A 55,885-nucleotide genomic window follows, 5' to 3' on the forward strand; every position below is an offset into this window, starting at 1 on the left:
AAGTCCCGGGCCTGCCGAGGGTTGATGACAATGACAGCGAATCCCGCAGCTTGTAGAGCGCAAGCACAGGCCAGTTGGTACTGTCCAGTCGCCTCCATCACGATCAGCGAGACCGGATGGTTCTTCAACGCTGCGATCAGCGCTTGGTGCCCAGCACCATCGTTACTGAATATGGCCGTGGACTGCTCGTGCCCGATGGCTACATCCATGGTCTTCTTGGAGATGTCGATACCGACTGCAACTTGATTGGCCATGATCTCCGCGTCCCTTCCTTGCAAATGCGAACGGCGTTCACGCAACTGTTCGGGCTTTCAGAGATCGGGCGCGAGCATGCGCCCAGGACTCACGCACGGGCTCAAGTGGCACCGAGGGATGACGGGCTACATGCTGCGGCCAACCCCGAACCCTGGCAGGTCCGGGCGTGACGGCATTGCCGAACACGCACTTCAAAGATACAAGGGATCGAAGCCGAATGGCCGTGACAGCGAAGTCGGCACGGGGCGCAGCCCGAGAGCTTGGCGGCGCTAGCGTCGACACGCCAAAACCCAGCAAAACCTCCCCCATCCTTGGCGATCCACATGAATTAGACATAATTTGCACAAAACATCAATTTTATGCGAAACTCATCAACATCGCGCATAAATCAGGAAAGACGGTTCTATCATGGCATTTCGAGCAGACGAAGCGGCGCAAGCCGGGTACGAAGAAGTGGAGAAATACCTTGTCCTGCGCCCCCGGGATGCGGACGAATCTGAAAGAGCGCGAAGCAAGCAAGCGCTGCAGGACATCGTGGATGAACTCGGGCCGGTGGTTGACAGATACCCTTCATGGCACCCACTGGTGCGCAACCACGATAGCCGCCACCCCGTCACCACACCGAGTGATCGCTGCGGCTACAAAGGCCTCGACCACACGCGGTACTTCGCCAATGGATTCATCACCTGTCCCTATGGCGATGGTCAGGAGGTCTTGGACTCGGTTCTAGCCCTTCCTCGCCACCACGCTGCTTACATCACAGCGGAGAAGCTGGATGTGCAGTTCTACAACCCAGAAGCCACCCCGATACTGGTCAAGTGCAACTGGGAAGAGCCCTTACCGATGGACAAGATGATCCCGCTGTCCATCGCAGTGCCTTTGATCCTGGAGAAAGAGGTTCCGTGCTGGACCTGGTCCCAGGTCGCGGAGACATGGGAGTCGATGCGCTCGTATTTCCTGGGCGCCCCCCATGGCGCGCGATCGTCGCTGTTCGTGAGCCAGGAGACCGGACAGGGGATCAAGAAGGTTTGGGAAACGCTGATCTACACGGGGATGTTTGGCCCGATCAAGGTGTGATTGCGCCTTCGCGCCATCTGTATCAACGCGCCAACACCGCAGCCGGGCCTGCAAAGGCGGCGGCGTTCTGATTGGGCTGTCGGCTCTCAACACCGGGCGCGGCCACCGCCGCGCCCGGATTTTTGAAGTTCACCGCGCCCAGGGCGGAACGGCCTGGGCGCGGTGTCGACGACGGTTATTCCTTCGTCTCGATGATCCACCACACGGCCCGCGCCAAGGCACGGCCCGTGATGGGATGAATGTCCGTGAGGTCGGCGCGTGCCGTCCAACCCGAGGGCGGACGATAGCCGCGCACGTCGCCCTCGCCGTGCCAGCGGCGGGGCGCACGGTGCCGGGGGCGTAGATTGCCGCCATGCGCGGGCGGCTGGTGGTGTTGATGATGGGCATGGTTCGGCTCCCTGCGGCAAAGCGCCCCGGGCGGGGCGCTTGCCTTCGGCGTGGGTCAGGCGGTCAATGCCTCGGCAGGTTCATGCGTCACGGTGGCGGCTGCTTCCGCGCCGTCCTGCGCCGCATCCTGCAGGCCTTCCTCGGGCGCGTCTGCCGTCTTGAAGATGGCAGGCATCCAGCCCTTGCCGTTCACCAGCCGCTCGGCCTCACTGGCAATGTCGGCCTTCTTGAGCTTCGCCAGCCGGTTGACGCTCTCGGGCACCAACTCGCCCACGGCTTGCAGAATCGCTGCCTTCGGAACGTGCTTGAAGTAGCCTTCTGCGGTCGGCCTCCACCATGCGGCCATGTCGAGGCCCACAGCCTGCACCAGTTCCGCGCCCGGCTGCTGTACCGTGGCACGCGGCGTCACCACGTCCACGGTCGAAGCCACGCACACGGCCAGCAGCTTGACCAGTTCGCCTTGCTCCATCGCCAGCAGCGCGGCGAACAGTTCGGCGCTGTCGTCGGGCAGCTTGCCGCCCCACGCCTGCTGCAATTCGCGCAGCGCCACGGCGGCGGGTGAATCGGGCCAGTCCGGGGCCATGCCTTCCAGCCGGTCTTGCACCGTCAGGCGCACGCCCAGCGGTAGATCATGACCGTAGTAGCGGCCCTGCAAGAGGGTCTGCACCATGCCATGCACCAGCGCGGCCAGCGCCACCTGTGGATGCCGGGCTACCTCGATTTGCAGTGCAGCGGTGCGATGGGCGCTCAGGCGCTGAGCCAGTCGGTCGGAAATCGCTGCTGTCTTGGGCGCTTCGTCTTCCTCGCCTTCGTCATCGTTCGCGGCGTCCGGGTCGCTGAAGCCTTGGCGCAGCTTTTCGAGCGTGCGCAGCGCCTTAGCTTCGGCCTCGCGCAGCAGCCCGCGATGAATCACGACTTCGCCGTTGCGGTCGATGGTCACAATGGCACCGGCTGCGGCCTTCACGTTCGCGCCGTATCCCCGCAAGCCTTCTTCCAGCGCCTGCAACTGCTCGCCCAGGGCTTCGCCTTCCTCCTGCAAGGCGTCGGCCTTCTCCTCGTCCTCGGCATCCATCGCGGCGTCCACGGCTTCGCCAATGGCGCGCATTTTCTCTTGCAGCTTCTCGATGCGCTGTGCTTCGCGCTTGTTGGGTGCGCGCCGCTCCCTCGGCGCACGCTGAAAGGCGTGCAGGTCGGCATGGGTCATGCCGGGCGTGGCATCGGCCCAAGCCCAGCCCTCGGCCTTCACCTCGGCGGCGATGCCTGCCAGCTTGTCTTGCGCCAGCCGTTCCAGCAAGGCGGCGTCGCTCAGGTACACGCCCGCGTCATCCTCCGCGAACAGGTCACGGCGAACTCCGCCGCCTGCCTGCTCGTAGGCATCCAGCCCCACGAAGCGCACGAGCGGATGGCGGTAGGCGTCAATCTCGCGCTCGGTCAGGCGTTCGCGCAGCGCGGAGGGGCTGCGTTGCCACAGCGGCGCATCGTAGAACGCACGCTCCTGCGCGGCGTGATCGTCGGTGATGGAGAGCGCCATCAACTGATCGAGCGTCACGGCATCGGCCCTGTAGTCCGCCATCAGGCGCGGCGAGACGTTCGCCAGCTTCAAGCGGCGCTGCACCACCAGCGGCGTGACGGAAAAATCCGCTGCAATGTCTTCGATGGGGCGGCCTTCGGCCACCAATGCCGCAAACGCTTCAAACTGGTCTGCCGGATGCATGGCTTCGCGCTGCACGTTCTCGGTGAGGCTCGCGGTACGGGCCGTGCCATCGGCCACTTGCAGGCAAGGCACCTGCCAATCCTTGGCGATGCGGTGTTTCTTCGCCAGCAGCTTGAGGGCCGCAAGGCGGCGACCACCGGCCACCACCTCGTAATGCTCGCCATCGGCAGCGGGAATCACGATCAGGTTTTGCAGCAAGCCCACGCGCTGGATGCTCGCGGCCAGTTCGGGAATGGACATGCGCGGGGTCTTGCGCACGTTGCGGCCCGTGGGGCGCAGCACCAGCCGCGACAGGGGAACCAGAATCATGTGCTTGCTCGGGTCGGCGGCTTGCAGCACGTTGGCGCGGGTGTCGAGGGCTTGGGCTTCGGTGTAGGTAACGGCGTTCATGGTGAATCTCCAATCGAGTGAAACAAGGGAATGGAGGGGAACCGCCCCTCCGGCGGGGGAACGGTTCAGGCCTTGAGCTGACGCATGCCATCGGCCAGCAGCCACAGGGCGCGGTTCAGGCGAATGTCGGAATCGATGCCCTGCACGGGCCGGGTCCGCTGCCTGCGGCCATTGGCGGCGCGGCCAGCCAATCCGCCCTTGGTCAAGTTCTCCTGCGTGCGGTTGAACACGCTCCACAGGTCGGGGCGGCGGTCATCGAACCGGCGCGGCATCAGGATTTGCGATTCCGTGATGGGCGCGGGCTTGGTCGGGTCGTCGTACTTGAGGGCCAGCGCAGCGCGGGCGAACACTTCCGATTCCCCTGCATCCAGCGTGATGGCCTGCATGGATTCGCGCGATTCCTGCGCATGCTCGAAGCCACCTAGCACCTGATAGGCGCCCTCGATGACATGCCCGGCCACGTCGCCTTTGTGGGGCACGCGCACATCGCCCATGGTGTCGCCGCAGACAAGGCCATTGCTGCAAACGAAGCGGAACATGCCACCCAGTAATTGATAGCTGCTCGTGCCGTCGTGCGAGTTCAGCAGGATGATTTCATTGGCTTCGCGGGCGTTGATCTGGTTGGAGTGGCGCAGGCGCAGCATGTGTTTGGTGTGCTCGCGCCGGCCTTCGTTGCGCACGCGGGTTTGGCACACCATGAAGGGCTGGAAACCCTCCTTGCGAAGCTCGGTCAACACGGCGGCGGTGGGGATGTAGCTGTACCGCTCGGAACGGCTCTCATGCGGAGCGTCCGCGAAGATGGACGGGGCCACCCTGCGAATCTGGTCATCGGACAGCGGGGTTTCGCTGCGCAATGCGGGGGAGTGGTGAGCGAAGCGGGATGCGAGTTGCATGGTCTTTCTCCTGAGGCTGTTGAAGAAAACCGCACACCGGATTCCTAGATTCGGAGCCCAGCCTTTCGGCTGTTCGGTGCGGTCGGCACGAGGAACCCGGTTGGCCCTGTTGCCACCGTCTTTCCTGAGTTCATCGCCCGCGGCCAAAGGAGCGCGCGGACGGGGGCCGTCAAGGAAACAAGCGCAGGGTGGGTGCGGCCCGCAGGCGCAGCCGAGGACACGGCCCTGCGCGCCTTGACGGCCTACGGGAGCGGGCTACGGTCGCTGACAAGGTGATGGAGTCAGGGAAGACGGCTGGACATGGCAACGGCCCTCCCTGTGTGCCGACCGCACGGCAAGCGCAAGCGCGCAGGCCCGGATCTGGAAGCCGGGCCGGAGGCGTCAGCCAAGCGGAGCGAGGGAACGATGGAAGCCCGAAGGGGGCGAGACGCCGTGGCCGAAGGGTGCGGCGGCTCGATGCGCTACGCGCACGACAGCGCGACCGGCCATGTCCACTTGGCCGGGGATGCCCACGCAAGTCACCCCAAATTTCAACAAATGAAGATACTTGTTGTAAATTGTGACTTGGATGGAAATCGTATCTTTAGCCGCAAAGAAGCATCAGGAGAAAAAATGACGCGTAGAGCCTTTTACAGCTTTCACTACCAGCCAGACAACTGGAGAGCTGCCCAAGTCAGAAGCATGGGTGTTATAGATGGAAACAAGCCCGCTTCCGATAACGACTGGGAAGATGTGAAGGCAGGCGGAGATGATGCAATTCAAGAGTGGATTGATGAGCAATTAAAAGGAAAGACGGTTGCAATCATTCTTGTTGGAGAGAATACGGCTGGGAGAAAATGGATTAACTACGAAATAAAGAAAGCGTGGAAGGATAAGAAGGGGGTGCTTGGGATCTACATCCACAATCTCAAGGATAGCGACGGAGATCAAGCGGAAAAGGGAAGCAATCCATTTTCAAAATTCACTATAAATGGTGTCTCCATGGATGAAATCGTAAAAACTTACAATCCGCCATATTCCTCCAGTACTAATGTGTACAGTCACATCAAGGAAAACCTTGAGGACTGGATCGAAAAAGCCATTGAGATCAGGGGAAATTACTCGTAATTTAATCGTTCCAGCCAACCAGGTTTAACGCATGATTCCAAGACAACCTCTTGCAGGGGTGCGAATTCACCTCTCAGGATCTGCTCCAGATGAGCGGCAAGAAGAAATATGCTTGTTTGTGAAGGCACTAGCATCGCGAATATTTAGCGAGGGAGGTTCAGTGATTCATGGCAGTCACCCGTCCTTGTCTAAACCATTAGAAGATGCCGCGAGAGATTTTCTTCATGCGGGAGGTGAGGTAGGAGCCTTAACATTGGTTCGTGCTCAAAAATTTGCCGAAACAGATGAACAAATTGCAGAAATAGAAATCCAACGCCAATTCGCAGCGGTGCAAATAGTTCCCGCAGAAGCTGATGGAGTAAGCAATAGTGATTTAACTCCAATGCGAGACTGGATGGCCGAGCGATCGGATGCGGTTGTCTGCGTTGGAGGTAAGTGGTGGGACATAAATAAGGCCAAAGCAGGGGTCCCCACTGAGCTTGATGCGATGCTAGAACTCGGAAAGCCAGGTTTCGTTGTTGCAGGATTTGGGGGAGCAATTGCGGGTTATCTAAAGGACAACCCGAGCTTGCCTTCAAGATTGCAAAATGGACTATCTGAGAATGCAAACCGAGAAATTGCGAACGATACGTCTATCGAACGTATTGTAGAAACCATTGTCAATCAGCTAAAGCTTCTGCCGCTCGTGCGGCGCAGTGTTTCACGGGGGCGTAATTTTCGAATTCTTGCTCTTGATGGGGGAGGATTGCGAGGGACGTTTACTGCCGCCGTCTTGGCTAAGTGGGATGACATGCTCAGGAGTGGTGGCGGTAACAATCTAGTATCGCATTTCGATTTAGTGGCTGGCACATCGACAGGTGCAATACTCGCAATCGGGCTTGCCCTCGGAATAGCTCCGCGCGATATATTGAAATTCTACCAAGAGCAAGGACCGTTAATTTTCCCAAAAGATAGGAAGCTTCGACATTGGTTGAAATCCAAGCACGAATCTTCCACGCTCCGAGATTTACTGTGCAAAGTGTATGGTGATAGGAGAATAACTGATGCCTCATGCTGCAGGCTCGTTATTCCTACAGTAAGAGCCAAACATGGACAAGCTGAAGCTATTGTCACAGCCCATACCCCAGATAGAACAGCATTTCGAGATATCTCAGCGGTCGATGCCGCACTTGCATCTTCAGCTGCCCCTACATATTTTGACGAATCTGTCTGGGATGGGCCGGTTGCGCCTGAATCTTTTCTTGATGGTGGTGTTTGGGCGAACAATCCAATTCTCCCCGCACTGGCAGAAGCTGTTCGCTATCTAAAAATACCCTTGGATCGAATAGATGTTTTAAGTGTCGGCACAATGGGCAGTGAAAGCGATTTCACGGAGTCCCTTGGAAAAGGGAAAGCTGGATGGGCACCCAATAGTGCCGATCTCTTCTTTGCTGCCCAGGAGCATGGGGCACTAGTTTTGGCCGATGGTTTTTTAGGCCCAACACGCCATCTTCGGATTAATCAACAGACTCCGGTAGAAATTAAACTTGATGATGCAGAAGCGATTGAAGATATGGCCGTGCGGGGAAATGATGTAGGCAAGGATTCTTTTGTTTCCGTTCGATCTAGATTCTTGGATGGACTGTTGGCTCCAGAATGGCAACGGCATTAATTTGCCTGGAGGCCCACAGGAATCGTGCCTGAGTGGGATGCTTTCGCCCGATTTCTAAAAATTATTCGACTAAGGTAAACATGCCTTCTCTATATCAGCTTGCAATACTTGGGGCACCAAGTGCTGCTCAGATTTCTGAGCTTGAGAATATCGTGGCTCACGCCGTAGGCATGTTCAATCTGAGGCTGGGTCATGAGGTCGGATGGGATATTTGTCCCGAATCGTTCGAGCCGCCGCAGCAAAGATCAGCCGCCGCAGTTTTTTTTGGAGGTGAGAATGCTCCTATTGCCAATGTTGCAAAGCTGTTAGAGCGTGGCATCCCATTGCTGCCGGTGGCGTCGGATGTCAGTAGAGTCAGCGCAGAGATTCCTGCAATGTTGCAACCGCTCAACTGCCTAGCGTATGCAGCAGGTGGTGCACAACGCGTTGCGACCGCATTGCTGGAATGTGCAGGATTACTCCCTCGGCAGCGGCGGGTTTTTGTGAGCTACCGCCGAGGTGAAGCCCGAGAAGCTGCTTTGCAACTGTTTGACGCTTTGTCAGTTCGACTTTTCGACGTATTCCTCGACACGCACGGCATTCCACCTGCGGAGGACTTCCAGACCATGCTGTGGCATCGGCTCTGCGATTCTGATGTGCTCGTGATGCTCGACACGCCAGGTTATTTCGAAAGTCGCTGGACGAGCGCGGAGTTCGGACGCGCGTTGGCCAAGGGCATCAGCGTTCTTCGGGTCGGCTGGCCGGATGCCACACCTTCTGCGCGCACAGCTACTGCAAGCCGGGCAGAACTATTGCCCGAAGAAGTAGACCCGGGCACAGGGCGTCTGGCCGACGGGGCGGTAGAGCGCATCTGCTTGCAACTTGAGGAAGTCCGCAGTCAGAGCCATGCCGTGCGTTCCGTCAATCTTGTGAGCAATCTGCGAAATGCCATTCAAACGATCGGTGGTCAAGTAATCGGAGTGGGGAGTAACAGGGCCGTTCATATCCGACTGCCAGATGGTCGGGCAGTGGTGGTGTATCCCACGGTTGGTGTTCCTACATCGACAACACTGCATGAGGCCTCGACAAATTCACCTGATCAGTCAGTCGCCGTTGTCTACGATCACGTCGGCTTGCATCCTCGATGGCTAGGACATTTGGACTGGCTTGGCCAGTACATCCATTCCGCACGATGGGTCAAGTCGAGCGAGGCAGGTTGGCAATTTGCAGATTGGGTGGCTTGAGCATGAGCGCCATCTTCCTTTCGGCCAGCGTGCCGCTTGTTGGCCGAGGCACTTATCATGAAACGGCTAATCCGTTCCTTATCCAATGTGCAGTACGAGAGTTGGCAATGGCTGTGATTCGTCGGCACAAGATTGTCTGGGGCGGCCATCCTGCCATTACGCCGATGATCTGGACAATCTGTGAAGACTTGGGTGTGGACTACTCCCAGTCAGTGATCTTGTATCAGAGTAGATTCTTTGAGGACCGCTATCCCGAAGAGAACAAGCACTTCCAGAATGTCGTTTATACCGAAGCGATTCCCAATGAGCGGGAAGCGAGCCTGTTGATGATGCGCGAGCAAATGCTGTCACGTGAAGACTTAGTTGCGGCAGTATTCATCGGGGGCATGGAGGGCGTAGAGGCGGAGCACGAACTGTTCAGACACTTTCACCCAGCCGCCAAGGTATTGCCTGTCCCTTCACCGGGGGGAGCGGCGTTGAATCTCTCCAAGGATCGAGGCTACTTCGCCGATGGAGATCTTGCCGACGTGGACTTCGCTCGGCTCTTTCACACTCACCTCACGATGGCCATCGATGATAAGGGACGCTAGCCATATCCGCGACAATGTGATCAGCTGGCTCGCAGCATCGATTGCAACTGGTTAAAGAAACCGCCAACGCCCGTTCAAAAAAGTGATTGATTCCGTAGTGGGTATCCATAGAGTTCCGAAATTTGCTCCTGAAACTGTGTTTGGCCACCGTAACTCGGATGCCTCACACAAATAACGGGCACCGTATCCGTGATGCGATGAGCTGCTGCGGCAGCGTCATTTCCTATGGCAACGATGCGGGATGGCTGCAATAGGTCAATAAGTTGCTGCAGCAATTCTTCGCCCGCACGTCTTTCACGAGCATTGTGCTGCCGGTTGGTAAACGGATCACCCGATTCGTGCGGATGAAGTGGGAAGACGTTCCAAAGGAAGATACGAGCATCAATGTGCTCCAGCATGTTCCATATGACTGCAGCAGTTCGCTCAGCCACTGCGCTTCCTACGGTAGGTCGTTCTGCAACTAAATCGAGGTCCCAACGCTTGGCATGATGGGTCATGTGAACGTCATCAGTCAGGGCCAGCCCCGTGCGGCGCCCCCCACGGTATCCAAGGTCTCGGCCAATCCATATTGCATCGACCGGTTCCTCCAGCGCGCAACGCAGCATGGCAGAAAGCGCCGCAGTTCGGCGCCGAGGTGCATCGCGACGGTCATGCACTTCGCAACGATCTGAATACGGGTTAAAACAGTTTTCAAACTGCAGCGAGGCCACCGCCTCGACAAAAGGGTGAGTCTTCATTTCTCAAGCTCCAGCGGCATATATTTGATTGTGCGCTGTTCACGGTCGCCAATGATCCAACCTCCCTGATTTTCTTTGAGCTGCCGAAAAACGGCATACCCGTCAAGGATAGCTTTCTCCCACAACTTCAGCGGACACTTTTCCACTTCATAGCCGCTAACAAATTCACCAATGGTTTTCAGAATTCCCAGAGAAATCTTCTCCTGCTTCTCGAAGAAATTCAATTCCTTTGCTCTAGAAAAAATCCAGGCAGTAAGGCCTTCTTCAACAACAATGGCTCGACCACTATCCTGCTCCTCATCGTACTTCGGCTTGCTTTTTCGTTTATGCTTGATCAATGCCCGAATCACGGGTGACCAATGTAGTACGGCCGCATATGAAAAATGGAAGACGTCGTGAAATCGATAACCATCGCGGTCAGCAATATTGTCAGTCAGAGGGTCTCCTATAAATACCCCATTCCATTGAAGATAGCTCTTTCCGCTTCCTCGTTGATTGACTCTAATTTTGAAATTTCTGGGCAGTTGTTCTTCATCCCCGAAATCGCTATCGAAATCAAGACCAATTAAATCAGCAGGTTGTGGCTCTAAAAAGGCCCCGCGAGCTTTCCGAAGATTGCCGCGCGCCACTTCTGAAAATATCAATTCGGCAGCACGAATGGCGTCCAAATAAGCTCGTGCAAAGGAAACTAGATCACTATGCGTAGGGGAACTACCCAACAATGCTGCGGCTGACTGACCTAAACGTACCAGCGTGGTATCCACCGAACCCGGTTCAGCAATTGGCATGGCAATGTAAGCCAACGCGCCCTCGGCCATGTCGCTGGCGGCTCCCACGTTCTTAAAATCCCCATGGTTCGCTGCCTCGGCAAAAACCTCTTCAAGGGGAATTTGCATACGCCTGCAGAGCGCTGCCAGATACCAGAGAGTGTCGCCAAACTCTTCTTCGGCCGCCTTCTTAAACCCAGGATAGGCGGATTTCTCCCGAATATGCTTTTTTGCCGTAGCCATAATTCCGCCTATTTCCCCATATAAACCTTGAAGAACTGGGGAAAAATCGGTCGGATTGAGCACATCGGTAGCTGCAATTTCTGCTGCATAATCCGAGAGCAGAAGAGATCCTTCTTTTTGCATGTCAAATTATCCGCGAAGAGTGAGCCATTCGAATGGGGGCCCTTGATAGCCGGCAACACCCAAACTACGTATCCATTTCTCTAGATTGGCAAGCAGTTGAGGATCATTAAAGCAAGTCAACCCTATGCCACTTTTGCACAGAGGTCTACCATTTCGGTCTTGCAGTTCTAGAGGGAACTTTGGCCCCGTCCCTCCGAAATAAACAAAGTCATTGCTGACCAAAACCCTGTTTACTCCAGTGTCGCGCTGTACGTGCTGAGGATTAAGTGTTCCGTCTTCCCGGGAGTGAAAAGAATCTCGTTGCTGCCAAGCTGCCTCAGGCCCATCTCTAAAGTAGATGTTGTCTCCACAACTTTGCTTCCGGCTTCCGTTGCGAAAAGGTTTTTTCGATTCAAACCTGGGATTCAGCGCATATTCGTCGAGTGTCATTACCTCGGTAACGCGCATGCCGTACACAAGATGTCCACCTCGACCCACGCCATGGGCATTGCTGCCGCTGCCGATGACCCAGTCACCAACTTCGGCACTGCGGCGAATACCTGGCTTACAGGTTACTAGCGTACAGTGACCATAAAACGGATTGGGTGCAAAACCACTGTCGTAGCGCACCACGTAGGAGTGAATGCGAGCCATCAGCAGGGGTGTCGCTTAAGGGGAACAGTGCTGCAGGAACCACCATCAGGCTTTTCCCATGTGTCTTTGCCATTAATCGCATCAATGATTGCATCGCCGTTCCAACCAACCAAGGCGTCAGCGTATTCCTTCAAGGCATCGGGAATATCACATTCTTTTTCACCATGTTCCCAAACGCCCACAATGCGTTTGCCCTGCTTTGCAGCATATTCAATCTCCCAGTTAACCCAATCGCTATCTTTTGTCTGGGGAGAAACGTAGCAAATGAAGACGCCAGCCCAGTTGATCGCAGGTGCCAGAATTTGGGTCTTTATGTAGTGCTCATCAGTGGCGTTGTTGAACTTCCCTGTATGAATCGAGGAGTCTCTGACATCCAGACCCTTCGGAGCCAGTAGATCTTTGAGCTTCTGGAGTCCATGATCGTCCTTATGGACATGGCTGATAAACACGTTTCTCGTCTCCGCCACCCGTTACCTCCATAGATGTTTTTACAACCGTTAAACATCGTAACTTCATTTGAGGCAGATGTCTGCGGGAAGTGCAGACCTATTTGTCTTGATCAAAGGATTGCCTGCAGCCCCTTGTTCGCGATGACATTGAGCAGTTTGAGGGCTGGCCCTGCAGGATGGGTGTCGCCTTGCTCCCACTTGCGTACCGTGGATGCCGTGGTGTGCAGGTGCAGTGCGAACACCGGCTGGCTGAACTTCAGTTCCTCGCGCAGCCGCTTGATGTCGGCCGCGCTGAACTCCCGTACTGGCGGCGGGCAGATGGCGTCGAACTCGCGCATCGTCACCTTGCCGATCGCGCCGGCATCGTGCAGCGCGGCCAGATCGCCGCGCAGGGATTCAATGAGCTTGCTCGTCACAACACACCTCCAATAGAACGCCTATCTGCAGCGCTTTCATCAAGTCCTCTGCCGATAGCTCCAGAAACACCTTTCCGGCGAACTGCAGCGCCTTCCTTTCGTCCTGCGTGATGTTCGCCTTATCGCTTTTTGGGAATCCATGCAGAAACACATAGCGGCTACCGATTCGCGCTGACAGCAGCGTTCGATAACCGCCGCTCTTGCCGCCACCAAGACGGGCCACCCGCTTTTTGTAGAGGAAGCCGCCCAGGTCAGCATCAATCAGGCCAGCCTCCATCTCGTGAACCGCCCGGCACAAGGCGGCATCGGGCAGCTTCTCGCCCGCCTGCCACCGTGCAAAGTCCTTGCGCTTGAGGACATTCATGTCAGGCAACCTCTAAAGTATGCCCGAAACGGGCATACTTTTCCAGTCCCGCAGCCGGCCAAGGAGGGGACCCTGAAATTGTCGTGACAGTGTCGCGACAATTCCGGCAGCAGAAGCCATGTGTTGGAACCTGCTCATGCTGCCACCTCTACCGGGCGCTGCGCCCCGGTGATCGCCTTGCGCCGGTTCGCCACCAGTTCGGCCGCCTCGCGTACCGGTTTGTCCTCGGTGTGGACGTAACGCATGAACATTGCCACGGTCTTGTGCGCCGTCAGCGCCATGCCGACCTTCACCGGAATCCCCGAGTTAGCGATGTCGGTGGCCGAACGGTGGCGGATGCCGTGCGTGCCCACGTGGGTCACGCCGGCGCGCTTGAGGATGCGCGTCCAGCCGCTGTAATACTCGCCCGTGGTCAGGTGCTGCCCCGGATGATTCGGGGACGGGAACACGTGCGGGCAACCGTCCTGGTGCGGCGCGGTGGAAAGCAGGCGGTAGGCTTCCTCGCTTAAGGGCTTGGACATGCCGCCGGTCTTGCTGTCGGGCCAGACCACGCGCCGGTTCTCCAAATCCACCCAATCCCATTGCAGGGTGACGATCTCGGAGCGGCGGCCCGCGAACTCGAATTGCAACCGGATGGCCAGCGGAAGGATCGCATGATCCAGCCCCAACCCATCGGTTTCCAGATAGTCGAGATACCGGAACAGCTTGCCCATCTCCTCGTCGCTGATGAGGTGCGTGGCCTTGCCGTTGGGGTACATCGGGACATGGCGGCACGGGTTGGTGCCGTCCGGCCGGTAGCCCCAGACTTCGGCCAGGTTGAACATCTTGCGCATCACGCTGAACGTGCGGTTCGCGTCCGCGGGCTTGTGCGCCATCTTCTTCATCGCCCCGGCCACGTCCGGGCGTTTCACGTCCTGCACCTTCATGCGGCCCAGCATCGGGATGATGTTACGGGTGATGCACTTTTGGTAGCCGGCCTGCGTGCTGGGCTTGTTGCGCTGCTTGGAGTGGTCCTCCATGAACTTCACACACAGTTCAGCGACGGTCGGGGCCTTGCGCGCGGCGGTCTTGGCCGCACCGGGGTCACCACCCCGACGGACCTCGGCCAGCCACTCCTGGGCAAGGGAACGGGCTTGTTCGACGGTGAGTTCCCCATAGAGGCCCAAGGCGGGCTTGCGGCGTTCGCCGGCGTTCGTCCGATACTGGAGCATGAACACCTTGCGGCCTGCTGGCGTAACCTTGCACAGGAAGCCGGGCACCAGCGTGTCCCGGAATTCGACGGCCTGCGCCTGAGGTTGTGCCGCATCGACTGCGGACTTGGTGAGCTTGATTTTTGCCACGATGACTCCTCGGAAAGACCCGGTTTCCAGGAGCCTCATAGGGGTCAGCAGAGGGGAAGCCGGGTCAGGTTTCGGAAAGCACCGGCATATGTTGAACTCGCCTAAGTTATTGATAAACCTGCTGTATCGGGCTTGGGCGTAGTCCAGCGAAATGCGGTGCTGGAGTCATGGTGAAATAAAAAAAGCCGCCCCATCGGGGCGGCTTCGGTCTTGCATGGCTAGCCGTATTACTTCGCGTAGCGCGCTTCCAGCACGGCCACGGCGGGCAGGGTCTTGCCTTCCAGGAATTCCAGGAAAGCGCCGCCGCCGGTCGAGATGTAGCCGACCTGCTCGCCGATGCCGTACTTGGCAATGGCGGCCAGGGTGTCGCCGCCACCGGCGATCGAGAAGCCTTCCGATTCGGCGATCGCGCGCGCCACCACCTCGGTGCCGTTGGCGAACTGGTCGAACTCGAACACGCCCACCGGGCCGTTCCAGACGATGGTGCCGGCCTGCTTCAGGATATCGGCCAGTTGCGCCGCGGTCTTGGGGCCGATGTCCAGGATCATGTCGTCGTCGGCCACGTCTTGCGCCGCCTTGACGGTGGCTTCGGCGTCGGCGCCAAAGGACTTGGCGCACACCACGTCCACCGGAATCGGCACGGCGGCGCCGCGCTGCTTCATGATGTCGATCACGGCGCGCGCCTGGTCGACCTGGTCGGGTTCAGCCAGCGACTTGCCGATGGACAGGCCGGCAGCCAGCATGAAGGTGTTGGCGATGCCGCCGCCCACGACCAGCTGGTCGACCTTGTCGGCCAGCGACTGCAGGATCGACAGCTTGGTCGATACCTTGGAGCCGCCAACGATGGCGACCAGCGGACGCTTGGGTTCGTGCAGCGCGCGGCCCAGGGCTTCCAGTTCGGCGGCCAGCAGCGGACCGGCGCAGGCCACGGGCGCAAAGCGCGCGATGCCGTGGGTGGTGGCTTCGGCGCGGTGGGCGGTGCCAAACGCGTCGTTGACGTAGACGTCGCACAGCGCGGCCATCTTCTTGGCCAGCGTTTCGTCGTCTTTCTTTTCGCCGACGTTGACGCGGCAGTTTTCCAGCAGCACGACCTGGCCATGATCGACCTGGACGCCATCGACCCAGTCGCGCACCAGCTGCACCGGCATGCCCAGCAGTTCGGACAGGCGCTGGCCGACCTTGGCCAGCGAATCGGCTTCGGTCAGCACGCCTTCCTTGGGACGGCCCAGGTGGGAGGTGACCATGACGGCGGCGCCGGCGTCCAGCGCCATGCGGATGCCAGGCACCGAGGCGCGAATGCGGGTGTCTTCGCTGATGCGGCCGGCGTCGTCGAACGGCACGTTCAGATCGGCGCGGATGAACACGCGCTTGCCGGACAGGGCGCCGGACTTGGCCAGCGCGGACAGAGTGTTGACCTTGGACATATTTGGATTCCTACGATGGGCGTACAAAGGGGACGAACCCATTTTCCGCGTACGCGGAAAACAAATCCGTCCCCTCTATGGACTAGCCGTGTTGCTTACTTGGCCGACATCAGCGCGACGGTGGTGTCGAGCATGCGGTTCGAGAAGCCCCACTCGTTGTCGTACCAGGACGAGACCTTGACCAGGCGGCCCGAAACCTTGGTCAGCGACGCGTCAACGGTGCTGGAGGCCGGGTTGTGGTTGTAGTCCACCGAAACCAGGGGCTCGGTGTTGTAGTCCAGGATGCCCTTGAGCTCGCCTTCCGAGGCGGCCTTCAGGATGCCGTTCACTTCTTCGGCGGTCGTGTCGCGGCTGGCCACGAACGACAGGTCGACCAGCGACACGTTGATGGTCGGGACGCGGATGGCGTAGCCGTCCAGCTTGCCGTTCAGTTCCGGCAGCACCAGGCCCACGGCGGCGGCAGCGCCGGTCTTGGTGGGGATCATGCTCATGGTGGCCGAACGCGCGCGGCGCAGGTCTTCGTGGTAGACGTCGGTCAGGACCTGGTCGTTGGTGTAGGCGTGGACGGTGGTCATCAGGCCGTTTTCCAGGCCCAGCTTGTCGTTCAGCGGCTTGACCAGCGGGGCCAGGCAGTTGGTGGTGCACGAGGCGTTGGAGATGACGGTGTCGGTAGCCTTCAGCACGCCGTGGTTCACGCCGTACACGATGGTGGCGTCGACATCCTTGCCGCCGGGGGCCGAGATGATGACTTTCTTGGCGCCGCCCTTGATATGCGCGCCGGCCTTTTCCTTGGTCGTGAAGAAGCCCGTGCACTCCAGCACCACGTCGACCTTCAGCTCGCCCCAGGGCAGCTCGGCCGGATTGCGGTTGGCCAGCACGCGGATCTTGTCGCCGTTGACGACCATGAAGTCGCCGTCGACTTCGACGGTGCCCGGGAACTTGCCGTGGGCGGTGTCGTAGCGCGTCAGGTGAGCGTTGGTCTTGGGATCGCCCAGGTCATTGATGGCGACGATTTCGATATCGTGCTTCTTGCCACCTTCGTAGTGGGCACGCAGGATGTTGCGGCCGATGCGACCGTAACCGTTGATGGCGACGCGAATGGTCATGACTAAGCTCCTTTTTACAAAACTTGCTTGACGGTCTCGGCCACCTTGTCGGCGGTCAGCCCGAAGAACTTGAACAGTGCGCCGGCCGGCGCGGATTCACCGTAGCGGTCGATGCCGACGACGGCGCCTTCCAGGCCCACGTACTTGTGCCAGAAGGCGGTAACCCCGGCTTCGACAGCCACCCGCGGCAGGCCCTTGGGCAGCACGGATTGCTTCCAGGCGGCGTCCTGGCGGTCGAACACGTCGGTGCTGGGCATGGAGACCACGCGCACGGCGATGCCTTCCTTGGCCAGCTGCGCCTGCGCGTCCAGCGCGATGGCGACTTCCGAACCGGTGGCGATGATGACGGCGCGGGCGCCTTCGGCATCGCGCAGCACATAGCCGCCGCGGGCGATGGCGTCCACGGTGGCGGCGTCGCGCGGCACGAACGGCAGGTTCTGGCGCGACAGCAACAGGGCCGTGGGGCCGCCGTCGTGCACGTCCATGCCGATGCTGGTCGGGCGCGTCACGGCCGCGTTCCAGGCCACGGCGGTTTCAGCCGTATCGCAAGGACGCCACAGCGACAGGTTGGGGATCAGGCGCAGGCTGGCCGCATGCTCGATGGACTGGTGGGTCGGGCCGTCTTCGCCCAGGCCGATGGAGTCGTGGGTGAACACGTGGACCACGCGCTGCTTCATCAGCGCGGCCATGCGGATGGCGTTGCGCGAGTAGTCGGAGAACGTCAGGAAGGTGCCGCCGAACGGCAGGTAGCCGCCGTGCAGGGCCACGCCGTTCATGATGGCGGCCATGCCGAATTCGCGCACGCCGTAGTTGATGTGGCGGCCGAACTGGATGCCCTTATCGCCGGCGCGGACGGCGGCAACGCCCTTCCAGTCGGTGAAGTTGGAGCCGGTCAGGTCGGCCGAGCCGCCCAGCATTTCCGGCAGCAGCGGCGCCAGCGCGGTGATGGCGAACTGCGACGCCTTGCGGGTGGCGACGGTTTCGGCCTTTTCCAGCGTGGCGTCCAGGAACGCCTTGAACTGTTCGGCGTAGCCGGCGGGCATTTCGCCCTTCATGCGGCGCTTGAATTCAGCGGCTTCGGTGGGGAACTCGGCGGCGTAGGCGTCGAACGCGGACTGCCATTCAGCCTGGGCGGCGGCGCCCTGCTTGCGGCCATCCCAGCCGTCGTAGATGTCTTGCGGAATCTGGAACGGTTCCGACGACCAGCCCAGCGCGGCGCGGGTGGCGGCAATCTCGTCCTTGCCCAGCGGCGCGCCGTGCACGTTGTGCGTGCCGGCCATGTTGGGCGAACCCTTGCCGATGACGGTGCGGCAGACGATCAGCGTGGGCTTTTCCGATTGCGAGCGCGCGGCCTTGATGGCGGCGTCCACGGCGGCGACGTCATGGCCGTCGATGCCGCGGATCACGTTCCAGCCGTAGCCTTCGAAGCGCTTGGCGGTGTCGTCGGCGAACCAGTGTTCGACGTGGCCGTCGATGGAAATGCCGTTGTCGTCATACAGCACGACCAGCTTGCCCAGCTTCAGCGTGCCGGCCAGCGAGCAGACTTCGTGCGAGATGCCTTCCATCAGGCAGCCGTCGCCGGTGAAGGCGTAGGTGTGGTGGTCGACGATGGCGTGGCCGGGCTTGTTGAATTCAGCAGCCAGCAGCGCTTCGGCCAGTGCCATGCCCACGGCATTGCCCAGGCCCTGGCCAAGCGGGCCGGTGGTCGTTTCCACGCCCGGGGTGATGCCCACTTCGGGGTGGCCCGGCGTCTTGGAATGCAGCTGGCGGAAATTCTTCAGCTCTTCGATCGGCAGGTCGTAGCCGGTCAGGTGCAGCAAGGCGTAGATCAGCATCGAGCCGTGGCCGTTGGACAGCACGAAGCGGTCGCGGTTGGCCCAGGCGGGATCCTTGGGATTGTGACGCAGGTTGCCGGCCCACAGGGCTTGGGCGATTTCCGCCATGCCCATGGGAGCACCCGGATGCCCGGAGTTCGCTTGTTGCACGGCGTCCATCGCGAGGGCGCGGATGGCATCCGCCAAGGCAAGTTTAGGGGCGGTCGGATTGCTCATTCGGAAGGCTCTTTGAAGCTGGCGGGCCTACGGTCAAAATAGGGGCCAGTTGAGTAGGTTGCGAAGCATGGGATTTTAGCATCCAGGGGTTTCCCCGACGCCATCGGCCATAAGGCGGCCCGTGCTAGGCTAGCTTTCTGAGGACAAGTGCCCCCACGCCGCGCCCGCTGCGCGGGCTAGCTGCCCCCCAAGGGGGCGTTTTTGCCTTGGGACGGCCCGGCGGCAAAAGTATCCTTCTCCACATCAAATCAGTTCTCGCACATTTATGTCAGCCCCCCGCTTCTTCTGCGATATCCCCCTGAGTACCGGCGCCCGCGTGGCGCTTCCCGAAGCCCTGGCGCACCATGCGCTGCGCGTGCTGCGCCTGCGCGCGGGCGAGGCCGTGGCGCTGTTCAACGGCCAGGGCGGCGAGTATCCCGCCACGCTCGAAGTGGAAGGCAAGGCTGGTTTTGCCCAGTTAGGCGAATTCCTGCCGCGCGAGGCCGAACTGGGCGGCCGCGTCACCCTGGTGCAGGGCCTGCCTTCCGGGGACAAGATGGACTGGGTGGTGGAAAAGGCCGTGGAGCTGGGCGCCGCGCGCGTCAGCCCCATCGCCGCCCAGCGCAGCGTGCTGCAGCTGTCGGGCGCCCGGCTGGACAAGCGCGTGGCGCATTGGCAGCGCATCGCGCAGTCCGCCAGCGAACAATGCGGCCGCAACCGGCTGATGGCGGTGGACGCGCCGGTCACCCTGGCCGAATGGCTGCAGCAGCCCGCGGACGGCCTGCGCCTGCTGTGCCACCCGGAAGCGCGGGACGATCTTGCCGGCGCGGTGCGGGCCGCGCCCGGCCTGCGGGCGCTGACCCTGCTGGTGGGACCGGAGGGAGGATGGTCGGACAAGGAATTGGCCCAGGCCCGCGAGGCGGGCGTGCAGGCGGTGCGATTCGGCCCCCGGGTGCTGCGCACCGAGACCGCGGGGCTGGCGCTGCTGTCGGCGGCCAGCGCGCTGCTGGCCTGGTAAAACAACCGGATCAGTGGTCTTCGCCGTAGGGCGCTGCCGCCACCCCGGGTTCGGGGTCCGGATGGCGCCCGGCGTGTTCGATGACATACGCAAAAACGCGGCCGTTTTCGCGGGCGAAATCGGCCGCGTCGGAGCAGACGGTTTCAATGCGGCCCGAGTCTTCTTCCAGCGCCGGGTCGCCCGAATGCAGCTTGTACAGCCACAGCACCACGCCGGTCTTGTGGTCCAGCACGGTATCGCACAGGCAGTCGTAGAGGGCGTCGAGGTTGCCGCCGAAGTATTCGGGGAAATCCACTGCCTTGACGATGGCGCGCAGCACGGCGGAACGGCTGCGGGCAGGATCGCAATTGGCGACGAACAGGGCCAGGCCAAGCTCATGGGCGGCGTCCACCACGGCCTTCTTGTCCAGCCCGTCATGGGCCAGCGCACCGCCGCGCATCAGCTGCCGCTGCAGAGTAGATTGGCCATTGCGCGTCATGCCTGAGCCCCCTTGAAAAAGGCGATCACTTCGTCGTTACGCTGCATCGTATCGGCATAACCCAGTTCAATCAATCGCTTGGTGTAGCTGGATTCAAATAAGAGGTAGGACATCAGCGAACCGCCGCCGGGACGGTCTGGATCGGACGATACACCGAGTACGCGGAAAAGAGCACGAGCCTGGGTCGGCATATCCTGCAAATGTTCCAGCGCCATGACGTCCAGCGACTGGCTGGGCGTGATCGTCAGGACCTCGATGCGGCGCGCATGCCCGTGCTGCGCCCCTTCCGGGCCGGACTGATCCATCAGGAAGTTGATGCGCTCCAGGCGCTCGACGTCCGCCGACAGGCCGTCCAGGAAGATGCTGGCCAGCGCATGTCCGCCGACCTGGGCCAGCGAGGGGTAAGGCGGCGAATCCTCGCGGTTTTCCGGGTGGGTTTCGTCGCGGAAACCCGTGCCGATCACCAGCACGCGATGCGCGCCCAGGTGGATGGCAGGACTGATGGGCGCAAGCTGGCGCATCGAGCCATCGCCGCACCACTCCCCCTTGCCGTGCACCTGCACCTGCCGGGCCGGAAAGACGAACGGAATGGCGGACGAGGCCATCAGGTGGTCGATGCCGATGGGCGTGGGCAGCGCCAGGCGCAGATAGCGGTGCCAGGGCTCGATGGGCGTGTGCGCCTGGTAGAAGGTCAAGTGCTCGCCGCTGGTATAGCCCGAGGCCGTGATCGCCAGCGCCGACAGCGCGCCGGTTTCCAGGTTGGTGCGCAGATGCTGGAAGTCCAGCACCCGCTCCAGCAGAGCCTGCATGGGGCTGTTGTCCAGCAGCGAATGGGGCCGCTTGCGCGTCAGGCCCGAATACATCCACCCCAGCGACAGCAGCCCCAGCCAGCGCACGCCGGTGCGGATCAGGCCGGGCGCGTCGGCCCGGTAGATCATGTCGGTATTCAGTGAAGACCACAGCCGGCGGATGCGGCGCACGCCCAGATGGGGCCGGTCGGCGCGGCAGGCCAGCGCGGCGGCGTTGATGGCGCCGGCGGACGTGCCGCAGATGATGTGAAAGGGATTCTGGAAACGCGAATGCCAGTCAGGATCCAGCAATTCCATGATGGCGCTGAGCACGCCCACCTGATAGGCGGCGCGGGCGCCGCCACCGGTCAGGACCAGGCCGGTCGGCGTGCGCGGGCACGCCGGACCGGGTGGCGTCACGTCAACGCGGTGTATTGACATCGACCACCGTCATCGCGGTCATGTTGACGATGCGGCGCACGGTGGAGCTGGAGGTCAGGATGTGCACCGGTGCGTTGGCGCCCAGCAGGAACGGACCCACCGCGACGTTGCTCCCGGCGGCGGTCTTCAACAGGTTGTAGGCGATGTTGCCCGAGTCCACGTTCGGGCACACCAGCAGATTGGCCTGGCCCTTGAGCGTGGAGGACGGCAGAATGCGCATGCGCAGCGCCTCGTCCAGCGCGCAGTCGCCGTGCATTTCACCGTCGATCTCAAGTTCCGGCGCGGCCTCGCGCACCAGTTCCAGCGCGCGGCGCATCTTCGCGCCCGAGGCCGAACTGCCCGAGCCGAAGTTAGACCGCGACAGCAGCGCGACCTTGGGCGCCAGATACATGCGGCGCATCTCGTTGGCGGCGGCGATGGTGAATTCGGCGATCTGCTCGGCCGAGGGCTCATCGTTGACGTGCGTGTCCACCAGCACCACCGTGCGCTCGTTGAGCAGCAGGATGTTCATGGCGGCGTACACGTTGTGACCAGGACGGCGGCCGATGACCTCGTCCACGAAGCGCAGGTGGTCGTGATACGCGCCCACCGAACCGCAGACCATGCCGTCGGCGTCGCCCAGGCGCACCATCATCGCGCCGATCAAGGTCATGCGGCGGCGCATTTCCACGCGCGCCATTTCCTTGGTGATGCCGCGGCGGCACATCAGTTCCCAGTACGTGGTCCAGTACTGGTGGAAGCGCTCGTCATATTCGGGATTGGTGACTTCGACGTCTTCCCCGAGGCGCAGCCGCAGGCCCAGTTTTTCGATACGGGTCAGCAGCACCGACGGACGGCCCACCAGGATCGGACGGGCCAGGCCTTCATCGACGATCACCTGCACCGCGCGCAGCACGCGCTCGTCCTCGCCTTCGGCGAACACGATGCGGGCCGGACCGCCTTCGCGCACGATGCGCTTGGACGCCGAGAACAGCGGCTTCATGAAGGCACCCGAGTGGTACACGAACTGCTGCAGCTGTTCTTCGTAGGCTTCCAGGTCCGCCAGCGGGCGCGTGGCCACGCCGCCTTCCATTGCGGCCTTGGCCACCGCCGGGGCGATGCGCACGATCAGGCGCGGATCGAAGGGCTTGGGGATCAGGTATTCGGGGCCGAACGAAATGTCAAAGGTGCCGTAGGCCGCGGCCACCACTTCGTTCTGCTCTTCCTCGGCCAGCTCGGCAATGGCGTACACGGCCGCCTTTTCCATTTCGCGGGTGATGGTGGTGGCGCCCACATCCAGCGCGCCGCGGAAGATGTAGGGGAAGCACAGCACGTTGTTGACCTGGTTCGGGTAGTCCGAACGGCCAGTCGCCATGACCACGTCGTCGCGCACCGATTGTGCCAGTTCCGGCAGGATCTCGGGCGTGGGGTTGGCCAGCGCCAGGATCAGCGGGCGCGGACCCATGGCCGCGACCATTTCCGGCTTGAGCACGCCGCCGGCCGACAGGCCCAGGAACACGTCGGCGTCCTGGATCACTTCGGCCAGCTTGCGGGCGTCGGTCTTCTGCGCGAAGCGCGCCTTGTCCGGGTCCATCAGCACGGTGCGGCCTTCGTAGACCACGCCTTCGATGTCGGTGACCCAGACGTTTTCCAGCGGCAGGCCCAGGTCCACCATCAGGTCCAGGCAGGCCAGCGCGGCGGCGCCTGCCCCGGAAGTCACCACCTTGACCTGCTTGATGTCCTTGCCCACGACCTTCAGGCCGTTGATGAAGGCGGCGGACACACAGATCGCGGTGCCGTGCTGGTCGTCGTGGAAGACCGGAATCTTCATGCGCTCGCGCAGCTTGCGTTCGACCGTGAAGCACTCCGGAGCCTTGATGTCTTCGAGGTTGATGCCGCCGAAGGTGGCTTCCAGGCCGGCGATGATCTCGACCAGCTTGTCCGGGTCGGTCTCGTTAATCTCGATGTCGAAAACGTCCAGGCCGGCAAACTTCTTGAACAGCACCGCCTTGCCTTCCATCACCGGCTTGGAGGCCAATGCGCCGATATTGCCCAGGCCCAGCACCGCGGTGCCGTTGGTGATCACGCCCACCAGGTTGCCGCGCGCCGTGTAGCGGTACACATTGGCCGGATCGGCCACGATTTCTTCGCAGGCCGCCGCCACGCCGGGCGAGTACGCCAGGGCCAGGTCGCGCTGGTTGGTGAGCTGCTTGGTCGGCGTGACCGAGATTTTGCCGGGGCGTCCAAGCTCATGGTATTCAAGGGCGGCTTTGCGGAGATTGGCATCCATAGTGGCGGCTACTGGCTAGTGTGGTGTCTCAAAAGTAATCATCAAATAATGGTACTCGCTGCCCGCGCCACAGATGCCAAGATGGTGTCCGCACTTTTATGCCACACGAACGGCTTGGGATCCTCGTTGTGACGATCAATGTATTCCCGTATGGATTGCTCCAGCTGAGCAACGCTGGTGTGGGCGCTGCGCTTGATCCACTGCTCGCTGATCTGGCTAAAGAAACGCTCGACCAGATTGAGCCAGGACGCTGAGGTGGGCGTGAAGTGAACGTGGTAGCGAGGATGGGCTGCTAGCCAGGCCCGCACTGCCTGCGTCTTGTGCGTGCCGTAGTTGTCCATGATCAGGTGGATGTCTTGTTCGCCAGGCACCGCTGCATCGATGGCTTTGAGGAACTGCAGGAATTCCACACTGCGGTGACGGCGCTTGAGCTGTCCTATGACTTTGCCAGTGGCCACATCCAGCGCTGCAAACAGCGACGTTGTGCCATGGCGCTTGTAATCGTGCGTGCGCGTGCTGGGTTTGCCAAACGTCAGTGGTAACCCTGGTTGGGTGCGATCCAGAGCCTGGATCTGGCTCTTCTCGTCCACGCACAGCACCAAGGCGCGATCGGGTGGTGCCATATACAGCCCCACCACATCCCGTACCTTGTCCACGAAATGGGGATCCGTCGATAGCTTGAAGGTTTCTTGCAGGTGCGGCTTCAGCCCAAAGGCATGCCAGATGCGCTGCACCGTCGCGGGCGATACGCCAGCGTGCCGACTCATCTGGCGCACGCTCCAGTGCGTGGCGTTGTCAGGCTTGCTCTGGCGAACCTTGTCCACAATGAGCTGAACCTGCTCGTCGCCCACACTGCGCGGGCGGCCAGCGCGCGGGGCATCGGTCAAACCCGCCAGACGATACGCCCGGTAGCGCCGCCGCCACTTGGAGACAGTTTGCACCGTCGTGCCCAAGCGTTGGGCAATCATGGTGCCCGACTCCCCATCTGCGCAGCCCAGCACGATTCGCATGCGCAGCTTCTCGTCCTCGGGCGCTTTGCGTACGCGCAGTCGCGCATGCAGCTCTGCGCGCTCGGCATCGGTGATCTGCAGCTTCGTGGCGGGGCGTCCAGGGTGGGCCATCAGCGTAGTCTCCTATAAGGAAGCTGATTCGACCAACACCGGTCAAAATAGTTCTATCTATTTTTGAGACACCACACTAGAGTGTGTGACACGAAAGGGGGGAATTCTATTCCGATGACGAACGCCGCGATACCTCGGCAATGCCCGCCTGCCCGTTGGATAAGCAGACGCGTCCCATGTTAGCGTCAGCTTACAAATTGTCGCTATTCCGCGATGTGGAATAAGGGGAACCGTCCATCCGGGTCGAACAGAGCCTTCACCCGGGAGTCCAACCGGGTGGTGGCCAGACCAGGCGGCTCCTCCCGCTCCGCCTGCGGCTGCGGCTGCGGCTGCGGCGCCGGCGCGGCGTCGGCCAGCGTCACCGACTGCACCCAGGCCAGCGTACCGCCATGCCCCAGCAGCAGATGCGCCAGGTTGACGGTGGCGGGCGCGTCGGGCTTGAGCGCGTCCAGCCGGTAGCGGCCCAGCCAGCGCTCCCCGTCCCGGGTGGCGAAGACATCGCCGCCCGAAGCCAGCTGGAACAGCGCCGGCACCAGACGCTGCACGGTGGCGGAACGCAGCGGCTGGACGTCCGACTCGCCGAACGGCCCCAGCGTTTCCTCTATGCCGTCGGCCAGCATCACCTCCAGCGCCAGCACGCCGGAGTCGGCGCAGCGCCCGGCGGGCCAGTTGGCCTTGGCCGCCAGCCACTCGGCCAGCGTCATGTTCCCGGGCAGGCCGGCGAACTGCCGCAGCCCTGCCTGGGCCAGCGCCGCTACCGGCGTGCCCGGCTGCGCGCGCCAGCGCCCGCTATCGCCGGACAGGCGCACCAGGCCGGTCAGGGCGGATGGGTCCACCCTGAGGACTGGTCCATGAGCGGTCTCGAAAGGTCCTTCAGCCCCGCGCAGCGCCAGCGTCACGCGATATTCGGCACACAGCGTGCGCGCATGTGCCACATCCGCGTCGCGCGCCGGCGTCAGCAGGCCCCGCGGGCCGCCCTCTCCCGCCTCGCCCAGATCTCGAACGGAACCCTGGCAGAGCAGGCCCAGCCGCTCGATGAAGGCCGACCACGGGCTGCGGACCGGACGACGGCCCATGAGGAAAGCGCGCCGGGATGGCTGCATGACTACAATTCCTTTTTCGCTACAAACGCCTTCGAGAATCCGATGCCCCGCCTTGCCCATCGCACCAACGACTTCCTGACCTTCCAGGTAATGGAACTATTCAAGCAGGCGCAAGCGCTGCAGGCGGCTGGCAAGGACATTATCAGCCTGGGCATCGGCGAACCGGACTTTACCGCGCCCCCCCAGGTCGTGGAAGCGCTGGAGCGCGCAGCCCGCGCCGGCCTCAGCGGCTACAGCCCCTCGGCCGGCCTGACGCCGCTGCGCGAGGCCATCGCCCGGTTCTACCACGAACAGTTCGGCGCCCGGATCCATCCGGCCCGCGTCATCGTCACCGCGGGCGCCTCCGGCGCCCTGACGCTGGCCTGCGCGGCGCTGGTCAACCAGGGCGGCGAAGTGCTGATGCCGGATCCCTCCTACCCCGCCAACAGCAACTTCGTGCTGGCGGCGGGCGGTGTGCCGCGCCTGATACCGAGCACGGCGGCCAAGCGCTTTCAGCTGTCGGCGCAGGACGTGGCCAGCCACTGGACGCCCGCCACCCAGGGCGTGCTGGTCGCCTCGCCCAGCAACCCCACCGGCACCTCGATCGACCACGGCGAGCTGGCCGAGCTGCTGGCTCAGGTCCGCGCCCGCGACGGCTTCGCCATCGTCGACGAAATCTACCTGGGGCTGTCCTATGAAGGCCAGCCCCGCTCGGCCCTGACGCTGGACGACGACGTCATCGTCATCAACAGCTTCTCGAAGTACTTCCACATGACGGGCTGGCGCCTGGGCTGGATGATCGTGCCCGAGGACATGGTGGCGCCGGTGGAGAAAATCGCCGCCAGCCTGGCGATCTGCGCGCCCACGCTGGCGCAGCACGCCGCGCTGGCCTGCTTCGAGCCGGGCGCGATGAAGACCTTCGAGCACCGCCGCGAGGCCTTCAAGCAGCGCCGCGACTACCTGCTGCCGGAATTCGAGCGCATGGGCATCCAGGTGCCGGTGAAGCCCGACGGCGCCTTCTATATTTATGCCGACATCGCCAACCTGGGCATGGATAGCGCCGCGTTCTCGCAGCGCCTGCTGCTGGAGGCCGGCGTGGCCGCCGTGCCGGGCCTGGACTTCGGGCCGGCCCATGGCAGCCACACCATGCGCTTTTCCTATGCCACCGGCCTGGACCGCCTGGAAGAGGCGGTCGCCCGCATCGGCCGGCTGCTGCAGGGCTGATCTTGAACACCCCAAAAAACAAAGCGCGTCCCAAGGGACGCGCTTTGCATTCGGGCCATTACGGCGATCAATCGCGCGCCAGCGCGATCCCGGAAGCCAGCGCCAGGCGGCGGCGTTCCGCCTGCACCTTGGCGCCGTAGCCATTGTCGTCCGGTCCCGTGGCGCCGACGTAGCATGCCAGGCCGCCATCGATCGAACCGCGGCGATTGATGCAATCGCGCAGGATCGTGGCTCCAACCCCGATATTTGCGGCCGGGTCCAGCGCGGTCTTGCCGACCGCGTCGAATTTTTCCTGGTGCACGCTGGTCATCACCTGCATCAGCCCCTGCGCGCCCACGTGGCTTTCGGCCAGCGGGTTGTAGCGGGACTCGATGGCGATCACGGCCAGCACCAACAACGGATCCAGCTGCTTTTCGCGGCTGACCTTGTACACCACGTTCAGCAGCGGGCCGGTGGCGTCATAGGCGACCTTGTACTTGCGCGAAATATAGTTGCGCAAGGCTTCCGCCTGCGGACCGGTGGCGGTCATGGCGACAGGCTTGGGCGCCGGAGGGGCGACGCGGGCTGGCCCCAGCATGCCGGTGGCGTTGCTGGCGGGGGCGTTGGGAACGGCCATGGCAATTGCCGACGACATGTCGGAACCCAGTTCGGAACCGGCTTCGGATTCGGTGCCGGTTTGCATGGATGAAGGCGCTAGGGCGGTCAACAAGGCTTTGTGCACTTGCAATGCCTGGTCGCGCAAACCAGGCAGGGCGAATCCCATGCTTACCGTCACAATGACCGCAATGCCCAGATAAACGGAGCAAATGCGCAGGGACTCGGCAAGATATTGGTGCACTCCTTGGGCCAGGCTTCGGAACAGGCTGGCCACTGACGCATCGGGCATAAAACCTCCTGCGTTAAAAAAGAGGGAGTCAATGTTAACCTCTCTGTCTACCCAATATGTAACCAAATAGCTGGGATCTGTAGTGAAATACCGCGACCTTAGAGACTTCATCGCCCAACTTGAACGCATGGGCGAGCTCCGACGCATCGCTGCGCCGGTGTCCACCCGGCTGGAAATGACTGAAATATCCGACCGAGTCCTGCGCGCGGAAGGGCCTGCCCTGCTGTTCGAAAACGCGCGGCACAATGGCCAGCCGGCGCAGATGCCGGTGCTGGCCAACCTGTTCGGCACCCCGGCCCGCGTGGCCCGCGGCATGGGCGCCGACGACGTCAGCGCCCTGCGCGACATCGGCGAACTGCTCGCCTCGCTGCGCGAGCCCGAAGCGCCCAAAGGCCTGCGCGACGCGCTGGCCAAGGTCTCGATGCTGAAGTCCGCGCTGTGGGACATGAGCCCCAAGAACGTCAAAAGTCCCGCCTGCCAGGAAATCGTCTGGGAAGGCAAGGACGTGGACCTCAACCGCCTGCCGATCCAGACCTGCTGGCCCGGCGACGTGGCGCCGCTCCTGACCTGGGGCCTGGTGATCACGCGCGGCCCCAACGCCCGCCGCCAGAACCTGGGCATCTACCGGCAGCAATTGCTGGGCCCCAACAAGCTGATCATGCGCTGGCTGTCGCACCGCGGCGGCGCGCTGGATTTCCGCGACCACGCCCTGGCGCATCCCGGCACGCCCTTCCCCATCGCCGTGGCCTTGGGCGCCGACCCGGCCACCACGCTGGGCGCGGTCACGCCGGTGCCCGACAGCCTGTCCGAATACCAGTTCGCCGGCCTCTTGCGCGGCTCCCGCACCGAGGTCGCGAAAGCGCTGGGCAGCGATCTGTCCGTGCCGGCCTGGGCCGAAATCGTGCTGGAAGGCCATCTGCTGCCGTCCTCCGACCCGCGCGCCATCGCGCCCGTCGTGCCCGAAGGCGTCAACCCGCCGCCGAACACCGATTACGAAATGGCGCTGGAAGGCCCCTACGGCGACCACACCGGCTACTACAACGAGCAGGACTGGTTCCCCGTCTTCACGGTGGAGCGGATCACGATGCGGCGCAATCCCATCTACCACTCCACCTACACTGGCAAACCGCCCGACGAACCGGCCGTGCTGGGCGTGGCGCTCAACGAAGTCTTCGTGCCGCTGCTGCGCCGCCAACTGCCCGAGATCGTGGACTTCTACCTGCCGCCGGAAGGCTGCAGCTACCGCCTGGCGGTGGTGTCGATCCGCAAGCAGTACGCCGGCCACGCCAAGCGCGTCATGTTCGGCCTGTGGAGCATCCTGCGCCAGTTCATGTACACCAAGTTCATCGTGGTGGTGGACGAGGACATCAATCCGCGCGACTGGAAGGAAGTGGTGTGGGCGATGACCACCCGCATGGACCCGGTGCGCGACACCTTGCTGGTGGAAAACACGCCCATCGACTATCTGGATTTCGCCTCGCCGGTCTCCGGCCTGGGCGGCAAGATGGGCATGGACGCCACCAACAAGTGGCCCGGCGAAACCAATCGGGAATGGGGTACTCCCATCACCATGGATGCCGACGTCAAGAAACGCGTGGATGAGATGTGGGGGCAGTTGGGCTTGTAATCCTGCCCAGCCTCTCGTATCGGGACCGGCGTTATCGCGGCAGGATCAGGAAGCGCTGATCCTGCCCCTGATGCAGCCGGGCGATCAAGGCTCTGTTCTCCCGAGCGCTGCGCGTAACCAACTCGTTCAGTGTGTCCAACGAATTGATCCGATGCGTTTGCGCCAGATGCTGAAAGCGTCTGATTTCCGACGCTGTGCAGGCCCGCTGCGCATCCCGTAAAAGACCATTGGCTTGCAACAATCGCAAATTTTCGGGGTGGATCAACGTCAACAGGCTTTCCGCTTTGGCGGTCTTTTCCTGCAAGTGCTGCAAGGCGTCCGTCTCGCTCAGCACGCCGTACCGCTTCCATGCCGGTTCATGATGAAACAGGCGATTGCGAAAGTCGCGCAACGTGGCGACCAGATCCTGCACATGGGCCAGCATCCCTCCCGCCTGACGCATCGGCCACGCCCCGCGAAACACGGCGGACAGGTGCTTGGGCCAGATCAACCCGCGTCCCATGAACTCGGCATCCAGCAGGAATTCCCAGGTCGAGAATTCAGTCTTGGCGATGACGCCATGATGCTGCGGCATCACATTGCCGCGCATTGCGTGGCGGCGGCGCTGTTCGGAAGCATGGTTGCGGGTCGCTTTGGCGAAGTTGTTCCGCACCGCCTGCACCGGATGCGGCGTATCCGTGCCGGGCGCGTAGGAGCGGTAGCGCAGCTTGCCACCCGCCCACCAGAACCGCCCCAGATCCGCGACCAGCGCCCGGTCGATGGCGTTTCGCAAGCTGATTTCCACCGCGCCCATAAGCGGGTACAACGCACCGCAGGCATGTGCATTCCACAAGTAGGCCCCCATCAGTTCCACGTCGTTCGCAGGGTTGAATACGCTCTGATAGCTGTTGATGCGCTCGTTGCTGATGAGCGCATCGATCAATAGCGGGCGGTACTGCAATGTGTGGGGCATGGCGCCAAGCCTGGAAGAAGGAACAGGCCACCGCCGTTGACGACCGCGGGTGGACCTAAATACAATCCCTCTAAGGTTGGTGATGGCTTCCAATGGACGCAAGCCTACGACCCATCATGTAAGACCTGATTCCCACCCCGGCCTAGAGCCGGGGCTTTTGCTTTATGGCTCGGCCTGGCTCGAACAGCACAGCGTAGCGCTGAATCCAGGCATAAAAAAACCTGCCTTTTTCAAGGCAGGCTTCTTGTTGGGCAACGCCATAGCTTCAGCGCCTGTCATCTGGCGGATCATCATCGCGGCGCGAGTTCTGCCAGGCTTTGAACAATTGCCAGCCGACAAAGGCGCCGCCGGCGATCTTCAAAAGCTTGGAGCGCTTGCCGCCGCGCATGATCATGGCGGACAGCGATGAACTGACGATGGGATAGCGGCGCGCCAGGCTGATCGCCTGCAAGGCCCAGCGCGATGCGCCGCCCGAAGCCAGGCCGGGCAAGAGCCCCTTGAGGAGCGCGGCCGGTTCCAGCTTGCGTCCGGTGGCCGCGATGCTCTGCGCCAGCGATTCGCGTTCGATGGCTGCGCGGGCGCGCAGCAGCTCGATGCGCACGGCGCGGTCGACGGTGGGAGACCTTTTCGTCATGTTTCAGCCCTCCTCGCGCCGGCGCGCCTGCCCTTCGTCGTCGTCTTGCGCGTCGCGCACCCGCTCCAGCAATTCGGCGTCGCGCCCGAGTTCCTCGAGCGTGGCGGCGAATGGCGGCGCGCCGTAGACCAGCCCGCGGCGCACTGCAACCAGCAAGGCCACGCCGACCAGGCCATAGAAGCCCGCCAACAGGCCCAGGGCCAGGTAGCGGTCTTCAGTGGGCCAGAACGCCACCGCGACCGTGACGGTGAAGACCAGCACCGCCAGCGTCAGGAACAGCAGCGCAGCAAACGCCATGCCCAAAAGCTTGAGCAAGCGCGCTTTTTCATCCGCCGCTTCCAGCGCCAGCAGTTCCAGGCGCGTGCGCAACAGCCCGACCACGCTGGAGGCAACGCCGAAAACAGATTTTCGTAGACCCATGGCTGAAAAGGACGCCGGGCGGGAAGCGCGGTCTTGCGCCCGCGCCGCCCGCCCGGATGTCCTGCCCTATCAGCGGCGGCTGATCAGCAAGCCGAGCAGCAGGCCGGTCACGCCTGCGATGCCGATGGCTTGCCAGGGATTGTCGTGCACGTAGTCGTCGGTCGCGCGGGCAGCCTTGCGGCCGCGTTCCAGCACGGCGTCCTGCGCTTCGTACAGCGCTTCGCGCGTGCGCTTCAAGGACGTCAGCGCGCGGTCGCGCAATTCGTTGGCCTTGTCGCCGGTGCTGCTGGCGGCTTCGCGCAGCAGGCTTTCGGCGTCATTCAGGCTGGACTTGACACTGTCGATGAGTTTTTCTTTTGCGACTTCTTCGGATTTTCTCGTGGCCATTATTTGAGCTCCTGTTGTGTGTCAATGACGGAACCATCATACCAGCCGCCATGCGGGAGACACGGCGCGCTTGCTACGGTGTGCTACTTGATTTGCGTAATCTCAACGGCGGATTTGACGCCGCCCTGATCGATGTCCTGCTTCATCACCAGATTGATCGCCGGACAGTACCAGTCCGTCACGGTGGTGTTCATGCCCGGGATGGGGATCGTCAGGCCCTGAAACGTGGCCATGGTGGGATCGGAATTGCGGGTGTAGGTGATCGGATGGCAAGACTGCGAGCCCAGCGCGGTATTCACCGCAGCCTTCTGCCCCACGGTCTTCTCACCGATGCGCACCGTGGTGCTGGGCTGGCCGCCGACGGGCGCTTCCTTGCCGATCTTCAGGCGGAACGACGAGCCAGGCAATTTTTGGCCGGCGCTGAGCTTGCCGTCATAGGCGAAGAGACCCAGCATGCGCAGGTCGAACTGGCCTTCGGAAGGCTTGGGCGCCTCGCCCGCGGTGGCATAGCGCAGGAAGGTGGCCTGGCCGCCCTTGACCGTCATCAGGTAATCCAGCTTGGACTTTCCCGGGGGCAGGCCCGCATAGCTGAACGTGGCCACGCCCTGCACGCGCGCGCGGCAGTTGTCGCCATTGCTTTTTGTAACTTCGGCGAAAGACAGGTCGGCGCCCAGCGCCAGATTGCCGGTGCCGGTCAGTTGCACCGTGCCGCCGTCATGCATGAACTGCGCATCGCACACGCCGGCCTGCGCCGCGGCGGCCGCGCCCAGCGCGCCCGCCGTAAAAATCAGGGATGCCATTTTTCGCATCGTCACAAGCCACTCCATGAATCCGGATGAAAACCGCCCGCGCCTGGCGCATGGCTGGCTTGATACTACACCGGTTGCGAGACGCGGCGCGTGTCGGAACGTGTCGGCCGCGACCACGCTGGCAGCGGCTACGCCGGCGCGGCGGCGGGCGCGGCGCGGCCGATCAGAACCTGGATCTCCGGCACGCAGGAACCGCAGCCAGTGCCGCAACCCAGCGCAGTCTTCAAGGCCGCCAGATCGCAGCCCCGGGCGATACCGGCAAGAATCGCGGCCTCGCTCACACCGTTGCAGACGCAGACCGCGCGCGAGCGGACCGCGCCCGCAATCCGTCCGGTCAGCAGCGCCGCCACGCTGGCGGGCGCGTCGCCGCCGCCGGCCCAGGACAACAGCGCATCCTGCGCCCGCAGATCACCTGTCAGCAGAAAGCCGCGCAAAGCGCCTTGCTCCACCCTCACCCTGCGCATCTGGCCGCGCGCGGGATCGTCGAAAGCCACGTCGGGCAGGTGCAGGTCCAGCGCATCCGCCATCGCATCCAGGACCTCTGCCGGCGGCGCGGCGCAGGCCGCCAGGCGCATCCGCACGCCACCCGCGCCCGCCGGCAGGACCACCGCGTAATCGAAGCGTCCCAGCCAGGGCGCCAGCCGCGCGCGCAACATGGCGCTGTCGCCCTGCAGCCAGCCCGCGGCCTGCCATGGCAGGCCTGCCGGTACGGCCGACACGGCACTGTGCTTGAGTTCCGGCTGGCGCGAAATGGGATCGGCGGCCGGGTTGGTCAACGCGTTCACTCCCAGCCCCGCCATGTAGGCGCTGCCCCAATGCATGGGCAGGAACACCTGTCCCGGCGTCAGCGTATCGTCCGCCTGCACGGGTAGCACCACACTACCCCGGCGCGACGCCAGCCTGGCCAGCGCGCCGGGGTCCAGCTTGAGCCGGCGCATGTCCTCGGGATGCATGGACACCCAGGGTTCCTCGACATGCTGCGTCAGCACGCGGGCCAGCGACGTGCGCGCCATGGTGTGCCAATGGTCGCGCAGGCGGCCGGTGGTGAGCCGCAGCGGATATTCCGGCGTAGCGGCTTCGGCGACCGGACGGTAATCCACGTCGCAGAAACGGGCGCGTCCGCTGGCCGTGGGAAACACGCCATCGGCATACAGGCGCGCCGTGCCCTGACCTTGCCGGTACGGCCATTGCTGCGGTCCGTACGCATGCAGCGTTTCGTAATCCAGCCCGCTGTAGTCCAGGTCCCGGCCCGCCGTGGTGCGGGCATGCTCGGCAAAGACCTCGCTTTCATCCCGGTAGGCGAACAGCGCCGCCTTGTGCGGGGCCATGCGGGCAGCTAGGCGCAGCGCGACCGCCTGCGCCAGCCGCCAATCCGGCTGCGCGTCGCCGGGCGGATCGATCGCCGCGCGCACCCGGCTGATGCGGCGCTCCGAGTTGGTCACGGTGCCGGACTTCTCGGGCCAGGTGGCAGCGGGCAGCACCAGGTCCGCATAGGCCAGGGTTTCGGTGCCCGCGTACGCCTCCTGCACGATGACAAACTCGGCGCGCTCCAGCGCAGCGCGCACCCGGGCCTGATCCGGCAGGGACTGCGCCGGGTTGGTGGCCGCGATCCACAGCACCTTGATGCGACCTTCGCGCGCCGCGTCGAACATATCCAGCGCGGTGGCGCCCGGCGCCCGCGGCACGGCGTCCACGCCCCACAGCGCGGCGGCCGCCTCGCGGTCGGCCGCCGACGCGGGATCGCGATGGCCCGGCAGCAGCGTGGCCATGCCGCCCGCCTCGCGCCCGCCCATCGCGTTGGGCTGCCCCGTCAGCGAAAACGGCCCCGCGCCCGGCTTGCCGATCTGCCCGGTCGCCAAATGCAGATGTATCAGGGCGGCGTTCTTGTCGGTGCCGCTGGCCGACTGGTTCAAGCCCATGGTGTAGAGCGACAGCGTCGCGCCGGCCGCGCCGAACCAGCGCGCCGCCTGGACGATGTCCTCCGCCGGCACGCCGCAGATCTCCTGCGCGGCTTGCGGGGTGTACCGCCGAGCGCGCGCCATCAGGGGCTCGAAGCCTTCTGTATGCCGCTCGATGTAGCCGTGGTCCAGCAGCCCCTCCTGCTCCATGACATTGAGCATGGCGTGGAACATGGCCACATCCGTGCCCGGCGCCAATTGCAGGTGCAGGTCGGCGAAGGCCGCGGTGTCGGTACGCCGAGGATCCGCGACAATGACCTTCATGCCTGGACGCCGCGCCCGCGCGGCCTCCAGCCGCCGGAACAGTACGGGATGCGCATAGGCCATGTTGGAGCCAGCGATCAGCACCGTGTCGGCCAGGTCCAGGTCCTCGTAGCAGGCCGGCGGCGCGTCCGCGCCCAGCGTGCGCTTGTAGCCCGAGACCGCGCTGGACATGCACAGGCGCGAATTGGTGTCGATGTTGTTGGTGCCGGCCAGCGCGCGGGCCAGCTTGTTGAAGACCGCGTAATCCTCGGTCAGCAACTGCCCCGACAGGTAGAAGCCCACGGCGTCCGGGCCATGCCGCGCAATGGTGTCGGCCAGCTTGGCCGCCGCGATATCCAGCGCCTGGTCCAGCGCGATGGCGCGCGGGGGGTGGGCGCGCGTCTCGCGCCATTGCGCCGACAGCACGCGCGCGCCGTCGCGCCGCACCGTGTCCGCCAGCGCCAGGCCCTTGCTGCAGAGCTTGCCATGGTTGGCCGGATGCTGCTCGTCGCCGCGCACGCGGAGCACCGCGCCATCGCGCGTTTGCACCCGCACGCCGCAGCCGGTGCCGCAATAGCAGCACACCGACGCCACTTCGCGCACGCCTTGCGGCGCCGCGTCCACGCTATCGATCAGGCGAGCCATGGGTGCATCCATTTCCTATTCCTCCGCGGCGCCTTCGCCGTGCATGAGCCGCTCGCGCAATGCGCCGATGCGCCGGCCCTCGCGGATCAGGCGCACATACCAGGCGCTATCCGCCGTGTCGCCGTACAGGCAGGCGCCCACCAGCTTGTCGTCGCGGATCACCAGTTTCTTGTAGACGCCGCCTGGTGTATCGGCCAGCGTGATCGACTCGGTCTGCTGCCCGCCGGCAAAATCGCCAGCGGAAAACAGATCGATGCCGGTGACCTTGAGCCGCGTCGACGTCACGCTGCCTTCGTAGCGGCCGATGCCGTGCAGCGCCAGATGGTTGGCCGCCACCTTCGCCTGTTCGTACAGGGGCGCGACCAGGCCGTAGGCGGTGCCGCGATGGCTGACGCATTCGCCCACCGCGTAGATGCGCGGGTCATAGGTCTGCAAGGTGTCGCTGACCACCACGCCGCGGTCCACATGCAGGCCGCAGCGCTCGGCCAGTTCGGTGTCGGGCCTGACGCCCACCGCCATCACCACCAGGTCCGCCGCAATCTCTTCCCCGTCCGCGAAGCGCAGCGCGCGCACCCGCCCGTCGGCCCCTCCCAGGATCTCGCGGGTCTGGCGCCCCAGCAGAAACTTCAGGCCGCGCACTTCCAGCCCGCGGCGCAGCATGGCCGCGGCGCCGCCGTCCAGCTGCCGGTCCAGCAGCGATGCCCCCAAATGCACCACGGCCACATCCATGCCGCGCGCAGCCAGGCCGTTGGCGGCCTCCAGGCCCAACAGGCCACCGCCTATCACCACCGCGTGCCGGTAGCGCGAGGACGCCTCTATCATCTGGTTCACGTCGCCGATATCGCGAAAGGCGACGACGCCGTCCAGATCGCTGCCCGGCACAGGCAGGATGAACGGCTTCGAGCCGGTGGCCAACAGCAGCCGGTCGTAGGGCGTCTCGGACCCATCGTCCGCCAGCACGATGCGCCGGGCGCGGTTGACGCCCACGACCTTGCGGTTCAACAACAGGCGGATGCCGTGGCGGAGGTACCAGTCCTCATCGTTGAGCACGATATCCCGCAAGCTCTGTTCGCCGCTCAGCACTGGCGACAGCAGGATGCGGTTGTAGTTCGGATGCGGCTCGGCGCCGAATACCGTGATCTCGTACAGATCGGGCGTCAGCTTCAGCAGTTCTTCCAGCGTGCGTATGCCCGCCATGCCGTTGCCGACCACCACCAGCTTCTGCTTCGCCTCCATGACGGCCCCTACGCGGCTGCGCGCGATGCCCCGGCCTCGGCCAGCGGCTGCGGGTCGGCATCCAGCGCCGCGTTGGCCTGGAGCGCCGCCTGCGAGCGCTCGGGGTTGCCATGGCGGCGGTGCAGGAAGTCCACCACCGCGGCCCGGCACGCCAGATAGGCCGCGTCATTGGCCAGCCGCACGCGGTCGCGCGGACGGGACAACGGCACGGGCAGGATTTCGCCGATGGTCGCGGCCGGACCGTTGGTCAGCATCACGATGCGGTCGGACAGCAGCACGGCTTCATCGACGTCGTGCGTGACCATGACGGTGGTGGTGCGCGTCTTGGCGACGATCTTCAGCAGTTCGTCCTGCAGGTGCGCGCGGGTCAGCGCGTCGAGCGCGCCGAAGGGCTCGTCCATCAGCAGCACGCCCGGCTCGATCGCCAGGGCGCGCGCAATGCCCACGCGCTGCTTCATGCCTCCGGAAATCTCGCGCGGCAGCTTGTTCTGCGCCGGCAACAGGCCCACCAGGTCCAGCGCCGCGCGTGTGCGCTCGACCAACTGCGGGCGCTTCTCCTTGGCGCCGAACACCCGCTCCACCGCCAGATATACGTTCTGGAAGCAGCTCAGCCAGGGCAGCAGCGAATGGTTCTGGAACACCACGGCGCGGTCCGGGCCGGGGCCGGTGATCTCGCGTTCCGCGCACAGCAGCACGCCGCTGGTGGGGCGGGTCAGGCCGGCGATGAGATTGAGCAGGGTCGATTTGCCGCAGCCGGAATGGCCGATCAGCGTGATGAACTCGCCCTGCTCCACGGTCAGGTCTATGTCGCGCAGCGCCACGAAAGCGCCCTTGCGGGTATTGAACGTCTGGCCCACGCGCTCGATGCGTACGTATTTCTTCATGGCGCTATTCCTCGGTGTAGGTGTAGCGGCGGGCCAGGGCAACCAATAGAGTTTCCAACAGCAGCCCGACGATGCCGATCACGAAAATGGCGATGACGATGTGCTCCACCTTCAGGTTGTTCCACTCGTCCCAAAGCCAGAAGCCGATGCCCGTGCCGCCCGTCAGCATCTCCGCGGCCACGATCACCAGCCACGCAGTGCCGATCGACAGGCGCACCCCGGTCAGCATGTAGGGCAGCACGGCAGGCAGCAGCACCTTGGTGGTCACCTTCCATTCCGACAGGTTCAGCACCCGCGCCACGTTCAGATAGTCCTGCGGCACGCGCGCCACGCCGACCGCGGTGTTGATGATCATCGGCCAGATCGAACAGATGAAGATGGCCCAGATGGCGGCCGGGTTGGCCGCCTTGAACAGCAGCAGTCCAAGCGGCAGCCAGGCCAGCGGCGACACCGGCCGCAGCAGGCTGACGATGGGCGAGAACATCGCCCGCACCGCCGCATAGCGGCCGATGGCGAAACCCGCCGGGATGCCGACCAGCGCGGCCAGGCCGAAGCCGAGCGCCACGCGCTGCAGCGATGCCAGCAGGTTCCAGCCTATGCCTTTGTCATTGGGGCCGTTGTCGTAGAACGGATCGGAAAACAGTTCGACGGCGGCGCGCCAGGTCACGCCTGGCGTGGGGATTTCCGGTATCCGCATCGCCACCACCTGCCACACCAGCACAAACAGCGCGAAGCCCGCCACGGGCCCCACCACGGCCCGCAACGCGGACTCCAGACGTTCGCGCCAGAGGACGAGGAGTTCATCGCCGCGGCTCATACTCGTTGCGTCAGACATTGCATGCCCCTTTTGTATCGGCGCTCAGGCCCGGACCTTGAATCCGTCGGCGTAGGCGGCAGGATTGCTGCCGTCCCAGACCACGCCGTCGATGAGTTTCGAAGTGCGCATCTCGCTGGGCGGCAACGCCGCGCCGGCGGCCTGCGCGGCCTGCTTGTAGAGGTCGATCCGGTTGATCTGTTTCGCCATCGCCAGATAATCGGGATGTTCCTTCAGCAGCCCCCAGCGCTTGTGCTGCGTCAGGAACCACATGCCGTCGCTCAGGTATGGGAAATTGGCGGCGCCGTCGGCGTAAAAGCGCATGGCGTGCTCGTCCGTCCAGCTTTTCCCCAGCCCATCGTCGTAGCGGCCCAGCATGCGGTCGACGATGCCGCTGGCGTCCGTGTTGACATAGGACTTGGCAGCGATGGTCTCGGCGGTTTTCTGGCGGTTGGCGGGCGAGGCGTCTATCCACTTGCCGGCCTCAAGAATGGCGGCGGTCACCGCGCGCGCCGTGTTCGGGTGGCGCGATACGAAGTCGGCGCTCGTGCCCAGCACCTTCTCGGGGTGGTCGGTCCAGATGCCCTGCGAAGTGACGGCGGTGTAGCCGATCTTGTCCAGGATGGCGCGCGCGCCCCAGGGCTCGCCCACGCAATAGCCGTCCATGTTGCCCACGCGCATGTTGGCGACCATCTGCGGCGGCGGCACGGTGATGACCTTGGCGTCCTTCATGGGATGGATGCCGTAGGTCGCCAGCCAGTAGTACAGCCACATCGCGTGCGTGCCGGTGGGAAAGGTCTGGGCAAAGGTGTATTCGCGCTTGTCGGACGCCATCAGCTTGGCCAGCGATTCACCGTCGCGCACGCCCGCCGCCAGCAGCTTGTTCGACAGCGTGATGGCCTGGCCGTTCTGGTTCAGGCTCATCAGCACGGCCATGTCCTTCTTCGGCCCGCCTATGCCCAGGTGCACGCCGTAGACCAGGCCGTACAGCACGTGGGCCATGTCCAGCTCGCCGTTCATGAGCTTGTCGCGCACGGCGGCCCAGGACGCTTCCTTGGACGGCGTGATCGTCACGCCGTGCTTCTTGTCCAGGCCCAGTACCGAGGCCATCACGACCGAAGCGCAATCGGTCAGCGGAATGAAGCCGATCTTGACCTCGGTCTTCTCGGGCGCGTCGGTGCCGGCGGCCCAGGCGCCGGCCCGCACCAGCGGATCGACCAGCGACAGCAGGCTGGCGCCGGCCACCGCGCGCGCCGTGCCGCAAAGCCACTTGCGGCGTGCGGCGTTGGCGCTGAGATCCCCGCCCGCGGCGGCGTCGGTGGAGGGGCTATGGGTCGATGGCGTCATGCATGGCTCCTGGCAAAAAAAAACGTCCCGCGCGCCATGGATTTCCATCCAGTGGCGCTGCGGAACGTCGTTGTCCCTTGCCGCTGATTGCGGCGCGTTGCGTGGGCCGACCTTCGTTGGCCGCCCGCTTCCACTGAAGCAAATGGCGTGCCAGAAAGAATGGGATATTGCCTGGCTCGCCGCCAGGCCGCGCCTGCACTAGCGCTGCTCCGCATCGCGCCGGGCCAGCGGGCAAGGCATGAAACGGGGTGCGAACCAACTTGGTGCACCGTCGGTTGCGGCAGCGCACCATCCGTGTGCCAGGCGCGCTCCGGCGCTGTGCGCACCGACTGGCCGTCGTCGAAGAATGCGATGGCATGGAACTTGCATGACAGGAAGCATCAGAGGGGAATCTCATGCTCAAGGTCATGCTGCTCAACGATGGCGAAGGACGCGCGGCGTCGCTGCGGCAGACGCTGGCCGCAGCGGGCGTACATGTCGTGGCCGAAATGGCGCCGGACATGGATCTGGCCGCCGCCATCGCGCAGGCCGCGCCCGACGTGGTGCTGATAGACAGCGACGCCCCCGGCCGCGACACGCTGGAGAACGTGTGCGTCGCCAGCGAACACAGCGACCGCCCGGTCGTGATGTTCACCGACAACGGCAACCGCGAAACCATACGCAGCGCCTTGCGCGCCGGGGTCGCCGCCTACGTGGTGGGCGACGTGCCTGCCGGACGCATCGAGCCGCTGCTGACGGTGGCGATCGAGCGCTTCGCCATGGAGAAGTCGCGGCGCGAAGAACTGCGCGACGCGCAATTGCGCCTGGCCGACCGCCAATGGGTGGAAAAGGCCAAGGGCATCCTGATGAAGGCGCGGTCGATTTCCGAGGATGAGGCCCACGGCCTGTTGCGCCAGCGCGCCATGCAAAGCCAGAAGCGGCTGGGCGAGGTCGCCCGGGAGGTCGTGGAGATGAGCGCCTGGCTGGGCAAATCCACTTAATAAGCTTTGGTTATATGGAACAAAGAAATCAAAAGTTGTGGGGATGAAGCCCCCTTCCTATGATCCAACGACACTATGCCGGGTACGCCCGAGGCTGGCATTCATGAAGCTTTTCCCGATTTTTGCCGATCTGAAAGACAGGCTGGTCCTGGTGGTGGGCGGCGGCGGCGTCGCCGAACGCAAGACGCTGTCGCTGCTGGAAGCCTCCGCCGACGTGCTGGTGGGCGCGCCGGAACTGACGCCCGCCCTGGCCGCGCTGGCCGCCGAAGGCCGCATCCGCCATTTGTCCGGCCGCTTCGATCCCGCCTGGCTCGACGAAGTCTGGCTGGCGGTCGCGGCCACCGACGACCGCGAGACCAACGCCGCCGTCTCGGAGGCCGCCGCCGTCCGGCGCATCTTCAGCAACGTGGTGGACGATCCCGAACTGTCGTCCTTCCAGGTGCCGTCCATCGTCGACCGCTCGCCGGTCATCGTCGCGATTTCCTCGTCCGGCGTGGCGCCGGTGCTGGCGCGGCGCATCCGGGAACGCATCGAATCGCTGTTCGACCACACCCTGGGCCAGTTGGCCGGGCTGGCCGCCAGCTATCGCAAGCGCATCCGCGCCAGTCATCCCGACCTGGGCGCGCGCCGCCGCTTCTACGACTGGCTGCTGGACGGCCCGGTGGCCGGCTTCCTGCGCCAGCAGCAGCCGGCCCAGGCCGAAGCCGCGCTGGCGGCGGCATTGGCGGCGCCGCGGGCGCCCGACGCCGGCAGCGTGGTGCTGGTGGGCGCTGGCCCCGGCGACCCCGGCCTGCTGACGCTGAAGGCATTGCGCGCGCTGAACGAGGCCGACGTGATCCTGCATGACCGCCTGGTAAGCGCCGACGTCATGTCGCTGGCGCGCCGCGACGCCGAGCGCGTATCGGTCGGCAAGCTGCCCGGCGAGGACCACAACGCCACCCAGGCCCGCATCCACAGGCTGATGGTCGAGCACGCGCGCGCCGGCCGCCGCGTCGTGCGGCTCAAGGGCGGCGACGCCTTCATCTTCGGGCGTGGCGGTGAGGAACTGGAATACCTGCGCACGCACGGCGTGCGCTATGAAGTAGTGCCCGGCATCACCGCCGCGCTGGCCTGTGCCGCCTATGCCGGCGTTCCGCTGACGCACCGCGAACACGCCCAGTCCGTCCGCCTGGTCACCGCGCATTGCCGCGAAGACGAGGACAACCTGGACTGGCCCGCGCTGGCCCGTGAAAAACAGACCCTGGCCTTCTACATGGGTGTGGGGCAGCTGGATCTGCTGACCAGCCGCCTGCTGGCCCACGGCCGCTCGGCGGACACGCCGTTCGCGCTGATCGAGAACGGCAGCCGGCCCGAGCAACGGGTGTTGTCTGGCGCGCTGGAGCAATTGCCGGCGCTGGCCGCCGAGCACGCGATCCGTTCGCCGGCGCTCTTGATCGTGGGCGAGGTGGCGGGATTGGCTTCGCAATTGCAGTGGTTCGGCCAGCACCTGGACGGACGCATGGAGCGTCTGGCGGCCTGAGGGGCCGTGGGCCCGATGCAAAACGCCAGCCTGCGGGCTGGCGTTTTTTTTCGTGGCCGTACCCCGGCCGCTATTCCGTCTTCTGCGTCGTGCCGAAAATGCGGTCGCCGGCGTCGCCCAGGCCCGGCATGATGTAGCCGTGCTCGTTGAGGCCGTCGTCGATGGACGCGGTGTAGATGTGCACGTCGGGATGCTTGGCCAGAACCGTATCGATACCGACCGGCGCCGCTACCAGCACCAGGGCGCGGATTTCCTTGCAACCGGCGCGCTTGAGCAGATCAATGGCGGCGACCATGGAACCGCCGGTGGCCAGCATCGGGTCGACGATCAGGGCCAGGCGCTGGTCCAGTTCACCCACCAGGCGTTCCAGGTAGGTATGCGCTTCCAGCGTTTCTTCGTTGCGGGCCACGCCCACCACGCTGACCTTGGCGCCCGGAATCAGGCTGAGCACGCCGTCCAGCATGCCGATGCCGGCGCGCAGGATGGGCACCACGGTGACTTTCTTGCCGGCGATCTTTTCGACCTGCACCGAGCCGCACCAGCCCTCGACGGTGGCGGGCGCCAGGGGCAGGTCCTTGGACGCTTCGTACGTCAGCAGCGCACCCACTTCCTGCGACAGCTCACGGAAGCTCTTGGTGCTGAGGTCGGCGCGACGCATGATCCCGAGCTTGTGGCGGATCAGCGGATGGCGGATTTCGTGCACGGGCATGTGCGTAACTCTCCAGAGTATTGATAGACAGGGTATTCGCCTCAGGCGGAACCATGACGGCGCGGCGCGCTTTGCATCGCCCCGCCGTCGAGCCACATTTGAGGATCGTAATCGGTTTGGAAGGGAATTGTTATTGACCGCCCGCAGGATGATCCGAAGATTCGCGCCGGCGAGGCGCAGGCATGGTCATTGTTCAGCGAGCCAGGCGATCAGGGCGTCGTCGAAGGCGCGCACGGCGCCGGCCTGTTCGTGGTTGACGATGCTGACCACCACGTAGCGCTTGCCGCTGGCGCCCAGCACGTAGCCTGCGATGGAACGCACGTCGCGCAGCGACCCGGTCTTCAGGTGGGCCATGCCCAGGGTGCCATCGCCCTTGAGGCGGCGGCGCACCGTGCCATCCACCCCCGCGATCGCAAAGGATGAAATGTACTCGGGCATGACCGGCGAGTTCCAGGCCACGGTCAGCATCGACGCCAGGCTGTCGGCCGACACCCGCGCGTCGCGCGACAGGCCGGCGCCGTTGTCGATGACCAGCTCGGGCATATCCAGGCCCTGCTTGGCCAGCAGCCCCTTGGCCACGGCCTCGCTGCTGGCGACGGTGGCGGGCCGGCGGCCGCGCTCGGCGCCCAGGGTCAGCAGCAAGGTGCGCGCCATGACGTTGTTGCTGCGCTTGTTGATCTGGCGGATCGCCTCGGCCAGCGTGGGCGAATCGTGCGAGGCCAGCACCACCGCGTCAGGCGGCACCATGCCGGAACGGACCTGGCCCTTGAAAGTGCCGCCCAGCTCCTTCCAGAGCATGCGGAACACTTCGGTGGCGTAGTCGGGCTGCGACAGCGCCAGGCGGTACAGGCTGAATTCGCCGCAGGAGCCGGCCACCTTGCCATTCACGCGGATCGTGACGCCCTGCTGGGTGATCAAGGGTTCGGTCGTCACCACGGGAGGCCCGGGGCAGCGGGCATCGCTCCATTCGACGCGGCCCTCGATCTTCAGGCCCGGCAGCGGCGGATCGATCAGCGGCACCCATTTATTGGCGGCGGGGTCCGGCGTGAACAGCAGCCGCATTGCGCCAAAACCCACCATCAGGGCATCCGGGCTGGCGTTGTAGGCCCGGTCCGGGGCGCCGTCGAAAGCGCCTGGGTCGGTCGCGACCTGGCCGAAGATGCTGCGGTCGATGATCAGGTCGTTGATCTGCTTGACGCCGCGCAGGCGCAGTTCGCGCAGCAGCACCCACAGGTCCTGCAGCAGGAATTGCGGATCGCCGCCAGCCCGCAGGTATAGCGGGCCGCTCAGCACGCCCTTGGCATCGGGCCGCGCGCCGGGCGCCGTCATGAATTCGGTGCGCCAGACGTAGTTGGGTCCCAGCTCGGACAGCGCGGCCCAGGTCGTGACCAGCTTCATCACCGAGGCGGGATTGCGCGACTCCTTGGCATTCAGCGCCACCAGGCGCGGCCCGCCCACTTCCTGCACCACCAGGGACAGGGAGCTGTCGGGCAGCTTGCTGGCTTTCCAGGCGTTCACCACGTTGGGCGGCAGGCCGGGCACCTGCGCCCAGGCCGCGCCCGCCACCGCGGCCAGCAGCCCGCCGGCCAGCCATCGCTTCAGCCCGCCCCTACGCTTATATGCTTGTCCCGTCATGCCACGCCCACCCGGTTGCTCGTCCTGCAAAACCGAGAGCATACAAAACCTTGACGGGTTGCGGCGCGGAGGCCGTTTCCCCGCCGGGCCGCCCCAAGGGGAAACAGCCCCCTTGGGGGGCAGCAAGCACGCATAGCGTGCGCGGCATGGGGGGGACCTTCCTCCCGCCGGGCCGCCCCAAGGGGAAACAGCCCCCTCGGGGGGCAGCAAGCACGCATAGCGTGCGCGGCGTGGGGGCCTTCTACTTTTGAAGACGCCACTTGCCGGAAGCCACGGTCGCCATCACCAGCGCCCGCTCGTCCAGCCCGTTGTGGTCGGTGGGACTCATATTGACCACACCTGTCGCGGTGGGCAGGTTCTTGACGTTCTCCAGCGCGTCGCGCAGCGCCGCCCGGAATTCGGGCGTGCCGGGCTTGGCCGTCTTCAGCGCCACCGGGATGGCCTGCTGCAGCAGAAGGCCGACGTCCCAGGTGTAGGCGGCGAACAGGGACACGCTGCCCGCGCCGTTGGCCGCCTCATACTTCTTGGCGAAAGCCTGGGCGGTGGACTTGACGGGGTTGGTATCCGGCAGCAGGTCGGCGACCATTACCGGCCCCACCGGCACCCAGGCGCCCTCGCAGGCGTCGCCACAGACCCGCAGGAAGTCGTTGTTGGCCACGCCGTGGTTGAAATAGATCTTGCCCTTGTAGCCGCGTTCGCGCAGCGCCCGCGCCGGCATCGCGGCGGGCGTGCCGGAGGCCCCGACCACCACGGCGTCCGGCGCCGCGCCGATCACCTTCAGGGTCTGGGCCACGGCGGACGTGTCGGTGGGCGCGAAGGCTTCCTTGCCCACCACCTCGATGCCGTGCTTCTTGGCCGCCTTCTCGATTTCCACCCAGAAGGTCTCGCCCAGCGCGTTGTTGAAGCCGATGAAGGCCAGCTTCTTCACGCCATTGGCCGCCGCGTGGCGCGCGATGCCCTCGGCCATCAGCGAATCGGAGTGCGGCGTCTTGAACACCCAGCGGCGCTTGTCGTCGACCGGCTCGATCAGCCGCGCCGAAGAAGCCAGCGTGATCACCGGGGTGGCGCCGCTGGCCACCGTGTCCAGCATGGCCATGGTGTTGGGCGTGGTAGTGGACCCGACGATCAGGTCCACCTTGTTCTCCGAGATCAGCTTGTGGGAATTGCTGACGGCGCGGGTGGTGTCGGAAGCGTCGTCCAGCACCACGTACTCGACCTTGACGCCCCCGATCTCGGTGGGCAGCAGGCTGATCGTGTTGCGTTCGGGGATGCCCAGCGAGGCCTGGGGACCGGTGGTGGACAGCGTGGCGCCGATTTTCACCTGGGCCAGCGCGGGCGTGGCGCCCGCTGCCAGCAGGGCGGCCAGCGCGGCGGCCATGAGGGTACGACGAGGGGTCATGCGGAGTCTCCTTGGATACGCGGATGTCTTATGCTTTGCGCCGATCCGCTACGGCGTGGAACTCTGTTTATACGGCGGGGAACCCGGCGGGCGGGCACCTCGGGGGGCTCGTTGCGGGTTTGTCCGCACGGCCTCGCAGCGCGGCGCGGCTGCGTTCTTGCTGGTCTCCACGTTGCCAGTGACTGGCAAGCGCTGTATTTTTTAGTGATACACGTATTCTAATAAGAGACAAACTCATGTCAACAGATAGCAGCACGGGGATCCAATCAGCCGAAATCGCCCTGGACGTGCTGACCCGGCTGGCCGAACTGGGCGGCGCCCTGTCCGTGTCCGAGCTGGGCCGCAGCCTGGACATGCCGCGCGCCAAGGTGCACCGCTACCTGGTGTCTCTGGAGCGGCGCGGCTATGTGGAACAGGACGCGGCCAGCGCCCGCTACCGGCTGGGCCCGCAGGCGCTGCACACCGGACTGGCGGCGCTGGCCGAAGTGGATTTCGTGAAACTGGCGGCCGGCAGCCTGGACGGCCTGAGCGCCGCCATCGGCCAGACCGTGTTCATCGCGGTATGGGGCCAGCACGGCCCCACCATCGTGCAATGGCGCGACGCGCGACTGCCGGTGACGGTCAACGTGCGGGTGGGCTCGGTGCTGCCGCTGCTCAACAGCGCCACCGGCCGGGTCTTCGCCGCCTGGCTGCCCGAGGCCCTGGCCCTGCCGCGGGCACTGTCCGAATGGGAGGCGCTGCAGGCGCATGATCCCGAGGCCGCCCGCATGCTGGATGCGGCGGAACCGCCCGCCGATCTGGCCGCCGCGCTGCGCCGCCAGTGGCAGGCGACCCGCAAGCGCGGCTACGCCAGCGTCAGCGGCCACCTGCTGCACGGCATCAATTCGGCCTCGGTGCCGGTGCTGGATGCCCAGGGCCATCTGGCCGGCGCCATCACCAGCCTGGGACTGCACGGGGGATTCGACCTGTCGGCCGACGGCGAACCGGTGCGGGCGCTGACGGCGGCGGCGGCGGATTGCTCGCGCCGGCTGGGCTGGAGCCCGGCGCGCTGAACGCAGCCGGAGCGGCCATCCGTCCCCGGGCCGGGCAGCCCGATCCTGCGGCCGCTTTACAATACAGGGTTGCCCCGGGCCCGCCTGGCCCGTTTTCGCCCTCTTTTTGCCGCCCTTGCCGGACGGATAGCCGCGTGACCCAGCCCCTCACCGTTGCCGATTTCAATTACGAACTGCCGCCCGAGCTCATCGCCCAGGCGCCCGCCGCCGAACGCACCGGCAGCCGCCTGCTGCACCTGGACGGCGCCGGCCAGCTGCACGACCGGCAGTTCGCCGACCTGGCCTCGCTGCTGCGTCCGCAAGACCTGCTGATCTTCAACGACACCCGCGTCATCAAGGCGCGCCTGAACGGCCACAAGATCACCGGCGGCAAGATCGAAGTGCTGGTCGAACGCATCACCGAACCCGACCGCGTCCTGGCCCACGTGCGCGCCAGCAAGTCGCCCGGTCCGGGCATGGTGCTGCGCCTGGCCGACACCTTCGACGCCACCGTGCTGGGCCGCGAGGGCGAACTCTTCGACATCCGCTTTCCCGGCCCCGTGCTGGATCTGCTGGACGCGCACGGCGCGACGCCGCTGCCGCCCTACATCACGCACGAGGCCGACAGCGGCGACGACGAACGCTATCAGACCGTCTACGCGCGCGAACCCGGCGCGGTGGCCGCGCCCACCGCCGGCCTGCACTTCGACCAGCCCACGCTGGATCGCCTGGCGGCGATGGGCGTGGAACGCGCCTTCGTCACGCTGCACGTGGGCGCGGGTACCTTCCAGCCGGTGCGCGTGGACAATCTGGCCGATCACATCATGCACGCCGAATGGTTCACCGTGCCGCAAGCCACGGTCGACGCGATCGCCGCCGCCCGCAGCCGCGGCGGCCGGGTCATCGCCGTCGGCACCACCAGCGTGCGCGCCCTGGAATCCGCCGCCGCCCAGACCGAAGGGCGCACCGCCCCCGGCCTGCCGCTGGCCGCCGCCCAGGGCGACACCCGCCTCTTCATCACCCCCGGTTACCGGTACCGCGTCGTCGACGCCCTGGTCACCAACTTCCACCTGCCCCAGTCGACCCTGCTGATGCTGGTGTCGGCGCTGGCCGGCGTAGAACCGATACGCCGCGCCTACGCCCACGCCGTCGCCGAGCGCTACCGCTTCTTCAGCTATGGCGACGCCATGTTTATCGAGTCCCCCGCCCCATGACCGGACTGAATTTCGAACTGCTCGCCACCGACGGCGGCGCCCGCCGCGGCCGCATCACGCTGAACCACGGCGTGGTCGAGACGCCCATCTTCATGCCTGTCGGCACCTATGGCAGCGTCAAGGCCATGATGCCGCACGAACTGAAGGAGATCGGTTCGCAGATCGTGCTGGGCAACACCTTCCACCTGTGGCTGCGCCCAGGCACGGAAATCATGGAAAAGCACGGCGGCCTGCATGGCTTCATGCAGTGGGACAAGCCCATCCTGACCGACTCCGGCGGCTTCCAGGTGTTCAGCCTGCAAGGTATGCGCAAGATCACCGAGGAAGGCGTCAAGTTCGCTTCCCCGATCGACGGCGCGCGGCTGTTCCTGACGCCGGAAGAATCCATGCGCATCCAGCGCTCGCTGAATTCCGACATCGTCATGGTGTTCGACGAGTGCACGCCCTATGAAATCGACGGCCGCCCCGCCACCGTCGAAGAAGCGGCCCGCTCCATGCGCATGTCGCTGCGCTGGGCCCGCCGCTCGCGCGAGGAATTCGACCGCCTGCAGAACCCCAACGCCCTGTTCGGCATCGTCCAGGGCGGCATGTACGAAGCCCTGCGCGACGAGTCCCTGGCCGGGCTGCAGGACATCGGCTTCCACGGCTACGCCATCGGCGGCCTGTCGGTCGGCGAGCCCAAGGAAGACATGATGCGCATCCTGGCGCACGTCACGCCCAAGCTGCCGGCCCAGGCGCCGCGCTACCTGATGGGCGTGGGCACGCCGGAAGACCTGGTCGAAGGCGTGAGCCGCGGCGTGGACATGTTCGACTGCGTCATGCCGACCCGCAACGCCCGCAATGGCTGGCTGTTCACGCGCTTTGGCGACGTCAAGATCCGCAACGCCAAGTACCGCGACGACACCCGCCCGCTGGACCCCAGCTGCAGCTGCCATACCTGCGCGAATTTCTCGCGGGCCTACCTGCACCACCTGCAGCGCGCCAATGAAATCACCGGCGCGCGCCTGAACACCCTGCACAACCTGCATTTCTATCTGACCATCATGAAGGAAATGCGCGAAGCCATCGCCGAAGGCCGCTTCGACGCCTGGCGCGCGCAGTTCGCGGCAGACCGGGCGCGGGGGGTGGATTAGAATTTCAGGACCTATATACAATAGTCGGCTTGCCCTATCCATGGCTCGCGCGGGGATGGGCGCATAAAAACACTAGATACAAACACCCAAACAGACTAAACGCAGGAGAATTCAATGTCCGTTATCGATACCGCCAGCCTCGTCGTGGCTCAGGCCGCAGCCCCCGAGGGTAACGCGCTGATGGGCATGCTGCCCATCATCCTGATGTTCGTGATCCTCTACTTCCTGATGATCCGTCCCCAGATGAAGCGCCAGAAGGAACACCGCAACCTGATCGCCGCCCTGGCCAAGGGCGACGAAGTGGTCACCGCCGGCGGCATGCTCGGCAAGGTCACCAAGGTCAACGACAGCTACGTCACCGTCGAAGTCTCCGAACTGGCCGACAAGCCCGTCGAAGTGATCATGCAGAAGTCCTCGGTCTCGACCGTGCTGCCCAAGGGAACCATCAAGGCCCTGTAAGCGTCCCACAGGAGCCCCCATCGGGCTCCTGTTGCTTGATGGCCCTGTCGCCGCCCGCCGCGCTTGTCGCCCGGGCGGCCCTTTCATCACTTTTACATGAAGTAGCCGGCAATGAACCGCTATCCCCTTTGGAAGTACATTACGGTCCTGGTCGCGGTCATCATCGGCCTGCTGTACACGCTTCCCAACTTCTACGGCGAATCCCCGGCCGTCCAGGTTTCCAGCGCCAAGGCCACGATCAAGGTCGATCCCGCCATGCTGAGCCGGGTCGAACAGATCCTGACCGACGCCAAGATCCCCAATGAAGGGGTCTATTACGAACAGAACGGCACGCTCGGCACCGTGCGCGCCCGCTTCACGTCGACCGACCTGCAGTTGCAGGCGCGCGACCTGATCGACAAATCCCTCAACACCGTCGCCGGCGACCCCCACTACACGGTCGCGCTGAACCTGCTGCCCGCCTCGCCCGCCTGGATGCGCGCCCTGGGCTGGTTCGCGCCCAAGCCGATGTACCTGGGCCTGGACCTGCGCGGCGGCGTGCACTTCCTGCTGCAAGTGGACATGCAGGGCGCCCTGACCGCCCGCTACGACTCCCTGGCCGCCGACGTGCGCTCCGTGCTGCGCGACCAGAAGGTCAACGTGGCCGGCGTCGAACGCTCGGGCCTGGCCATTGCCGCCACCTTCGCCGACACCGACGACCGCGACCGCGCCATCTCCACCCTGCGCAGCCGCCTGCCCGACCTGGAGTTCACCGAGCGCACGGAAAACGGCAAGCCGTTGCTGATGGCCGCGCTGAACCCGGCCGCCGTCACCCGCGTGCAGGACTCCGCGCTCAAGCAGAACATCAACACGCTGCACAACCGGATCAACGAACTGGGCGTGGCCGAACCGGTCATCCAGCAGCAAGGCGCCGACCGCATCGTGGTGCAGCTGCCCGGCGTGCAGGACGTGGCCAAGGCCAAGGAACTGCTGGGCCGCACCGCCACGCTGGAAATCCGCATGGTCGACGACTCCCCCGCCGCGCAGGCCGCGCTGCTGGGCGGCAGCGTGCCTTTCGGCCTTGAACGCTACAACGACCGCGACGGCCGTCCCATCCTGGTCCGCCGCCAGGTCATCCTGACCGGCGAAAACCTGCAGGACGCCCAGCCCGGCCGCGACTCGCAGACCCAGCAGGCCGCGGTCCACCTGACGCTGGACTCCAAGGGCGCCCGCATCTTCCGCGACGTCACCCGCGACAATATCGGCAAGCGCATGGCCATCCTGCTGTTCGAAAACGGCAAGGGCGAAGTGGTCACCGCTCCGGTCATCCGCGGCGAAATCGCCGGCGGCCAGGTGCAGATCTCGGGCAGCATGAGCTCCGAAGAGGCCGCCGACACCGCGCTGCTGCTGCGCGCCGGCGCCCTGGCTGCGCCCATGTCCATCATCGAGGAACGCACCATCGGCCCGAGCCTGGGCGCGGACAACATCGCCAAGGGCTTCTACTCGACGCTGTACGGCTTCCTGGCCATCGCCGCCTTCATCATCCTGTACTACCACCTGTTCGGCGTGTTCTCCACGATCGGCCTGACCATGAACGTGCTGCTGCTGCTGGCGCTGCTGTCCATGCTGCAGGCCACGCTGACCCTGCCGGGCATCGCGGCAATCGCGCTGACGCTGGGCATGGCCATCGACTCGAACGTGCTGATCAACGAACGGATACGGGAAGAGTTGCGCGCCGGCGCCAGTCCGCAACAGGCCATCCATCATGGCTTCGAGCGCGCCTGGGGCACCATTCTCGACTCGAACCTCACCACGCTGATCGTGGGCCTGGCGCTGCTGGCCTTCGGTTCGGGCCCGATCCGGGGCTTCGCGGTGGTGCACGTGCTGGGCATCCTGACCTCGATGTTCTCGTCGGTGGTGGGCGTGCGCGCGCTGGCCAACCTCTGGTACGGCCGCAAGAAGAAGCTCACGTCGATCTCCATCGGTGAAGTCTGGAAACCGAAGACCAACTGAACATGAGCGCGGGCGGCCCGGCCGCCCGCCACAGATAAAGCCTAAGGCGAAAAATGGAATTTTTCCGTATTCACCGCACCATCCCGTTCATGCGCCACGCGCTGGTGCTGAACATCATCAGTCTCGTCACGTTCCTGGCGGCTGTTTTCTTCATCGTCACGCGCGGCTTCCACCTGTCGATCGAATTCACCGGCGGCACGGTCATGGAAGTCAACTACGCTCAGACGGCGCAGCTTGAAAACGTGCGCGGCGTGGTCTCCAAGCTGGGCTACACCGACTTCCAGGTGCAGAACTTCGGCACCTCGCACGACGTCATGATCCGCCTGCCGCTGCAGGAAGGCCAGACCTCGGCCACCCAGAGCGAAACCGTCATGGCCGCGCTGAAGACCGCCGATTCCGGCGTCGAGCTGCGCCGTGTCGAGTTCGTGGGCCCGCAAGTGGGCCAGGAGCTGCTGCACAACGGCCTGATGGCCCTGCTGGTCGTGGTCATCGGCATCATGGTCTACCTGGGCTTCCGCTTCGAATGGAAGTTCGCCGTCGCCGGCGTGATCGCCAACCTCCACGACGTGGTGATCATCCTGGGCTTCTTCGCCTTCTTCCAGTGGGAATTCTCGCTGTCGGTGCTGGCGGGCGTGCTGGCGGTGCTGGGCTACTCCGTGAACGAATCCGTGGTCATCATGGACCGGATCCGCGAAAACTTCCGCAAGTACCGCAAGGCGGACGTGCACGAAGTCATCAACAGCGCCATCACGCAGACCATCTCGCGGACCATCATCACCCACGGTTCCACGCAGATGATGGTGCTGGCCATGCTGTTCTTCGGCGGCCCCACCCTGCACTACTTCGCCATGGCCCTGACCATCGGCATCTGGTTCGGCATCTACTCGTCGGTGTTCGTGGCCGCGGCCCTGGCCATGTGGCTGGGCGTCAAGCGCGAAGACCTGGTCAAGCCGGTCAAGAAGGAAGGCGAGGAAGGCGAAGCCGCCTGATCCGTTTCCGCTTGAAGAGAAACCCGCCGCATTGCGGCGGGTTTTTTATTGCGCGGCGCTTGCCGCCTTGCGCCTGGCCAGGAACCGCAGGGCCAGACCGCCGGGAACCACGGCGAACTGGAGCAAGCCGGCGTAGAGCCAGGCCCAGGTCCAGCGGAAACGCCACGGAATGAATTCAGGCACCCCGTTGTCGTCGAAATACGGGTCATGAATGACCAGCGCCAGGCCGCCCAGATACGAAAGCACAAGACATCCCGCCACGAACAGCCACCGCCGCGTGGCCGGGGCCGTCCAACCATGACGGCGGCCGTGCACGGCGCTGGCCGCCAGGCTGATCAGCAGGCTGGCCGCGAACAAGACGGGGAATAAAAGAAAAGCCACGGCATCGCTCCCGGCTGCAGGTCCGGCGCCATTGTGCCAGCCGCGATCGCAAACGGCTCGCGGACGCGCACAGGATGCCCTCCGCTTGACCAATACATAAGTATTGACTAATGTATTGTCATGCTCGAAAACGACATCTTCAAGGCGCTGGCCGATCCGACCCGCCGCGCCATCTTCGAAAAGCTCGCCGCCGGCGGCATGAACGCCAGCGCCCTGCGCGTGGGCATGGAGATCAGCCAGCCAGCCATGTCGCAGCACCTTTCCGTGCTGCGCAAGGCGCGCCTGGTGCGCGAGGAAAAACAAGGCCGTTTCGTGAACTATGAAGTCGACCCCGACGGACTCGCGCTCATTGCCGGATGGCTGGCGAAGTACCGCGCCTACTGGCCGGCCCGCATCGAAGCCCTGAACGCCCTGCTCAAGGACATGGACCAATGAAGCCGACCGCGCCGCAAGACCCGCCCCAGGACATCGTGCTCGAATACGAACTCGACGCGCCGCCCGAAAAAGTCTGGCGCGCCATCAGCATCCCCGAATTCCGCGAACAATGGCTGCCTGGACGGGCGCTGGCCAGCGCCGAACCCGCGGACGCGACGCCAGCTGAAGAAATCCGATACCGCATGCGCGACGAGGAACCGCCTTTCCTCGAAAGCCTGGTGACCTTCCAGATCCGGCCCGTCGCCGACGGCCGCACGCTCCTGCGCATCATCCACGCGCTGGACGACGCGCGGCTGGAACGCCGCGGGCGCCTCGCCGCCAACGACGCCAGCCCCTTCCTCATGCGCGCCGCCTGAACCCGGCCCAAGCGCAAGGCAATCGCAACCCAGGAGATTCGTCCATGCAGGACGTGATGCAATACGTACCCATGGTGGTCGAGCAATCCGGCCGCGGCGAGCGGTCCTTCGACATCTATTCGCGGCTGCTGCGCGACCGCATCATCTTCCTGAACGGCGAAGTCAACGACTCGGTGTCGGCGCTGGTCTGCGCCCAGCTGCTGTTCCTGGAATCCGAGAACCCGACCAAGCCCATCCATCTCTACATCAACTCTCCTGGCGGGGTCATCACCAGCGGCCTGGCCATGTACGACACCATGCAGTTCATCACCGCGCCGGTGCACACGCTGTGCATGGGTACGGCGCGCTCCATGGGCTCGTTCCTGCTGATGGCGGGTGAACCCGGCGAACGATGCGCGCTGGCCAATGCCAGCGTGCACGTGCATCAGCCTTTGGGCGGCTTCCAGGGCCAGGCCTCGGACGTGCTCATCCACGCCGAGGAAATGCGCAGGACCAAGGACCGCGTCACGCGCGTCTACGCCCAGCACTGCGGACGCAGCTACGAAGACGTCGAGCGCACACTGGACCGCGACTGCTACATGAGCGCGGAAGAAGCGCTGGAATGGGGCTTGATAGACCGGGTGCTGAAGCGCCGGGACCTGGGCGTCTGACACTGTACCGCCGCCCCCCCGTCGCGCTGTACGGGTACGGATCCGCGCGGATTCGCTACCATAGCCGCACCATGAAACTCGTCATCGATCACCTCGTCATCGCCGCCGCGGACCTGGACAGCGGCGCCGAATACGTCGCCGGACTGCTCGGCATCGCCCCCCTCGGGCGGCGGCGCGCATCCGCGCATGGGCACCCACAACCGGGTGCTGGGCATGGCCGGCGGCATCTACCTCGAAGTCATTGCCATCGATCCGCAGGCCCCGGCGCCTGCGCGGCCGCGCTGGTTCGGGCTCGATCAGGACGCCGTCCGCGCCCGCATCGCCCAGGGCCCCTACCTGGCGCATTGGGCGGCACGGGTCGAAGCGCCGCAGGATCTGACCCGCATGCAGGCCGAGCATCCCGCGCGCATTCCGCCCGCCATCCCCATGGAGCGCGGCCATTTGCGCTGGCGGCTGACGGTGCCGGACGATGGCAGCCTGCCCGCCTGGCGCGAAGCCGGCCACGCGGCTGGCGACGGCCTGCTGCCCACGCTGATCCAGTGGGATGTGGCCGACTACCCCGGCGTCAGCCTGCCGCGCCAGGACCTCGTCCTCAAGCAACTTTCCGGCAGCCACCCGCAGGCCGGACTGCTGCGCCAGGGGCTGGCCTGGCTGGGCGCGGACCACCTGATCCAGCTGGAACAGACTGACGGCCCGCCGCGCCTGAGCGCACAGATCGAAACAGCCGACGGCCTGAAGATCCTGGCCTGACGGTCCGCCCCGCCTTGCAAAAAAACCCAGAACATCCGGAGACCCTTTACATGCATTCCACCCGCAAGCGT

Annotated in this window: 52 protein-coding genes and 3 pseudogenes (2 of these 55 running past the window's edge); 21 read left to right on the forward strand and 34 right to left on the reverse strand. The window is 64.3% G+C overall.

Going from position 1 to position 55,885, the window contains the following annotated elements; translation table 11 throughout:
• A protein-coding gene (locus ACZ5YA_RS14775; RefSeq protein ID WP_024570162.1) for an IS110 family transposase crosses the window boundary here: on the reverse strand, positions 1-254 show its 5' end (the start). The gene continues 703 nt to the left of window position 1, outside the view; only the first 254 of its 957 coding nucleotides appear in the window; the start codon lies at positions 252-254; its stop codon lies beyond the left edge, outside the window.
• A 409-nt stretch (positions 255-663) separates the two neighbouring features.
• Between ACZ5YA_RS14775 and ACZ5YA_RS14780 the strand changes: the two genes are divergently transcribed.
• On the forward strand, positions 664-1,332 hold the full coding sequence (locus ACZ5YA_RS14780) for a hypothetical protein (protein ID WP_019043442.1): 669 nt from the start codon (positions 664-666) through the stop codon (positions 1,330-1,332).
• Between the two features lie 175 nt (positions 1,333-1,507).
• On the opposite strand, the pseudogene ACZ5YA_RS14785 reads toward ACZ5YA_RS14780, so the two are convergent.
• From ACZ5YA_RS14785 to ACZ5YA_RS14795, 3 genes and pseudogenes are all read right to left on the reverse strand, one after another.
• Positions 1,508-1,719, reverse strand: a pseudogene (locus tag ACZ5YA_RS14785) (hypothetical protein).
• 55 nt (positions 1,720-1,774) lie between these two features.
• Positions 1,775-3,823 (reverse strand): ParB N-terminal domain-containing protein, encoded by a 2,049-nt coding sequence (locus tag ACZ5YA_RS14790; protein WP_019043441.1) that lies wholly within the window; start codon positions 3,821-3,823, stop codon positions 1,775-1,777.
• A 65-nt stretch (positions 3,824-3,888) separates the two neighbouring features.
• Positions 3,889-4,716, reverse strand: coding sequence for a DUF932 domain-containing protein (locus tag ACZ5YA_RS14795; protein ID WP_024570161.1), 828 nt, complete (start codon positions 4,714-4,716; stop codon positions 3,889-3,891).
• 300 nt (positions 4,717-5,016) lie between these two features.
• Between ACZ5YA_RS14795 and ACZ5YA_RS14800 the strand changes: the two genes are divergently transcribed.
• From ACZ5YA_RS14800 to ACZ5YA_RS14815, 4 genes are all read left to right on the forward strand, one after another.
• Positions 5,017-5,823 carry a TIR domain-containing protein gene (locus tag ACZ5YA_RS14800; protein WP_019043439.1) on the forward strand — a complete coding sequence of 269 codons (807 nt, stop codon included), beginning with the start codon at positions 5,017-5,019 and terminating at the stop codon, positions 5,821-5,823.
• A gap of 31 nt (positions 5,824-5,854) precedes the next feature.
• Entirely contained in the window at positions 5,855-7,474 is a 1,620-nt protein-coding gene (locus ACZ5YA_RS14805; RefSeq protein ID WP_464092699.1) for a CBASS cGAMP-activated phospholipase, read from the forward strand.
• Between the two features lie 80 nt (positions 7,475-7,554).
• Positions 7,555-8,697 carry a toll/interleukin-1 receptor domain-containing protein gene (locus tag ACZ5YA_RS14810; protein WP_080375558.1) on the forward strand — a complete coding sequence of 381 codons (1,143 nt, stop codon included), beginning with the start codon at positions 7,555-7,557 and terminating at the stop codon, positions 8,695-8,697.
• Positions 8,698-8,699: 2 nt separating this feature from the next.
• Positions 8,700-9,287, forward strand: a complete 588-nt coding sequence (locus ACZ5YA_RS14815; RefSeq protein ID WP_019043436.1) for an SLOG domain-containing protein — start codon at positions 8,700-8,702, stop codon at positions 9,285-9,287.
• 74 nt (positions 9,288-9,361) lie between these two features.
• Here ACZ5YA_RS14815 and ACZ5YA_RS14820 read toward each other — a convergent pair whose 3' ends face one another.
• The 10 genes from ACZ5YA_RS14820 to tkt all read right to left on the reverse strand — a co-directional run bounded on the left by ACZ5YA_RS14820 (position 9,362) and on the right by tkt (position 18,940).
• Positions 9,362-10,024 (reverse strand): uracil-DNA glycosylase, encoded by a 663-nt coding sequence (locus tag ACZ5YA_RS14820; RefSeq protein ID WP_060446450.1) that lies wholly within the window; start codon positions 10,022-10,024, stop codon positions 9,362-9,364.
• Entirely contained in the window at positions 10,021-11,157 is a 1,137-nt protein-coding gene (locus tag ACZ5YA_RS14825) for a nucleoside triphosphate pyrophosphohydrolase family protein (protein ID WP_029158621.1), read from the reverse strand. Before ACZ5YA_RS14825 ends, ACZ5YA_RS14820 begins: the two co-directional genes overlap by 4 nt.
• Before the next feature lie 6 nt (positions 11,158-11,163).
• Entirely contained in the window at positions 11,164-11,790 is a 627-nt protein-coding gene (locus tag ACZ5YA_RS14830; protein ID WP_080375559.1) for an Nmad2 family putative nucleotide modification protein, read from the reverse strand.
• Positions 11,790-12,257 carry a TIR domain-containing protein gene (locus ACZ5YA_RS14835; RefSeq protein ID WP_024570157.1) on the reverse strand — a complete coding sequence of 156 codons (468 nt, stop codon included), beginning with the start codon at positions 12,255-12,257 and terminating at the stop codon, positions 11,790-11,792. Before ACZ5YA_RS14835 ends, ACZ5YA_RS14830 begins: the two co-directional genes overlap by 1 nt.
• Positions 12,258-12,349: 92 nt before the next feature.
• Positions 12,350-12,655 (reverse strand): helix-turn-helix domain-containing protein, encoded by a 306-nt coding sequence (locus ACZ5YA_RS14840; protein WP_019043431.1) that lies wholly within the window; start codon positions 12,653-12,655, stop codon positions 12,350-12,352.
• Positions 12,636-13,019, reverse strand: a complete 384-nt coding sequence (locus ACZ5YA_RS14845; protein ID WP_019043430.1) for a type II toxin-antitoxin system RelE/ParE family toxin — start codon at positions 13,017-13,019, stop codon at positions 12,636-12,638. Before ACZ5YA_RS14845 ends, ACZ5YA_RS14840 begins: the two co-directional genes overlap by 20 nt.
• A 134-nt stretch (positions 13,020-13,153) precedes the next feature.
• On the reverse strand, positions 13,154-14,359 hold the full coding sequence (locus ACZ5YA_RS14850) for a tyrosine-type recombinase/integrase (protein ID WP_024570156.1): 1,206 nt from the start codon (positions 14,357-14,359) through the stop codon (positions 13,154-13,156).
• Between the two features lie 227 nt (positions 14,360-14,586).
• Complete coding sequence (locus ACZ5YA_RS14855) at positions 14,587-15,783, reverse strand: phosphoglycerate kinase (RefSeq protein WP_118932804.1); 1,197 nt, start codon at positions 15,781-15,783, stop codon at positions 14,587-14,589.
• A 95-nt stretch (positions 15,784-15,878) separates the two neighbouring features.
• Positions 15,879-16,889: a type I glyceraldehyde-3-phosphate dehydrogenase gene (gap, locus tag ACZ5YA_RS14860; protein ID WP_013395726.1), complete on the reverse strand. Its 1,011-nt coding sequence runs from the start codon at positions 16,887-16,889 to the stop codon at positions 15,879-15,881.
• A 14-nt stretch (positions 16,890-16,903) separates the two neighbouring features.
• Positions 16,904-18,940 carry a transketolase gene (gene tkt, locus ACZ5YA_RS14865; protein ID WP_464092700.1) on the reverse strand — a complete coding sequence of 679 codons (2,037 nt, stop codon included), beginning with the start codon at positions 18,938-18,940 and terminating at the stop codon, positions 16,904-16,906.
• Between the two features lie 265 nt (positions 18,941-19,205).
• Here tkt and ACZ5YA_RS14870 point away from each other — a divergent pair, with 265 nt between their 5' ends.
• A complete protein-coding gene (locus ACZ5YA_RS14870; protein WP_464092701.1) occupies positions 19,206-19,937 on the forward strand; it encodes a 16S rRNA (uracil(1498)-N(3))-methyltransferase in 732 nt (243 codons plus the stop codon).
• A gap of 10 nt (positions 19,938-19,947) precedes the next feature.
• Here the strand turns inward: ACZ5YA_RS14870 and ACZ5YA_RS14875 are convergent, their stop codons facing one another.
• The 5 genes from ACZ5YA_RS14875 to ACZ5YA_RS14895 form a co-directional block, all read right to left on the reverse strand.
• On the reverse strand, positions 19,948-20,415 hold the full coding sequence (locus tag ACZ5YA_RS14875) for a barstar family protein (protein ID WP_059379497.1): 468 nt from the start codon (positions 20,413-20,415) through the stop codon (positions 19,948-19,950).
• Positions 20,412-21,644, reverse strand: coding sequence for a patatin-like phospholipase family protein (locus tag ACZ5YA_RS14880; protein WP_223283379.1), 1,233 nt, complete (start codon positions 21,642-21,644; stop codon positions 20,412-20,414). Before ACZ5YA_RS14880 ends, ACZ5YA_RS14875 begins: the two co-directional genes overlap by 4 nt.
• Positions 21,625-23,913: an NADP-dependent malic enzyme gene (locus ACZ5YA_RS14885; RefSeq protein ID WP_419340857.1), complete on the reverse strand. Its 2,289-nt coding sequence runs from the start codon at positions 23,911-23,913 to the stop codon at positions 21,625-21,627. Before ACZ5YA_RS14885 ends, ACZ5YA_RS14880 begins: the two co-directional genes overlap by 20 nt.
• 41 nt (positions 23,914-23,954) lie before the next feature.
• Entirely contained in the window at positions 23,955-25,034 is a 1,080-nt protein-coding gene (locus tag ACZ5YA_RS14890; protein WP_005801445.1) for an IS630 family transposase, read from the reverse strand.
• A 203-nt stretch (positions 25,035-25,237) separates the two neighbouring features.
• Positions 25,238-26,137, reverse strand: a complete 900-nt coding sequence (locus ACZ5YA_RS14895) for an FAD-binding protein (protein WP_464092702.1) — start codon at positions 26,135-26,137, stop codon at positions 25,238-25,240.
• A gap of 42 nt (positions 26,138-26,179) precedes the next feature.
• Between ACZ5YA_RS14895 and ACZ5YA_RS14900 the strand changes: the two genes are divergently transcribed.
• Positions 26,180-27,340 (forward strand): pyridoxal phosphate-dependent aminotransferase, encoded by a 1,161-nt coding sequence (locus tag ACZ5YA_RS14900; RefSeq protein WP_464092703.1) that lies wholly within the window; start codon positions 26,180-26,182, stop codon positions 27,338-27,340.
• A gap of 67 nt (positions 27,341-27,407) precedes the next feature.
• Here the strand turns inward: ACZ5YA_RS14900 and ACZ5YA_RS14905 are convergent, their stop codons facing one another.
• A complete protein-coding gene (locus ACZ5YA_RS14905; RefSeq protein ID WP_059380216.1) occupies positions 27,408-28,226 on the reverse strand; it encodes a lytic transglycosylase domain-containing protein in 819 nt (272 codons plus the stop codon).
• A gap of 82 nt (positions 28,227-28,308) precedes the next feature.
• Between ACZ5YA_RS14905 and ubiD the strand changes: the two genes are divergently transcribed.
• Positions 28,309-29,853, forward strand: a complete 1,545-nt coding sequence (gene ubiD, locus ACZ5YA_RS14910) for a 4-hydroxy-3-polyprenylbenzoate decarboxylase (RefSeq protein WP_059380217.1) — start codon at positions 28,309-28,311, stop codon at positions 29,851-29,853.
• 31 nt (positions 29,854-29,884) lie between these two features.
• Here ubiD and ACZ5YA_RS14915 read toward each other — a convergent pair whose 3' ends face one another.
• The 10 genes and pseudogenes from ACZ5YA_RS14915 to ACZ5YA_RS14960 all read right to left on the reverse strand — a co-directional run bounded on the left by ACZ5YA_RS14915 (position 29,885) and on the right by ACZ5YA_RS14960 (position 40,182).
• A complete protein-coding gene (locus tag ACZ5YA_RS14915) occupies positions 29,885-30,805 on the reverse strand; it encodes a CAAX protease (protein WP_280016069.1) in 921 nt (306 codons plus the stop codon).
• A gap of 265 nt (positions 30,806-31,070) precedes the next feature.
• Complete coding sequence (locus ACZ5YA_RS14920; protein ID WP_059380219.1) at positions 31,071-31,439, reverse strand: hypothetical protein; 369 nt, start codon at positions 31,437-31,439, stop codon at positions 31,071-31,073.
• Positions 31,440-31,442: 3 nt separating this feature from the next.
• A complete protein-coding gene (locus ACZ5YA_RS14925) occupies positions 31,443-31,859 on the reverse strand; it encodes a phage holin family protein (protein ID WP_464092704.1) in 417 nt (138 codons plus the stop codon).
• 69 nt (positions 31,860-31,928) lie between these two features.
• The gene (locus ACZ5YA_RS14930; protein WP_013395739.1) at positions 31,929-32,246 is read right to left on the reverse strand and encodes an ElaB/YgaM/YqjD family protein; all 318 of its coding nucleotides are present in this window, start codon (positions 32,244-32,246) and stop codon (positions 31,929-31,931) included.
• 83 nt (positions 32,247-32,329) lie between these two features.
• Complete coding sequence (locus ACZ5YA_RS14935) at positions 32,330-33,055, reverse strand: hypothetical protein (RefSeq protein WP_373429137.1); 726 nt, start codon at positions 33,053-33,055, stop codon at positions 32,330-32,332.
• 128 nt (positions 33,056-33,183) lie between these two features.
• On the reverse strand, positions 33,184-35,913 hold the full coding sequence (locus ACZ5YA_RS14940) for a nitrate reductase (RefSeq protein WP_464092705.1): 2,730 nt from the start codon (positions 35,911-35,913) through the stop codon (positions 33,184-33,186).
• A gap of 21 nt (positions 35,914-35,934) precedes the next feature.
• Positions 35,935-37,137 (reverse strand): annotated as a pseudogene (locus ACZ5YA_RS14945) (NAD(P)/FAD-dependent oxidoreductase); the annotation flags it as partial.
• Between the two features lie 8 nt (positions 37,138-37,145).
• Positions 37,146-38,021, reverse strand: a complete 876-nt coding sequence (locus ACZ5YA_RS14950) for an ABC transporter ATP-binding protein (RefSeq protein WP_118933870.1) — start codon at positions 38,019-38,021, stop codon at positions 37,146-37,148.
• A 4-nt stretch (positions 38,022-38,025) separates the two neighbouring features.
• Entirely contained in the window at positions 38,026-38,856 is an 831-nt protein-coding gene (gene ntrB / locus ACZ5YA_RS14955) for a nitrate ABC transporter permease (protein ID WP_464092706.1), read from the reverse strand.
• Positions 38,857-38,880: 24 nt separating this feature from the next.
• A complete protein-coding gene (locus tag ACZ5YA_RS14960) occupies positions 38,881-40,182 on the reverse strand; it encodes a CmpA/NrtA family ABC transporter substrate-binding protein (RefSeq protein ID WP_118933869.1) in 1,302 nt (433 codons plus the stop codon).
• 395 nt (positions 40,183-40,577) lie between these two features.
• Between ACZ5YA_RS14960 and ACZ5YA_RS14965 the strand changes: the two genes are divergently transcribed.
• Together ACZ5YA_RS14965 and cysG are read left to right on the forward strand one after the other, a co-directional pair.
• The gene (locus ACZ5YA_RS14965) at positions 40,578-41,162 is read left to right on the forward strand and encodes an ANTAR domain-containing response regulator (RefSeq protein ID WP_059380225.1); all 585 of its coding nucleotides are present in this window, start codon (positions 40,578-40,580) and stop codon (positions 41,160-41,162) included.
• Between the two features lie 103 nt (positions 41,163-41,265).
• Positions 41,266-42,681 (forward strand): siroheme synthase CysG, encoded by a 1,416-nt coding sequence (gene cysG / locus ACZ5YA_RS14970; protein WP_118933868.1) that lies wholly within the window; start codon positions 41,266-41,268, stop codon positions 42,679-42,681.
• Positions 42,682-42,751: 70 nt separating this feature from the next.
• Here cysG and upp read toward each other — a convergent pair whose 3' ends face one another.
• The 3 genes from upp to ACZ5YA_RS14985 all read right to left on the reverse strand — a co-directional run bounded on the left by upp (position 42,752) and on the right by ACZ5YA_RS14985 (position 46,424).
• On the reverse strand, positions 42,752-43,390 hold the full coding sequence (upp, locus tag ACZ5YA_RS14975) for a uracil phosphoribosyltransferase (RefSeq protein WP_054451547.1): 639 nt from the start codon (positions 43,388-43,390) through the stop codon (positions 42,752-42,754).
• 186 nt (positions 43,391-43,576) lie between these two features.
• Positions 43,577-45,025 (reverse strand): D-alanyl-D-alanine carboxypeptidase/D-alanyl-D-alanine endopeptidase, encoded by a 1,449-nt coding sequence (gene dacB / locus ACZ5YA_RS14980; protein WP_464092707.1) that lies wholly within the window; start codon positions 45,023-45,025, stop codon positions 43,577-43,579.
• 241 nt (positions 45,026-45,266) lie between these two features.
• On the reverse strand, positions 45,267-46,424 hold the full coding sequence (locus ACZ5YA_RS14985; protein ID WP_059380228.1) for an ABC transporter substrate-binding protein: 1,158 nt from the start codon (positions 46,422-46,424) through the stop codon (positions 45,267-45,269).
• 236 nt (positions 46,425-46,660) lie between these two features.
• Between ACZ5YA_RS14985 and ACZ5YA_RS14990 the strand changes: the two genes are divergently transcribed.
• From ACZ5YA_RS14990 to secF, 6 genes are all read left to right on the forward strand, one after another.
• The gene (locus ACZ5YA_RS14990) at positions 46,661-47,476 is read left to right on the forward strand and encodes an IclR family transcriptional regulator (protein WP_059380229.1); all 816 of its coding nucleotides are present in this window, start codon (positions 46,661-46,663) and stop codon (positions 47,474-47,476) included.
• Positions 47,477-47,610: 134 nt separating this feature from the next.
• A complete protein-coding gene (gene queA / locus ACZ5YA_RS14995; protein WP_464092708.1) occupies positions 47,611-48,669 on the forward strand; it encodes a tRNA preQ1(34) S-adenosylmethionine ribosyltransferase-isomerase QueA in 1,059 nt (352 codons plus the stop codon).
• Entirely contained in the window at positions 48,666-49,802 is a 1,137-nt protein-coding gene (gene tgt, locus ACZ5YA_RS15000; RefSeq protein WP_251881083.1) for a tRNA guanosine(34) transglycosylase Tgt, read from the forward strand. Before queA ends, tgt begins: the two co-directional genes overlap by 4 nt.
• A gap of 114 nt (positions 49,803-49,916) precedes the next feature.
• Positions 49,917-50,261 (forward strand): preprotein translocase subunit YajC, encoded by a 345-nt coding sequence (gene yajC, locus ACZ5YA_RS15005; RefSeq protein WP_054451553.1) that lies wholly within the window; start codon positions 49,917-49,919, stop codon positions 50,259-50,261.
• A gap of 111 nt (positions 50,262-50,372) precedes the next feature.
• Positions 50,373-52,253 carry a protein translocase subunit SecD gene (secD, locus tag ACZ5YA_RS15010; protein WP_059380232.1) on the forward strand — a complete coding sequence of 627 codons (1,881 nt, stop codon included), beginning with the start codon at positions 50,373-50,375 and terminating at the stop codon, positions 52,251-52,253.
• A 53-nt stretch (positions 52,254-52,306) separates the two neighbouring features.
• The gene (gene secF / locus ACZ5YA_RS15015; RefSeq protein ID WP_054451555.1) at positions 52,307-53,242 is read left to right on the forward strand and encodes a protein translocase subunit SecF; all 936 of its coding nucleotides are present in this window, start codon (positions 52,307-52,309) and stop codon (positions 53,240-53,242) included.
• 45 nt (positions 53,243-53,287) lie between these two features.
• On the opposite strand, the gene ACZ5YA_RS15020 is transcribed toward secF, so the two are convergent.
• Positions 53,288-53,623 (reverse strand): hypothetical protein, encoded by a 336-nt coding sequence (locus ACZ5YA_RS15020; RefSeq protein WP_124260389.1) that lies wholly within the window; start codon positions 53,621-53,623, stop codon positions 53,288-53,290.
• Between the two features lie 120 nt (positions 53,624-53,743).
• On the opposite strand from ACZ5YA_RS15020, the gene ACZ5YA_RS15025 reads away from it, so the two are divergent.
• The 5 genes and pseudogenes from ACZ5YA_RS15025 to ACZ5YA_RS15045 form a co-directional block, all read left to right on the forward strand.
• Entirely contained in the window at positions 53,744-54,058 is a 315-nt protein-coding gene (locus ACZ5YA_RS15025; RefSeq protein WP_059380234.1) for an ArsR/SmtB family transcription factor, read from the forward strand.
• Complete coding sequence (locus ACZ5YA_RS15030) at positions 54,055-54,414, forward strand: SRPBCC family protein (RefSeq protein WP_118933862.1); 360 nt, start codon at positions 54,055-54,057, stop codon at positions 54,412-54,414. The genes ACZ5YA_RS15025 and ACZ5YA_RS15030 overlap by 4 nt, the downstream gene beginning before the upstream one ends.
• A gap of 44 nt (positions 54,415-54,458) precedes the next feature.
• Positions 54,459-55,064, forward strand: coding sequence for an ATP-dependent Clp protease proteolytic subunit (locus ACZ5YA_RS15035; protein ID WP_054451559.1), 606 nt, complete (start codon positions 54,459-54,461; stop codon positions 55,062-55,064).
• 71 nt (positions 55,065-55,135) lie between these two features.
• Positions 55,136-55,814 (forward strand): annotated as a pseudogene (locus tag ACZ5YA_RS15040) (VOC family protein).
• 50 nt (positions 55,815-55,864) lie between these two features.
• Positions 55,865-55,885 carry the start of an alanyl-tRNA editing protein gene (locus tag ACZ5YA_RS15045; RefSeq protein ID WP_306635862.1) on the forward strand. Its footprint extends 690 nt past the window's final position, so the window shows 21 of its 711 coding nt (coding positions 1-21); the start codon lies at positions 55,865-55,867; its stop codon lies off the right edge, out of view.

This window comes from Achromobacter sp. JCM 18799 (genome assembly GCF_055395645.1).

Bases quoted from the DNA above. Each gene is read 5' to 3' on its own strand.
- ACZ5YA_RS14920 (WP_059380219.1), bottom strand. From the start codon at position 31,439: ATGACGAAAAGGTCTCCCACCGTCGACCGCGCCGTGCGCATCGAGCTG.
- ACZ5YA_RS14870 (WP_464092701.1), top strand. From the start codon at position 19,206: ATGTCAGCCCCCCGCTTCTTCTGCGATATCCCCCTGAGTACCGGCGCC.
- ACZ5YA_RS14880 (WP_223283379.1), bottom strand. From the start codon at position 21,644: ATGTCAATACACCGCGTTGACGTGACGCCACCCGGTCCGGCGTGCCCG.
- cysG (WP_118933868.1), top strand. From the start codon at position 41,266: ATGAAGCTTTTCCCGATTTTTGCCGATCTGAAAGACAGGCTGGTCCTG.
- ACZ5YA_RS14875 (WP_059379497.1), bottom strand. From the start codon at position 20,415: ATGACGCGCAATGGCCAATCTACTCTGCAGCGGCAGCTGATGCGCGGC.
- ACZ5YA_RS14915 (WP_280016069.1), bottom strand. From the start codon at position 30,805: ATGCCCCACACATTGCAGTACCGCCCGCTATTGATCGATGCGCTCATC.
- ACZ5YA_RS14790 (WP_019043441.1), bottom strand. From the start codon at position 3,823: ATGAACGCCGTTACCTACACCGAAGCCCAAGCCCTCGACACCCGCGCC.
- ACZ5YA_RS14940 (WP_464092705.1), bottom strand. From the start codon at position 35,913: ATGGATGCACCCATGGCTCGCCTGATCGATAGCGTGGACGCGGCGCCG.
- secF (WP_054451555.1), top strand. From the start codon at position 52,307: ATGGAATTTTTCCGTATTCACCGCACCATCCCGTTCATGCGCCACGCG.
- ACZ5YA_RS14815 (WP_019043436.1), top strand. From the start codon at position 8,700: ATGAGCGCCATCTTCCTTTCGGCCAGCGTGCCGCTTGTTGGCCGAGGC.
- secD (WP_059380232.1), top strand. From the start codon at position 50,373: ATGAACCGCTATCCCCTTTGGAAGTACATTACGGTCCTGGTCGCGGTC.
- ACZ5YA_RS14930 (WP_013395739.1), bottom strand. From the start codon at position 32,246: ATGGCCACGAGAAAATCCGAAGAAGTCGCAAAAGAAAAACTCATCGAC.
- ACZ5YA_RS14885 (WP_419340857.1), bottom strand. From the start codon at position 23,913: ATGGATGCCAATCTCCGCAAAGCCGCCCTTGAATACCATGAGCTTGGA.
- ACZ5YA_RS15030 (WP_118933862.1), top strand. From the start codon at position 54,055: ATGAAGCCGACCGCGCCGCAAGACCCGCCCCAGGACATCGTGCTCGAA.
- yajC (WP_054451553.1), top strand. From the start codon at position 49,917: ATGTCCGTTATCGATACCGCCAGCCTCGTCGTGGCTCAGGCCGCAGCC.
- tgt (WP_251881083.1), top strand. From the start codon at position 48,666: ATGACCGGACTGAATTTCGAACTGCTCGCCACCGACGGCGGCGCCCGC.
- ACZ5YA_RS14855 (WP_118932804.1), bottom strand. From the start codon at position 15,783: ATGTCCAAGGTCAACACTCTGTCCGCGCTGGCCAAGTCCGGCGCCCTG.
- ACZ5YA_RS14950 (WP_118933870.1), bottom strand. From the start codon at position 38,021: ATGAAGAAATACGTACGCATCGAGCGCGTGGGCCAGACGTTCAATACC.
- ACZ5YA_RS14935 (WP_373429137.1), bottom strand. From the start codon at position 33,055: ATGCGAAAAATGGCATCCCTGATTTTTACGGCGGGCGCGCTGGGCGCG.
- ACZ5YA_RS14795 (WP_024570161.1), bottom strand. From the start codon at position 4,716: ATGCAACTCGCATCCCGCTTCGCTCACCACTCCCCCGCATTGCGCAGC.
- ACZ5YA_RS14810 (WP_080375558.1), top strand. From the start codon at position 7,555: ATGCCTTCTCTATATCAGCTTGCAATACTTGGGGCACCAAGTGCTGCT.
- dacB (WP_464092707.1), bottom strand. From the start codon at position 45,025: ATGACGGGACAAGCATATAAGCGTAGGGGCGGGCTGAAGCGATGGCTG.
- ACZ5YA_RS14900 (WP_464092703.1), top strand. From the start codon at position 26,180: ATGCCCCGCCTTGCCCATCGCACCAACGACTTCCTGACCTTCCAGGTA.
- ACZ5YA_RS14830 (WP_080375559.1), bottom strand. From the start codon at position 11,790: ATGGCTCGCATTCACTCCTACGTGGTGCGCTACGACAGTGGTTTTGCA.
- ACZ5YA_RS15035 (WP_054451559.1), top strand. From the start codon at position 54,459: ATGCAGGACGTGATGCAATACGTACCCATGGTGGTCGAGCAATCCGGC.
- ACZ5YA_RS14905 (WP_059380216.1), bottom strand. From the start codon at position 28,226: ATGCCCGATGCGTCAGTGGCCAGCCTGTTCCGAAGCCTGGCCCAAGGA.
- ACZ5YA_RS14805 (WP_464092699.1), top strand. From the start codon at position 5,855: ATGATTCCAAGACAACCTCTTGCAGGGGTGCGAATTCACCTCTCAGGA.
- ACZ5YA_RS14825 (WP_029158621.1), bottom strand. From the start codon at position 11,157: ATGCAAAAAGAAGGATCTCTTCTGCTCTCGGATTATGCAGCAGAAATT.
- ACZ5YA_RS14985 (WP_059380228.1), bottom strand. From the start codon at position 46,424: ATGACCCCTCGTCGTACCCTCATGGCCGCCGCGCTGGCCGCCCTGCTG.
- gap (WP_013395726.1), bottom strand. From the start codon at position 16,889: ATGACCATTCGCGTCGCCATCAACGGTTACGGTCGCATCGGCCGCAAC.
- ACZ5YA_RS14800 (WP_019043439.1), top strand. From the start codon at position 5,017: ATGGCAACGGCCCTCCCTGTGTGCCGACCGCACGGCAAGCGCAAGCGC.
- ACZ5YA_RS14965 (WP_059380225.1), top strand. From the start codon at position 40,578: ATGCTCAAGGTCATGCTGCTCAACGATGGCGAAGGACGCGCGGCGTCG.
- upp (WP_054451547.1), bottom strand. From the start codon at position 43,390: ATGCCCGTGCACGAAATCCGCCATCCGCTGATCCGCCACAAGCTCGGG.
- ntrB (WP_464092706.1), bottom strand. From the start codon at position 38,856: ATGTCTGACGCAACGAGTATGAGCCGCGGCGATGAACTCCTCGTCCTC.
- ACZ5YA_RS14990 (WP_059380229.1), top strand. From the start codon at position 46,661: ATGTCAACAGATAGCAGCACGGGGATCCAATCAGCCGAAATCGCCCTG.
- ACZ5YA_RS14960 (WP_118933869.1), bottom strand. From the start codon at position 40,182: ATGACGCCATCGACCCATAGCCCCTCCACCGACGCCGCCGCGGGCGGG.
- ACZ5YA_RS14925 (WP_464092704.1), bottom strand. From the start codon at position 31,859: ATGGGTCTACGAAAATCTGTTTTCGGCGTTGCCTCCAGCGTGGTCGGG.
- ACZ5YA_RS14780 (WP_019043442.1), top strand. From the start codon at position 664: ATGGCATTTCGAGCAGACGAAGCGGCGCAAGCCGGGTACGAAGAAGTG.
- tkt (WP_464092700.1), bottom strand. From the start codon at position 18,940: ATGAGCAATCCGACCGCCCCTAAACTTGCCTTGGCGGATGCCATCCGC.
- ACZ5YA_RS14845 (WP_019043430.1), bottom strand. From the start codon at position 13,019: ATGAATGTCCTCAAGCGCAAGGACTTTGCACGGTGGCAGGCGGGCGAG.
- ACZ5YA_RS14895 (WP_464092702.1), bottom strand. From the start codon at position 26,137: ATGCAGCCATCCCGGCGCGCTTTCCTCATGGGCCGTCGTCCGGTCCGC.
- ACZ5YA_RS14820 (WP_060446450.1), bottom strand. From the start codon at position 10,024: ATGAAGACTCACCCTTTTGTCGAGGCGGTGGCCTCGCTGCAGTTTGAA.
- ACZ5YA_RS15025 (WP_059380234.1), top strand. From the start codon at position 53,744: ATGCTCGAAAACGACATCTTCAAGGCGCTGGCCGATCCGACCCGCCGC.
- ACZ5YA_RS14890 (WP_005801445.1), bottom strand. From the start codon at position 25,034: ATGGCCCACCCTGGACGCCCCGCCACGAAGCTGCAGATCACCGATGCC.